52 protein-coding genes and 1 pseudogene are annotated in these 54,434 nt (G+C 66.5%); 24 read left to right on the top strand and 29 right to left on the bottom strand.

The genetic code is table 11. The annotated features are described in order from the left end of the window. The 4 genes from VD964_RS03905 to VD964_RS03890 form a co-directional block, all read left to right on the top strand. Positions 1 to 1,002: AAA family ATPase (locus tag VD964_RS03905; RefSeq protein WP_324865775.1), on the top strand; the 1,002-nt coding region annotated here is incomplete at its 5' end. Between the two features lie 153 nt (positions 1,003 to 1,155). Then, entirely contained in the window at positions 1,156 to 1,956 is an 801-nt protein-coding gene (locus VD964_RS03900; protein ID WP_324865773.1) for a substrate-binding periplasmic protein, read from the top strand. Then, entirely contained in the window at positions 1,953 to 3,524 is a 1,572-nt protein-coding gene (locus tag VD964_RS03895; RefSeq protein ID WP_324865771.1) for a SpoIIE family protein phosphatase, read from the top strand. The genes VD964_RS03900 and VD964_RS03895 overlap by 4 nt, the downstream gene beginning before the upstream one ends. 202 nt (positions 3,525 to 3,726) lie before the next feature. Then, positions 3,727 to 4,488: a response regulator transcription factor gene (locus VD964_RS03890; RefSeq protein WP_324865769.1), complete on the top strand. Its 762-nt coding sequence runs from the start codon at positions 3,727 to 3,729 to the stop codon at positions 4,486 to 4,488. Position 4,489: 1 nt separating this feature from the next. Here VD964_RS03890 and VD964_RS03885 read toward each other — a convergent pair whose 3' ends face one another. From VD964_RS03885 to VD964_RS03870, 4 genes are read right to left on the bottom strand one after another with little or no spacing between them, the layout of a single operon-like run. Next, a complete protein-coding gene (locus VD964_RS03885) occupies positions 4,490 to 5,515 on the bottom strand; it encodes a sensor histidine kinase (protein ID WP_324865767.1) in 1,026 nt (341 codons plus the stop codon). Continuing rightward, positions 5,512 to 5,910 carry a DUF1987 domain-containing protein gene (locus VD964_RS03880; RefSeq protein ID WP_324865765.1) on the bottom strand — a complete coding sequence of 133 codons (399 nt, stop codon included), beginning with the start codon at positions 5,908 to 5,910 and terminating at the stop codon, positions 5,512 to 5,514. The genes VD964_RS03885 and VD964_RS03880 overlap by 4 nt, the downstream gene beginning before the upstream one ends. Before the next feature lie 23 nt (positions 5,911 to 5,933). Then, the gene (locus tag VD964_RS03875) at positions 5,934 to 6,578 is read right to left on the bottom strand and encodes a SiaB family protein kinase (protein WP_324865763.1); all 645 of its coding nucleotides are present in this window, start codon (positions 6,576 to 6,578) and stop codon (positions 5,934 to 5,936) included. Positions 6,579 to 6,587: 9 nt separating this feature from the next. Beyond that, positions 6,588 to 8,357: an ATP-binding response regulator gene (locus VD964_RS03870; protein WP_324865761.1), complete on the bottom strand. Its 1,770-nt coding sequence runs from the start codon at positions 8,355 to 8,357 to the stop codon at positions 6,588 to 6,590. Between the two features lie 573 nt (positions 8,358 to 8,930). Here VD964_RS03870 and VD964_RS03865 point away from each other — a divergent pair. Next, the gene (locus VD964_RS03865; protein ID WP_324865759.1) at positions 8,931 to 10,565 is read left to right on the top strand and encodes a sensor histidine kinase; all 1,635 of its coding nucleotides are present in this window, start codon (positions 8,931 to 8,933) and stop codon (positions 10,563 to 10,565) included. Between the two features lie 9 nt (positions 10,566 to 10,574). On the opposite strand, the gene hisE is transcribed toward VD964_RS03865, so the two are convergent. After that, the gene (gene hisE / locus VD964_RS03860; RefSeq protein WP_324865757.1) at positions 10,575 to 10,964 is read right to left on the bottom strand and encodes a phosphoribosyl-ATP diphosphatase; all 390 of its coding nucleotides are present in this window, start codon (positions 10,962 to 10,964) and stop codon (positions 10,575 to 10,577) included. A 262-nt stretch (positions 10,965 to 11,226) separates the two neighbouring features. Here hisE and VD964_RS03855 point away from each other — a divergent pair, with 262 nt between their 5' ends. Next, a complete protein-coding gene (locus tag VD964_RS03855; protein ID WP_149221842.1) occupies positions 11,227 to 11,421 on the top strand; it encodes a hypothetical protein in 195 nt (64 codons plus the stop codon). Positions 11,422 to 11,462: 41 nt separating this feature from the next. Then, positions 11,463 to 11,660 carry a hypothetical protein gene (locus VD964_RS03850; RefSeq protein ID WP_324865754.1) on the top strand — a complete coding sequence of 66 codons (198 nt, stop codon included), beginning with the start codon at positions 11,463 to 11,465 and terminating at the stop codon, positions 11,658 to 11,660. Between the two features lie 139 nt (positions 11,661 to 11,799). Here the strand turns inward: VD964_RS03850 and VD964_RS03845 are convergent, their stop codons facing one another. Then, positions 11,800 to 12,537, bottom strand: coding sequence for a Crp/Fnr family transcriptional regulator (locus VD964_RS03845; RefSeq protein WP_324865752.1), 738 nt, complete (start codon positions 12,535 to 12,537; stop codon positions 11,800 to 11,802). 188 nt (positions 12,538 to 12,725) lie between these two features. On the opposite strand from VD964_RS03845, the gene VD964_RS03840 reads away from it, so the two are divergent. Next, complete coding sequence (locus VD964_RS03840) at positions 12,726 to 13,127, top strand: hypothetical protein (protein WP_014247954.1); 402 nt, start codon at positions 12,726 to 12,728, stop codon at positions 13,125 to 13,127. Positions 13,128 to 13,209: 82 nt separating this feature from the next. Next, complete coding sequence (locus tag VD964_RS03835) at positions 13,210 to 14,025, top strand: DUF502 domain-containing protein (RefSeq protein ID WP_324865749.1); 816 nt, start codon at positions 13,210 to 13,212, stop codon at positions 14,023 to 14,025. Here VD964_RS03835 and recG read toward each other — a convergent pair. From recG to VD964_RS03800, 7 genes are all read right to left on the bottom strand, one after another. Next, complete coding sequence (recG, locus tag VD964_RS03830; RefSeq protein WP_324865746.1) at positions 13,977 to 16,058, bottom strand: ATP-dependent DNA helicase RecG; 2,082 nt, start codon at positions 16,056 to 16,058, stop codon at positions 13,977 to 13,979. The genes VD964_RS03835 and recG overlap by 49 nt on opposite strands. A 401-nt stretch (positions 16,059 to 16,459) precedes the next feature. Then, positions 16,460 to 19,444: a chemotaxis protein CheA gene (locus VD964_RS03825; protein ID WP_324865744.1), complete on the bottom strand. Its 2,985-nt coding sequence runs from the start codon at positions 19,442 to 19,444 to the stop codon at positions 16,460 to 16,462. Between the two features lie 33 nt (positions 19,445 to 19,477). Further along, positions 19,478 to 19,900 (bottom strand): response regulator, encoded by a 423-nt coding sequence (locus VD964_RS03820; RefSeq protein WP_014247959.1) that lies wholly within the window; start codon positions 19,898 to 19,900, stop codon positions 19,478 to 19,480. A gap of 56 nt (positions 19,901 to 19,956) precedes the next feature. Further along, a complete protein-coding gene (gene cheB, locus VD964_RS03815; RefSeq protein ID WP_324865742.1) occupies positions 19,957 to 21,036 on the bottom strand; it encodes a chemotaxis-specific protein-glutamate methyltransferase CheB in 1,080 nt (359 codons plus the stop codon). Continuing rightward, positions 21,033 to 22,451 carry a chemotaxis protein CheW gene (locus VD964_RS03810; RefSeq protein WP_324865740.1) on the bottom strand — a complete coding sequence of 473 codons (1,419 nt, stop codon included), beginning with the start codon at positions 22,449 to 22,451 and terminating at the stop codon, positions 21,033 to 21,035. Before VD964_RS03810 ends, cheB begins: the two co-directional genes overlap by 4 nt. Beyond that, on the bottom strand, positions 22,448 to 23,347 hold the full coding sequence (locus VD964_RS03805) for a CheR family methyltransferase (RefSeq protein WP_324865738.1): 900 nt from the start codon (positions 23,345 to 23,347) through the stop codon (positions 22,448 to 22,450). Before VD964_RS03805 ends, VD964_RS03810 begins: the two co-directional genes overlap by 4 nt. Next, on the bottom strand, positions 23,344 to 24,555 hold the full coding sequence (locus VD964_RS03800; protein WP_324865736.1) for a methyl-accepting chemotaxis protein: 1,212 nt from the start codon (positions 24,553 to 24,555) through the stop codon (positions 23,344 to 23,346). The genes VD964_RS03805 and VD964_RS03800 overlap by 4 nt, the downstream gene beginning before the upstream one ends. 215 nt (positions 24,556 to 24,770) lie before the next feature. On the opposite strand from VD964_RS03800, the gene VD964_RS03795 reads away from it, so the two are divergent. Both VD964_RS03795 and VD964_RS03790 read left to right on the top strand, forming a co-directional pair. Beyond that, positions 24,771 to 26,765, top strand: coding sequence for a HAMP domain-containing methyl-accepting chemotaxis protein (locus VD964_RS03795; RefSeq protein ID WP_324865734.1), 1,995 nt, complete (start codon positions 24,771 to 24,773; stop codon positions 26,763 to 26,765). A gap of 244 nt (positions 26,766 to 27,009) precedes the next feature. Further along, on the top strand, positions 27,010 to 27,249 hold the full coding sequence (locus VD964_RS03790) for a hypothetical protein (RefSeq protein ID WP_324865732.1): 240 nt from the start codon (positions 27,010 to 27,012) through the stop codon (positions 27,247 to 27,249). Positions 27,250 to 27,269: 20 nt separating this feature from the next. Here VD964_RS03790 and VD964_RS03785 read toward each other — a convergent pair whose 3' ends face one another. From VD964_RS03785 to VD964_RS03755, 7 genes are all read right to left on the bottom strand, one after another. Further along, positions 27,270 to 27,572 carry a DUF2934 domain-containing protein gene (locus tag VD964_RS03785; RefSeq protein WP_324865730.1) on the bottom strand — a complete coding sequence of 101 codons (303 nt, stop codon included), beginning with the start codon at positions 27,570 to 27,572 and terminating at the stop codon, positions 27,270 to 27,272. A gap of 114 nt (positions 27,573 to 27,686) precedes the next feature. Beyond that, the gene (gene mltG, locus VD964_RS03780; protein WP_324865728.1) at positions 27,687 to 28,694 is read right to left on the bottom strand and encodes an endolytic transglycosylase MltG; all 1,008 of its coding nucleotides are present in this window, start codon (positions 28,692 to 28,694) and stop codon (positions 27,687 to 27,689) included. A gap of 48 nt (positions 28,695 to 28,742) precedes the next feature. Further along, entirely contained in the window at positions 28,743 to 30,005 is a 1,263-nt protein-coding gene (gene fabF, locus VD964_RS03775) for a beta-ketoacyl-ACP synthase II (protein WP_324865726.1), read from the bottom strand. A 127-nt stretch (positions 30,006 to 30,132) separates the two neighbouring features. Next, on the bottom strand, positions 30,133 to 30,372 hold the full coding sequence (locus VD964_RS03770) for an acyl carrier protein (RefSeq protein ID WP_014247969.1): 240 nt from the start codon (positions 30,370 to 30,372) through the stop codon (positions 30,133 to 30,135). A 188-nt stretch (positions 30,373 to 30,560) separates the two neighbouring features. Beyond that, positions 30,561 to 31,298, bottom strand: a complete 738-nt coding sequence (fabG, locus tag VD964_RS03765; protein ID WP_324865724.1) for a 3-oxoacyl-[acyl-carrier-protein] reductase — start codon at positions 31,296 to 31,298, stop codon at positions 30,561 to 30,563. A gap of 39 nt (positions 31,299 to 31,337) precedes the next feature. Next, positions 31,338 to 32,279, bottom strand: coding sequence for an ACP S-malonyltransferase (fabD, locus tag VD964_RS03760; protein ID WP_014247972.1), 942 nt, complete (start codon positions 32,277 to 32,279; stop codon positions 31,338 to 31,340). Between the two features lie 291 nt (positions 32,280 to 32,570). Continuing rightward, a complete protein-coding gene (locus VD964_RS03755) occupies positions 32,571 to 33,557 on the bottom strand; it encodes an acyltransferase (RefSeq protein WP_324865721.1) in 987 nt (328 codons plus the stop codon). 416 nt (positions 33,558 to 33,973) lie between these two features. Between VD964_RS03755 and rpsF the strand changes: the two genes are divergently transcribed. The 9 genes from rpsF (at position 33,974) to VD964_RS03710 (ending at position 41,384) form a co-directional block, all read left to right on the top strand. Further along, positions 33,974 to 34,414, top strand: coding sequence for a 30S ribosomal protein S6 (rpsF, locus tag VD964_RS03750; RefSeq protein ID WP_085089177.1), 441 nt, complete (start codon positions 33,974 to 33,976; stop codon positions 34,412 to 34,414). After that, the gene (gene rpsR, locus VD964_RS03745) at positions 34,415 to 34,684 is read left to right on the top strand and encodes a 30S ribosomal protein S18 (RefSeq protein WP_012974291.1); all 270 of its coding nucleotides are present in this window, start codon (positions 34,415 to 34,417) and stop codon (positions 34,682 to 34,684) included. Positions 34,685 to 34,733: 49 nt separating this feature from the next. Next, entirely contained in the window at positions 34,734 to 35,693 is a 960-nt protein-coding gene (locus VD964_RS03740) for a DUF2232 domain-containing protein (protein WP_324865712.1), read from the top strand. Next, positions 35,693 to 36,256, top strand: a complete 564-nt coding sequence (gene rplI, locus VD964_RS03735; protein WP_174469753.1) for a 50S ribosomal protein L9 — start codon at positions 35,693 to 35,695, stop codon at positions 36,254 to 36,256. Before VD964_RS03740 ends, rplI begins: the two co-directional genes overlap by 1 nt. Positions 36,257 to 36,517: 261 nt before the next feature. Further along, complete coding sequence (locus VD964_RS03730) at positions 36,518 to 37,804, top strand: cyclopropane-fatty-acyl-phospholipid synthase family protein (RefSeq protein WP_324865708.1); 1,287 nt, start codon at positions 36,518 to 36,520, stop codon at positions 37,802 to 37,804. 325 nt (positions 37,805 to 38,129) lie between these two features. Then, on the top strand, positions 38,130 to 39,353 hold the full coding sequence (locus VD964_RS03725) for an NADP-dependent isocitrate dehydrogenase (protein ID WP_324865706.1): 1,224 nt from the start codon (positions 38,130 to 38,132) through the stop codon (positions 39,351 to 39,353). A gap of 131 nt (positions 39,354 to 39,484) precedes the next feature. Then, positions 39,485 to 39,865: an oxidoreductase gene (locus tag VD964_RS03720; protein WP_324865704.1), complete on the top strand. Its 381-nt coding sequence runs from the start codon at positions 39,485 to 39,487 to the stop codon at positions 39,863 to 39,865. A 102-nt stretch (positions 39,866 to 39,967) separates the two neighbouring features. After that, positions 39,968 to 40,924 (top strand): SPFH domain-containing protein, encoded by a 957-nt coding sequence (locus tag VD964_RS03715; protein WP_324865702.1) that lies wholly within the window; start codon positions 39,968 to 39,970, stop codon positions 40,922 to 40,924. 4 nt (positions 40,925 to 40,928) lie between these two features. Continuing rightward, positions 40,929 to 41,384, top strand: coding sequence for an NfeD family protein (locus VD964_RS03710; RefSeq protein ID WP_324865700.1), 456 nt, complete (start codon positions 40,929 to 40,931; stop codon positions 41,382 to 41,384). A gap of 66 nt (positions 41,385 to 41,450) precedes the next feature. Here VD964_RS03710 and VD964_RS03705 read toward each other — a convergent pair whose 3' ends face one another. The 5 genes from VD964_RS03705 to VD964_RS03685 form a co-directional block, all read right to left on the bottom strand. Continuing rightward, the gene (locus tag VD964_RS03705; RefSeq protein WP_324865698.1) at positions 41,451 to 41,819 is read right to left on the bottom strand and encodes a GcrA family cell cycle regulator; all 369 of its coding nucleotides are present in this window, start codon (positions 41,817 to 41,819) and stop codon (positions 41,451 to 41,453) included. Between the two features lie 174 nt (positions 41,820 to 41,993). Then, positions 41,994 to 42,809, bottom strand: coding sequence for an anti-sigma factor (locus VD964_RS03700; RefSeq protein ID WP_324865696.1), 816 nt, complete (start codon positions 42,807 to 42,809; stop codon positions 41,994 to 41,996). Continuing rightward, on the bottom strand, positions 42,809 to 43,327 hold the full coding sequence (locus tag VD964_RS03695) for an RNA polymerase sigma factor (protein WP_324865693.1): 519 nt from the start codon (positions 43,325 to 43,327) through the stop codon (positions 42,809 to 42,811). The genes VD964_RS03700 and VD964_RS03695 overlap by 1 nt, the downstream gene beginning before the upstream one ends. Positions 43,328 to 43,402: 75 nt before the next feature. Further along, positions 43,403 to 44,848: an NADP-dependent isocitrate dehydrogenase gene (locus VD964_RS03690; RefSeq protein WP_324865691.1), complete on the bottom strand. Its 1,446-nt coding sequence runs from the start codon at positions 44,846 to 44,848 to the stop codon at positions 43,403 to 43,405. A 144-nt stretch (positions 44,849 to 44,992) separates the two neighbouring features. After that, positions 44,993 to 47,119: a multicopper oxidase family protein gene (locus VD964_RS03685; protein WP_324865689.1), complete on the bottom strand. Its 2,127-nt coding sequence runs from the start codon at positions 47,117 to 47,119 to the stop codon at positions 44,993 to 44,995. Positions 47,120 to 47,392: 273 nt separating this feature from the next. On the opposite strand from VD964_RS03685, the gene VD964_RS03680 reads away from it, so the two are divergent. Continuing rightward, positions 47,393 to 49,606: an SLC26A/SulP transporter family protein gene (locus VD964_RS03680; RefSeq protein ID WP_324865687.1), complete on the top strand. Its 2,214-nt coding sequence runs from the start codon at positions 47,393 to 47,395 to the stop codon at positions 49,604 to 49,606. 92 nt (positions 49,607 to 49,698) lie between these two features. Here the strand turns inward: VD964_RS03680 and VD964_RS03675 are convergent, their stop codons facing one another. Continuing rightward, positions 49,699 to 50,430 (bottom strand): hypothetical protein, encoded by a 732-nt coding sequence (locus VD964_RS03675; RefSeq protein WP_324865685.1) that lies wholly within the window; start codon positions 50,428 to 50,430, stop codon positions 49,699 to 49,701. A 626-nt stretch (positions 50,431 to 51,056) separates the two neighbouring features. Between VD964_RS03675 and VD964_RS03670 the strand changes: the two genes are divergently transcribed. The 3 genes from VD964_RS03670 to VD964_RS03660 all read left to right on the top strand — a co-directional run bounded on the left by VD964_RS03670 (position 51,057) and on the right by VD964_RS03660 (position 52,256). Beyond that, positions 51,057 to 51,407, top strand: a complete 351-nt coding sequence (locus VD964_RS03670) for a hypothetical protein (RefSeq protein WP_324865683.1) — start codon at positions 51,057 to 51,059, stop codon at positions 51,405 to 51,407. Positions 51,408 to 51,696: 289 nt separating this feature from the next. Next, complete coding sequence (locus VD964_RS03665) at positions 51,697 to 51,900, top strand: BrnT family toxin (protein WP_324865681.1); 204 nt, start codon at positions 51,697 to 51,699, stop codon at positions 51,898 to 51,900. Further along, on the top strand, positions 51,888 to 52,256 hold the full coding sequence (locus VD964_RS03660) for a helix-turn-helix domain-containing protein (RefSeq protein ID WP_324865679.1): 369 nt from the start codon (positions 51,888 to 51,890) through the stop codon (positions 52,254 to 52,256). Before VD964_RS03665 ends, VD964_RS03660 begins: the two co-directional genes overlap by 13 nt. Positions 52,257 to 52,309: 53 nt before the next feature. Here the strand turns inward: VD964_RS03660 and VD964_RS03655 are convergent. From VD964_RS03655 to VD964_RS03645, 3 genes and pseudogenes are all read right to left on the bottom strand, one after another. Then, a pseudogene (locus VD964_RS03655) lies at positions 52,310 to 52,471 on the bottom strand (IS5/IS1182 family transposase); the annotation flags it as partial. Between the two features lie 73 nt (positions 52,472 to 52,544). Continuing rightward, complete coding sequence (locus VD964_RS03650) at positions 52,545 to 53,180, bottom strand: LysE family translocator (RefSeq protein WP_324865677.1); 636 nt, start codon at positions 53,178 to 53,180, stop codon at positions 52,545 to 52,547. A 25-nt stretch (positions 53,181 to 53,205) separates the two neighbouring features. Next, a complete protein-coding gene (locus VD964_RS03645) occupies positions 53,206 to 54,276 on the bottom strand; it encodes a radical SAM protein (protein WP_324865675.1) in 1,071 nt (356 codons plus the stop codon). Positions 54,277 to 54,434 lie beyond the last annotated feature (158 nt).

Here is a 54,434-nt window from a genome sequence, read left to right as displayed (position 1 = left end):
AAGCGCGGCGAATCGAACAGCCATTCGGAACGCGAGCAGACGCTGAACCAGCTGCTGGTCGAGATGGACGGCATCGTCGAGGGCGGCGACGTGGTGGTGATCGCCGCCACCAACCGGTCGGAGATGCTGGACGCCGCGGTGTTGCGCCCCGGCCGCTTCGACCGTCACATCCATGTCAGCCTGCCGGACGTGGCCGGGCGCGAGGCCATCCTGGACGTCCATGCAGGCCGGCTGACGCTGGCCCCCGACGTCTGCGCCCGCACCGTGGCGCGCGGCACCCCCGGCTTCTCCGGCGCCGAACTCGCCAACCTGACCAACGAGGCCGCCCTGTCGGCGGCGCGTCAGGGCCGGGTCGTCGTCACCATGTCGGATTACGAAGCCGCCAAGGATCGCGTGCTGATGGGCACCGAGCGCCGCAGCCTCGCCCTGTCGGCGCACGAACGGCGGCTGATCGCGGTCCATGAGGCCGGCCATGCGCTGGTGTCCCTGCGCTGCCCGCAGGCCGACCCGATCCACAAGGCCACCATCATCCCGCGCGGCGGCGCGCTGGGCATGGTGGTGCGACTGCCGGAGGGCGACCGCGTGTCGGTGTCCCGCGCCAAGCTGATGGCGGACATCGCCGTCGCCATGGCGGGCCGGGCGGCGGAGGAGATCGTCTTCGGCCACGATCACGTCACCACGGGTGCCGAAGCCGACTTCCGCGCCGCCACCGACCTCGCCCGCCGCATGGTCACGGCCTGGGGGATGAGCGAGGAGATCGGCTATGTCGCCCATGCCGCCGCCGAGCCGGGCGCCCGGTCCGAGCGTACCGCATGGCGCATCGACGAGGAGGTCCGCCGCATCACCGACGAAGGCATGGAGCATGCCCGCCGCCTGCTGCGCACCGACCGCGCCGCGCTCGACGGCATCGCCAAGGCCCTGTTGGAGCGCGAGACCCTGAGCGGAAGCGAGATCACCGAACTCGCCGACAGCCAGCAGGAGCGTGCGACGGAAGCGGCCTGAGATCACGGGACTTGGGAATGGCGCGGCCGACAGCTTCGGCCCGCCCGTTTACCGACACCCGTCCAGCGACAGGAAATGTCCCGCATTGCGGCATGGGTGCATACCGGGGTAGATTAATCCGGATCGGAATGGGGTAGCACGAAGGGGGACGCGATGACGGGACCGCTATCCCGCCGCACGGTTCTGCGGACCGCGCTGCCCCTCCTCGCCTCCCTGCCCCTGCTGGCTGGCCGCACTGCCGCGGCGCATACGGTGCCCGCCGATGCTTTGGGCGTCGTCAGGGTCGGCGCCTACGAATTTCCCCCTTACGTCGACGAGACGGGCGGCGGCGTTACCCGCGACCTGCTGGACCTGTTCAACGCCGCCCAGTCTGAACTCCGGTTCGAAATGGTCCACACCGCGCCGCAGCGGCGGTACGACGACCTGGAACAGGGGCGGTTCGACATGATCGCCTTCGAATGCCGCAATTGGGGCTGGCAAGGCCGGCCGGTCGAGGCCAGCCGGCCCTTCCTGAGCGACGCCGAGGTGTTCATCGCCCGTGCAGCCCCCGGAGTCGACCAGCGCTATTTCGATGACCTGTCCGGCAAGTCGATTCTCGGACGGCTGGGGTTCCACTACGCCTTCGCCGGGTTCGAGGCCGATCCGAAGATCCTCGAACAGCGCTTCCGCACCCGTGTGACGGTGACGCATGAGGGCAACGTCCGCAGCGTCGTCGCCGGTCGTGCCGATCTCGCCATCGTCACCCGCTCCTTCCTGACCCGCTTCCTGCAGCGCGAGCCCGAACTGGCGCGGCAGCTGGTGGTGTCGGAGCGCACCGACCAGATCTACGAGCACACCATCCTGACGCGCCGGGGCGCAGCCGTCGCGACCGCTTGGCTCGATTCGCTGCTCGACCGGCTTGCCGCGGACGGGCGCCTGGAGATGCTGTGGCGGCGGAGCGGGATCCTGTCGTGAGGCGCCGATCCTCTCTGCTGGCACGGGTGACCGGAGCCATCCTGCTGACGACCGCGACCATCGGATCGGCGGCCGTGCTGCTGTCGGAGTGGATCGTGGAGGGTCAGCGCCACCAGGACCTGCTGCGCCGGGCCGAACTGGTCGCGGCGACCCAGGCCGACGCGCTGAGCGGCCCGGTGTGGGAACTGGACAACCGCAGCGCCCAGCGGATGATCGAAGCACTGACCGGGCGCGATTCCGCCATCCGCTCCATCACGGTTTTCGAGACCGACCGCGACGTGCCGCTGGCCGAGATCGGTGTTGACGACGAGGAAGACGCCGAACGCATCACCGTCGAACGGCCGATCGTCCTGCACGGGCGCGAGGGACGGGTCCAGACGGTGGGAACCCTGCGGATCGCCTATTCGACGGCGGAGGTCCGGCAGGCAACCTTGGATGCGCTGGTGCCGGTGGTCGGGCTGCTGGTGCTGTCGCTGCTGGGGGCGATGGCGGTGCTGGGCCTGACGCTGAACCGGATGGTGCTGCGCCCGCTGCGCCTGCTGACCCAATTGGCCAGCGCCATGGCGCGCGGCGACTATGGCGCCCGCATGGATACCGGCCGCACCGATGAGATCGGCGTGCTGGCGGAAGGCTTCAACCGCATGGCGGCCACCGTGCAGGACCACACCAGCACGCTGGAAAGCCGGGTCCGCGAACGGACCGAGGCACTGGCCGCCACCAACCGCGCTATTATGGACAGCATCAACTATGCGCAGCTGATCCAGTCCGCCATCCTGCCGTCCGCCGACACGCTGTCGGCCGGCCTCACCGAGCATTTCGTCCTGTGGCGCCCGCGCGACGTGGTCAGCGGCGATTTCTATGTCTGCCGGGAGGTGCCGGACGGATACGTCGTCGCGGTCGCCGACTGCACGGGGCATGGCGTGCCCGGCGCCTTCATGACGATGACCGCCAGCGCGATGCTGAACAACGCACTGGACCTTCTGGGCGCGTCCGACCCGGCAGCGGTGCTTGCCGCCGTCGACCGCAAGGTCCGCGCCGCCCTGCACCAGGAGGGAGAAGCCCGCAACGGAGCCGAGTGCTTCGACAACGGCCTTGATCTCGCGCTCTGCCATATCCGGCCCGCCGAAGGGAGGCTGGTTTATGCCGGCGCGCGCATTCCCCTGCTGATCGTCACCGACGACGGGGTGACGGAGCTGCGCGGCGACCGGCGCAGCCTGGGCTACCGTCCGGCCTGGCAGTCCGCCGGGCGGTGTGGAGCCGAGTCGTCCTTCACGAATCACGGCATTCTCCTGCGGCCGGGCCAGACCTTCATCCTGGGGACCGACGGACTGGCCGATCAGAGCGGCGGCGAACGCGGACGCAGCTTCGGCAGAGCCCGCCTGCGGGACATGCTCCGGCAGGGTGGCACCGGCCCGCTGGATCGGCTGAAATCGGAGTTGGAATCCTCCCTCGACCGCTTTCAGTCGGGCCGCGAACAGCGCGACGACATCACATTGTTCGGGTTCCGCGTGCGGCTGACCGACGCAGCGGCCGTTCCCCAACCGGGATCAGGCCGTCGGGCCGCATGAAAGGCCTGGACCGTTTGCGCGAATCTGTTACAGAGATGTCACCTTTTGTGACAGGTTGTGACGCGCCATCTGCGATAGGTCAGGGACAGGTTCACAGGTCGCTTTCGAGGCTCATCAACTTTGTTTTAAAATTTAGGCATCCTAGAGTATGTTCCACCCGTTGGAGTGGTGTGCATAGGCGTGGCAGCAGGGAGAGCACGGCATGGCAGGTCCGACGATCGTCGTGGTCGAAGATGAGAGTTCGCTCCGGTCCGACATGGTGGAATACCTGACGGGCTGCGGATTTCATGCGATCGGCGCACGCGACGGTGCGGAACTCGACCGTCTGCTCCAGAGCAACAACGCGTCCATCGTGGTCCTGGATGTGAACCTGCCGGACGAGGACGGATTCAAGATCGCGGCACGTCTGCGCGACGGCCACGGCGCCGGCATCATCATGGTCACCGCCCGCAGTTCCACCGTCGACCGCGTGGTCGGGCTGGAGATCGGCGCCGACGCCTATCTGGTGAAGCCGGTCGAATTGCGCGAACTCGAAGCGCAGGTAAAGTCGCTGCTGCGCCGGCTGAGCGAGCGTGCCGCCGAGTCGGCGGTCCAGGCCGCCGGTGCCGCCGCACCAGCCGACTCCGTCCATGACGGCGCCGACGAAGCGCGCTGGTCGCTCGACCCCACGGAATGGAGCCTGACCAACCCGGCCGGCATCCGCATCAGCCTGACCAGCATGGAAATGAAGCTGACCAGCCTGTTGGCCACCCAGGCGCGCAAGCCGGCGACTCGCGACCAGATCTCCCAGGCTCTGTACAATCGCCGCTGGAACCCGGAAGACCGTTCCATCGACACCGTCGTCGGCCGCCTGCGCCACAAGGTGGAGGGCGCCATCGGCGGCCCTGCCCCGCTGAAGTCGGTGCATGGCGTCGGCTATGTCTTCTCCGCTCCGATCCGGGTGGTGGGCGCGGCACAGGGATAAGTCAGTCCTGACCCGGTGTCCGGCGCGGGAACAGCAGCGTGAAGCTGGTGCCGCGGTCCGGCACGCTGTCCACCGTGATCGATCCCTTCAGAACGCCGACCACCAGATTATGGACGATGTGCAGCCCCAGCCCGCTGCCACCGCGCCCGCGCCGCGTGGTAAAGAATGGCTCGAACACCCGGGCGCGGTGCTCTTCGCTCATGCCGCGGCCATTGTCGGTGAAGCACAGTCGGACGGTATCCGGAGTCGGAAGATCCACCGTGATCGCCATGTCGCCCGGCCGGCCATCGGCAAAGGCATGGGTCAGGGCGTTCATCACCAGGTTCGACAGGATCTGCGACAGCACGCCCGGATAGCTGTCCAATTCCAGATCGTCGGGGCAACTCACCGCCACCGCATGGCCGGACGGCCGAAGCTTCGGCTGCAGGCTGACCAGCGTATCCTGGATATAGGCGGCAAGATTGACGCCGCGCCGCTCCGCGCTGGCCCGGTCGACCGCAACCTGCTTGAAGCCGGCGATCAACTGCGACGCCCGTTCGCAATTGCCCAGGATGAGGTCGGTGGTGTCGATTGCGGTGGTGAGATAGCGGGCGAACTCCGCCTTTCCCAATTCCCCTTCCTCCGCCCGGCGGCGCAAGGCCTGGGTCGCATCGGCAAGATGGGACGCGCAGGAAACGGCGATCCCGACCGGCGTGTTGATCTCGTGCGCGACCCCGGCGACCAGCGCCCCGAGGGAAGCCAGCTTTTCCGACTGGACCATCGCCTCCTGCGCCTCGCGAAGGCTTTCCAGCGCGGCTTCAGCCTCGCTGCGCCGGCGTTCCAGTTCGTGGTTGGCGTCGCTCAACTGGGCCTGCAGGCGGTCGCTGACCCGCACCAGCCGCTGCTGCTCCCGCGTGCTGAGTTCGAAGGCGGCGACGAGTTCGCGGTAATCGGACAGGCACTGCGGTGCCAGCGCCTCCAGCCTCTTCTCAAGCGCGCGGGCCTTGGCGAGCGCCTCCTCCTCAGCAGCGAAGAGGTTGAAGCTCATGGGCTGCCGCCGGCGGGGATCTCCCGCATCCGAAAGACGACATGCCGCAGATCCTCGGCAAAGTCCTCGCCCAGTTCGCGCATGGACTCGTCGTTTTCCTCCACGCACCAGGTCAGCGTCACCGGCCGGCCGGCCTTCGCCACGGTCTCCAGCATCTGGAAGATGTTCATCAACGCTTTGGCGCTGGAACTGTTGAAATACAGCAATTCCATGTCGAAACGGATCGGACCGCCATCGGGGCGGGCCAGATAGCCACGCAGCGCGTCGAACACCGGGCCGAAGAATCCGGCGACGTCGTCGGGATATGATTCGCCGGTCATTCGTAAATGGCCGCCGGCGAAGTCGAAGGAGACGCCCGGCGTGCGTCCGGTGGCGGGGATGGTCAGGCTGTCCATGGCTCGTCGCTCGGTTCGGCCGCTCAGACGCGGACCTTGAGGCAGAAGAAGCTGCGGTCCGCGTCCATCGCGTTGAAATCATAGTCGATGGGATCGCTGGCCCGCCGGGCGATCTCGATCAGTCCCAGGGTCGCGCCGCGACTGCCGTCGTCCGGTTCCTCCCGAAGCTGTTCACGGTAGTAGCTCTTGATGCCATTGCGGTCGAGGCTCTTCAGATGGTCCAGCCGCTGCTTCAGGCGCGGAACGTCGCCATTGCGCACGGTGTTGCCGCAGACGATGAAGACCTTGCCGTCCTCCACCCCGATGGTCACCATTCCGGCGCTGAGTTCGACCGCGCGGCCGGCGCTGCCCGACATCTTTTCCGCCGAATAGCGGATGATGTTCTGCATCTGCTCGACAAAGACGGAGAAGACCCGACGGATGGTGGGACCGTCTGCCTCTTCCAGAGCCATCTTTTCCCGCAACGCCTCACCCAGGGAGTAAAGTATCCCTTCCGACAAGTATCCGCTGAAGGAAAACAGAATACCTTTGTCATCCAGATCGCGTTTTATCGCCGCATACTGCTGTGCAAGCATGGGAGCCGCCGGATTTTCCGTCAGTGCCGGACCTGTGCCGACTATCTCATTCCTTATGCCAAAGGGCCATACCCTTTCGAACAGGCGCGTCATCGGGTACCATCACACCGGCAATACGACCCGGAAGGTCGATCCCTTGCCGAGTTCGCTGTCCACCGCCACCGCACCGCCATGAAGCAGGACGATCTGCTGCACCGTGTGCAGTCCGATGCCGGTCCCCGGAATGCCCGAGGCGCCGGAGCCGCGGAAGAAGCGGTCGAACAGGCGGGGTATCTCCGGATCCGGGATGCCCCGGCCATGGTCGGTCACCTCGATCACGGCCATGGCGCCGTCCGTATCGCCATGCAGCAGTATCGGGCCGCCCGGTCCGGAATATTTGACCGCGTTGTTGATCAGATTGGTCAGAACCAGCCCGATAAGATGGGCATCGATTTCCACGCGACGCGGCAACCCATCCAGTTCCATCCGGAATTCACGGTCCGGATAGGCAACCCGGAAGGGACGCACGACGCCGCGGATCAGATCGGGAAGATCGACCTCCGCGCGTTCGAGCACCAGCGCGTTGCCCTGCAGCCGTTCGTCGGTCAGATGGGCGTCGATCAGGCCGGTCAGGCGCTGGACGCTGCCACGGATCACCGCCAGCCTTTCCAGCATCTCCGGCTCCACCTGTTCCGCCTTCATGGCAAGCAGTTGGGCTGCACTGTCGATGATGGCGAGCGGGGTGCGGAACTCGTGGCTGACCATGCCCAGGAACTGGCGCTGGCGGTCGCGCGCCAGCAATTCGCACTCCAGCGCACGCTCCACCCGTTCCTTCGCCAGGATCAGCGCCTTCTGGTTGGCGGCCAGTTCGTTGGTGCGCTCCTCCACGCGCCGCTCGAGCGAGCGGTTCAGCGCCACCAACTCCTCATACAGGCAGACATTGTCGAAGCCGATCGCGACACGGTTGCAGAACAGCTCCAGCAGCCGGTGCTCGTCGGGGGTGTAGGGCTCCGCCCGCTCCAGCCGGAAGACGGTCACGCCATGCTCGCGCGTGCGGAAAACCAGAACACAACGGTCGTCCCGGTACAGGTTGCGCTGGCTCCCCAACGCATCCTCGACCTCCGCCGCCGCGTCGGCCGGAAGAACGTCGGCAACGGGCATGCCGATGCTGCGGGCGAACTCCCCAAGTCCGGCCACCAGCGCGACCGACCGGCTGCCGTCACCGCGCTCCAGCGGCCGGCAGGCAAGCACGGAGGGTGTACCGCCCGGATCGACGAGGCGGGCAATCTGCTCCACCAGCTGCTCGACGAAGGCGCGCATCGACCGCATTTCGAACAGGGAGGCCGATGCACTGAGGATCCGCTCCAGCCCCTGCCTGTTGCGTTCGATCGTCACGATGTCGCGCCACGCCCGCAGCGCGCTGACCAGCGTGGTGAACAGGCGCTGCGCCGTCAGCTCGCTCTTGGCCTTATAATCGTTGATGTCGTAGCCGACGATGACGTCGCGCTCCGGCGCCTGCCCCGGCTGGCCGGTGCGCAGGATGATGCGCATGCGCTGGTTTCCCAGCTCCTCCCGAATGTGGCGGACCAGCCTGAGACCGGCGTCCTCCGTCTCCATCACCACGTCCAGCAGGGCGACGGGAAGGTCAGGCCGCAGCGCCAGCACCGCCTTCGCCTCTTCCGCCGACAGGGCGCTGACCACCTCGAAGGGACGGCCGTCGAAGTCGAAATCACGCAGGAGCACCGCGGTCATGGCATGAACCTGCGGGTCGTCGTCCACCACCAGGATGGGCCAGGGCAAGCCGGACTGCCGTTGAGGACGAACCGCAATGACGGTCCCGTCCTCCGGACCGAACAGCAACTCGTCGTCCGGTCCGCCATCCATCCCCATCATGCCCCCACCTCCCCGTAACCCGCGCAGGTTGGCCCCGGCCCTCCCGCCTGACCTGCCTGTAGGACGTTCAGGTGCAATGGAAGCATTGTACGTTGCCGCTTCCAAGTCCGATTCGCCCCCTTCGCTAGCATTCGTTTCAATTTGTCGCATATGACCGAAGATTGTCTCCGGGCGTTGACAATCTTCGGGAAGAAGATGCCGCCAGGGGCAGTGACGGAAGCTTCCGTAGGGAAAGGTTTAGGGTATTTACGACCACCGGGTTTCCACCCGGCAACGTCGCGCCTCTGCGCATCTTTTTCCCATGGACCCGGATGGTTTCCTTTCGCGCTCCCCAACCGTTACGGGCCGCAAGGCGGCGCCCCCACTCCGGAGTCCGACCATAGCGAGATAATCATCGCAATCAAATCCCTACATGGTTGCAGGGTGACGGGAGCGGGAGGTTGCGCTATGCTTGAGCGTAACCACCGCCCTCCATCAACGGAACGCCACGTCCAGATGACCCCTGCCGGCTTCGAACAGGATGCACGCGCCGCCGGGACTCCGATACCCGTGCAAGGGCCGGATGCGGTTCGAATGGAACGCAAGGCCGCCTCGCCGGCGGTCCTGGCGCTGCTGGCTGTCGCCCTTGCCCTGGCGGTCGCGATGCTGGCGATTGCCGCCCACCAGTACCGCAGTCAGGTGATGGCGGAGGCGGAGAGCCGCAGCACCGCGATCGCCCGCGTGCTGGAAGAACATGCGGCGAAGACTCTCGGCATCCATGCCATGACGCTGTCCCATCTGGAATGGATGGTCGACGATCTGGGATGGGAGCGGATAGACGGTTCCCCCCTGCTGCACGAACGGCTGAAGACGCTGGCGTCGCAAACGCCGGAGGTTCAGTCCTACTGGATCACCGACGAGACGGGACGTGTCCGCGCCAGCAGCTTCGAATGGCCGATGCGTGTGCTGAGCGCCGCCGACCGCGAGTATTTTCGCGCCCATCTCGGTGCCGGCGACGCCATCCATATCGGCCCGCGGCTGAGCGGCAAGATCAACTCGGAAATCTTCTTCACCCTCAGCCGCCGAATGGAACTGCCCGGCAACCGGTTCCAGGGTGTGGCGCAGATCTCTCTTCTGCCGGGCTATTTCGCCGATTTCTACCGGTCGGTCCTGCATGATCCGCGCGACGTCATCCTGCTTCTGCGCGAAGATGGCCGGGCGATCGTCCGGGAACCCCTGGGCAGTACCCCGGACCGCGCCGACATCGGCCAGTTTCCGGAACTCGTCACCACGCCTGACGCGAACGGCACCTTCCGCGCCGTGACTTCCTTCGACGGGGTGGAACGGGTGCTGGCCCGCCGCAAGGTGCCGAATCTCCCGGTGTATGTGGTCTATGGCACCGATATCGCCTCCATCGAAGCGGCATGGCGCAACCGGGTCGAGCCTTATGCCCTGTTCGCCATTCCATCGATCGGACTGCTCGGACTGCTTGGCGTCATCGCGCTACGCCGGTCGCGTCAGGCCGCAGACGCACAGGAAGCGCTGCGCCGCTCCAACGAAGCGCTGGAGAGCCGCATCGCCGAGCGCACCCACCACCTGGACCAGGCGCTGGCGGACAAGGAGGTGCTGCTGCGCGACATCCATCACCGGGTGAAGAACAATCTGCAGGTCATTCTCAGCCTGCTGGAATTGCAGGCCCAGCGCTCGCCGGAACTGGAAGCGCCGTTCAGCGAAGCGCTGAGCCGTATCAACACGATGGGACTGATCCATGAGCAGATCTACCGCTCGACCGGGGTGTCCTCGGTCCGGCTCGACAATTTCATCGAGGCGCTGATCGGCCATCTCAGCAGCTTCCACAGGCGTCCGGGTCGGGAGATCGCCATTCATCACGACGTGGAACCGGTTGCCGTCGATTTGAACAGGGTGGTTCCCTTCGCCCTGATCCTGAACGAGGTGCTGTCGAACGCCTTCAAGCATGCCTTTGCGGATCGCTGTTCCGGCACCATCACCATCACCGTCACGGCGGAAGACGGCATGCTGCACCTGGCGGTGGCGGACGACGGCACAGGCACCCCCGAACCGGAGCCGGCGGCTGAGCCGGGACGGCGCTCCATGGGTATGGATCTGATCCGCGCCTTCGCCCGCCAGATTCGCGGCGAGTACCGCCTCACCCGCACCGACGGCACGCGCTTCGATCTCGTCTTCCCGCAGGAGGACGAGGCGTCCTGACGGCGCGGCTCAGCGCTTGCCGCGTTTGGCCGCTGCGCTTCCCACCCCGTTGATCGGATCGTCGGACTTCGGCAGTTTTTCCGCGATCCCGAAGGCCAGTTCCCGCCGGCGCAGTTCCGCCAGGATTTCGTCGGGCGCGATGTCCAGGTCCGCCAGCAGGACGACGAGGTTGTAGAGAAGGTCGGCTCCCTCCATCACCAGCGCGTCGCGGTCGCCGCGCATGGCCTCGATCGCCACTTCGATCGCTTCCTCCCCCACCTTGCGCGCCATGCGGGCACGCCCCTGCGCCAGCAGCTTGGCCGTGCGAGAGGCTTCGGGAGCGGCGGAAGGTTCGCGCCGCAGGGTTTGCACGGCATCGTACAGGCTGCGAAGCGGATCGGGACCGATGTATTGAACCATGGACTTGAAGTCGTTTTTTCAGCCTGGACTGTCAAGACGTTGGTTGATCGTTCAAACATTTCAGCCGCGCTGTGGGAGCACCCCCGACGGGCCGATCGGCCGCATAAGGTTTGTGTTGCTGATTAATTGGGTCACCAATGATCTGATCAAGAAAATCTCGGTGCAGCTGTAATTTTTGCAGCAGCCAGCAATGCAGAGGAAGCGTATTTGGCATTGGGTATACCAGTATATAGTCTCCTCACCAGCTTGATGGAGACCGATCATGACCACCACCACTTTCCAGCCCGGCACCGACAACCACGCTTCGACCGATGCCCTCCACGCCGTCGCCGAATTCCCGGTGGCCTGGTTCGAAGCCACCCCCGCTTATCTGGTCCTGCGCCCGGTCGCGGCCTTTCTGCGCGAATGGGTCGCCGCCACCCCGGCCGGCATCGTCCTCGGCCTGCTGAAGCACTGATCCCACCGCCGACCTCCCTGCCTTCTTCAACGGAGACCATCATGAGCAGCCTCAGCCTTCATCGCGGTGATCAAGACATCCATGGCGACGGCCTGTCGCTGCATCCGGTCCGCGATTTCATCGCCGACTGGTTGGAAGCCACCCCGGCGGCCATCGTGATGCGTCCGGTCGGCATCTTCCTGGCGGACTGGGTGCAGGCAACCCCCATGGCGATCCTGTTCCGCTCGCTGCAGCGCTGACCTCGGCGCAGCACATCGACCGGAACCGAAAGGCGACCGCGGCACTGCCCGTTCATACGGGCGGCCGCGGCCTTTTCATTTTTGGGCCGGTCCATTTTCAGAGTTGGGTTGCAACAGGCTGAGCCCCGATTTCGGTGCGTCACACGCCGCCGCGGACATCCTCGACCAGCAGTTCCAGCTTCGGCAAATCGCGCACCACCAGCGCATCGGAGCGCCGTTCCAGAACACCGTCGCGGGTCAGATCGCTCAGCACGCGGGCAACGGTCTCACGGGTCGTGCTGACGCGGGCGGCGATGTCGGAATGAACCGGAATGGGGGCGATGATCGCCGAGGCCCCCCGCCGCGTGCCCCGTTTGGCAAGGCGCAGAAGCTCGGCATGGATGCGGTTGTTGGCACCCAGCGTCGACAGTTCCATGATGCGGTCGGTAGCGCTGCGCAGCTTGTCGCACAGCCGCAGCATCATCGCCATCGCCAGTTCGGGATGGGCAGCCACCAGCTGCTGGAAGGGCCGGGCCGGCAGGAAGGCGATCAAGGCCCCCTCCCCCAGCGCCACGACCGAGGCGGAGCGCGGCCGGCCGTCCAGCGCCGACATCTCCCCGACCAATTCCCCGCTTTCGATGTCGCTGAAGCTCACCTCGCGCCCGCCGGCGGAGTGGCTGACCACACGCACGCGCCCGTCCACGATGAAGGCGACGTCACGGGTTTCCGCCCAATGGTCGATCAACTGCTCGTCCGGAGCGAAGCGGCGCCAGCGGCATTGGCGCGCCACGTCCGACCGCTGCTCCGCGGTCAGCGGGTGCAGCAGCGCGATGCGGTCCAGCCCGGCATGCGGCGCTTCGGGCACGGCCTCCAGGTTCGGCAACTCGGCTTTTGACACGGGACTGTTTCGGCCTCCGGCCCGGATTGCTTGTCGCGCGAAAGGATAGCTCGACCTGCACAAAGGGGGAAGGCGTTGTGACCAATGGCCGGTGTCAACCCTCCGTTAACGCTGAACGGGCAGAAGGGACTAGAGATCCCGCCAATCAGTCCCCCTCCGCCCTCTCACCTGCTGCCGGAGCGTCGATCATGCCCAGCCTGTTCCCCGTGCCCACCGCCCGCCGCGTCGATTCCCAGCGCCTGCTTTCGGTCGCCCTGATCCCCCTCGCCGCGTCCATCGCCATGGCCAGCACGGTCGCCGCCACCGGCTTCACTGCCAGCCCGCTGGGCGAATCGACCAGCACGCTCGGCTTCCTTCTGGACTTCACCACATTCTGCTACCTGGCCGTCGCCATGGCCCACCTGTCGGGCGCGATCGCCGACCGCACCTGCGGCGGGATGGCCGCCGGCCTGTCGATGGACGAATTCGATGCGCCGGAGCCGATCTCCGGCGAAGAGTTCTGGCAGGCCTTCCCCAACCATGTCGATGGCGCCGCCATCGCCGGGGCCGTCACCCTGCTGTGCGTGATCGCCGGATCGCTTGTCGGCTGACCCGTCCGCTCCACACGGCAGTTGAGAGCGGCGCGCGCTTGCCCCACTATGGCGCGGGCAGACGACAGGCGGATGGACAGGCGTGAGCGGAGATCAGAAGGACCTGAAGGCACAGGAAAAAGCCCAGCCGGCGGAGCCGGCGCGGCACCGCCGCGAGGGCATCGGCTTCATGGGGCGCCTGCGCGCCTATTTCCTGGCCGGCATCCTGGTCACCGCCCCCATCGCCATCACCGCCTATATCGCCTGGTGGTTCGTTTCGTTGATCGACGGCCATATCCGACCGCTGATCCCCAGCGCCTACAACCCTGAAAATTACCTGCCCTTCTCGATCCCCGGCCTTGGGCTGCTGGTGGTGATCGTCGTCGTCACGTTGATCGGCGCCTTCGCCGCCGGCTATGTCGGCCGGCTGGTTCTGGGCCTCGGCGAAGGGGTGGTCGGGCGCATGCCGGTCGTCCGCTCCGTCTATGGCGCGGTGAAGCAGATCTTCGAGACCGTGCTGGCCAAGAAATCCAACGCCTTTCGCGAAGTGGTGGTGATCCAGTATCCGCGCCCCGGCGTGTGGTCGCTGGGCTTCATCACCGGCAGCGCCCATCCGGAGGTGCAGTTGCAGTTGGCCGGACAGGCAGAGGACATGGTCAACGTCTTCATCCCCTGCGCGCCGCCCACCGCCGGCTATCTGGCGATGGTGCCGCGGCGCGAGGTGACCGCGCTGAACATGTCGGTCGAAGACGGCCTGAAGCTGGTGATGTCCGGCGGCATCGTCGTTCCGCCCGACCGCCGCCCTACCCTGGTGGAGCCGCCGGCCGGCCATGAACGGGATCAGGACCAGGATCAGGACGACGACCGGGATCAGCCCGACCGCAAGGTCTTGGCCGCCGCGTCGCGTTCGAAGAGGTAGAGCAGGGTCCGCAACGCCTGCCCGCGCGGGCTGGCGAGGTCGGGATCACGCTCCACCACCAGCCGGGCGTCGTCGCGCGCCACCGCCAGCAGATCACCGTGCACCGCCAGATCGGCCAGCCGGAATCCGGGCAGGCCGGACTGACGCGTCCCCAGCACCTCGCCGGCACCGCGCAGGCGCAAATCCTCTTCGGCGATGACGAAGCCGTCCTCGGTGTCTCGCAGCGTCTTCAGCCGCGCCCGCGCCGTCTCGGTCAGGTTCGAGTCGAACAGCAGGAGGCAGCTCGACGGCTTCTCGCCGCGCCCGACCCGGCCGCGCAGCTGGTGGAGCTGGGCGAGGCCGAAGCGCTCGGCATGCTCGATCACCATCACTGTCGCTTCCGGCACATTCACGCCGACCTCGATCACCGTGGTGGCGACCAGAACGTCGAGGTTGCCGGCGGCGAAGGCGGCCATCACCGCGTCCTTGTCCGGACCGCGCATCTTGCCATGAACCAGCCCGACCCGGTCGCCGAAGGTGGCGCGCAGGAAAGCATGGCGTTCGGTGGCGGCGGCCAAATCGCTTTGCTCCGATTCGTCGACCAGCGGGCAGACCCAATAGACCCTGGCCCCCTCCGCCACCTTGCGCTGGATGCCGTTGACCACCTCCTCCAGCCGGTCGAGAGCGATGGTGACGGTCTGCACCGGCTTGCGGCCGGCCGGCTTCTCGGTCAGGCGCGACACGTCCATGTCGCCGTAGGCGGTCAGCGTCAGGGTGCGCGGGATCGGCGTCGCGGTCATCACCAGCACGTCGACCGCCCGCCCCTTGGCAGACAGCTGCAGGCGCTGATGGACGCCGAACCGGTGCTGTTCGTCGATCACCGCCAGCGCCAGATCCTTGAATGCGACATCCTCCTGGAACAGGGCATGGGTCCCCACCAGCAGCGGCAGTTCGCCCGACGCCAGCCGGTCGAGCACCGCCTGACGCGCCTTGCCCTTGTCGCGCCCGGTCAGCAGCCCGATCTCCACCCCCGCCGCCTTGCACAGCGGTGCCAGGCTCTCGGCATGCTGGCGGGCAAGGATCTCGGTCGGCGCCATCAGGGCGGCTTGGGCACCGGCCTCCACCGCGTTCAGCATCGCCATCAGGGCCACGACGGTCTTGCCGCTGCCCACGTCGCCCTGCAGCAGCCGCAGCATGCGCCGCTCGGCCGCCATGTCGGCGTAGATTTCCTCCAGCGACGCCGCCTGCGATCCGGTCAGCGAGAAGGGCAGCGCCGCCAGCGCAGCGCGTCGCAAACTGCCGTCGCCCTGCGTCACCCGCCCGGCCAACCGTCGCTGGCTGGCCCGCACCAGCATCAGCGCCAGCTGGTTCGCCATCAGCTCGTCATAGGCGAGGCGGCAGCGGATGGGCGCGGTGGCGGCAAGGTCGCCTTCGTCCTCCGGCGTGTGGGCGCGGGTCAGCGCTTCGGCCCAGGTCGGCCATTGCCGGCGGGCGAGCCAAGCCGGGTCCTGCCATTCGTCGAGCCGAGGGATATCGCCGAGTGCGGCGCGCACCGCCTTGCGCAGGGTCTTGGCCGGCAAGCCGGCGGTCATGGGATAGACCGGCTCCACCAGTTCCAGATCTTCCTTCGAATCGACCGGAACCACGGCATCGGGGTGGGTGATCTGGGCGGTGTCGTTGAACCATTCCACCTTGCCCGAGACCACCATGGTGGTCCCCGCCGGGATCTGCTTCGACAGCCAGTCGCCACGGATGTGGAAATACACCAGTTCCAGAACGCCGGTCTCGTCGGTGCAGCGGATCTTGTAGGGGTGGCGCGGGTTCACCGGCGGAGCGTGCGAATCGATGCGCACCGTCAGGGTGGCGATGCGGCCGTGCGGCGCCTGCGCGATCTTCGGCGAGAAGCGGCGGTCGACCACCCCGCAGGGCAGATGCCAGAGCAGATCGACCACATGGGCGCCGGCCAGCTTCTCCACCAGCTTGCCCAGACGGGGGCCGAGGCCGGGGAGTGCCGTGACCGGTTTGAACAGCGGAAACAGGATGGCGGGACGCACGGGCGGGACGCTATCGGGAAAGCCTTTGACGGCCTTCAGAAAGCCGGTTGGACGGGGCGGCGTCAAGGCCGCTGGACGCGATCGGAGAAAAGGGGGATCGGGGAAGGAAGGAACGGCGGAGCGCACCCAGGGCCGGGGCCTGCGGTGGGGGGCAACGTCGGCCGCGAAATGGCCTTGGACGCGCTCCGCCGATAGGTACCGTCCGGAGGCAAACGGGAGAACCGGACGGTCATGTCCGATGGCAGGGGACCACCGGGAAGAGACACCAGATGAGAAGACGCTCTGGATGACTGGCCGGTGTTTCAGGGGGGCTGGCCCGACCGCGTCACAAGAAGGACAATAGCCCGGCCGCCCTGTCCCGAACCTGACCCGACCATGAAATCCGCGTCATGAACCGGCGTTCACGCCGGGGTGGAGGGGTCGGGGTGGAACGCCGGAGCGGCCGCCTCCCGCCGCTGGGCCGCGGCAGCCAGCCGGTACAGTTCGTCGCCGTCCAGGATGATGACGATGCGGCCGTCGTTCAGCAGGGAGACGCCGCCGACTCCGGGCACCTCGGCAAGGCCGGGATGGCTTTCGCGGACGAACAGGTCACCCCGTCGCAGCAGCCGGTCGATCTCCAGCCCGATGCGGCGGTTCCCGTGACGGAGCACGACGATGAGGCGCTGGCCGGGACCGGCCGGCGGCCATTCCCCTTCGGCGGGGAAACCCAGGGCGTCAGCCAGCCGGACCACCGGCAGCACCCGCTTGCGGCGCATCACGGTCCAACAGCCGGATACAAGGTGGAATTCGTCGGCGGTGAAGCCGCACACCTCCTCCACGAAGCGGTCGGGGATCGCCAGCACCTGATCGTCCACCTGGACCAGCAAGGTGCGCAGGATCGCGGCCGACAGCGGCAGGTCGATGGCGAAGGCTGTGCCAGCCCCCTCCCGCGTGCGGGTGACGATGCTGCCGCCAAGCCGCGTGATGGCATTGCGCACCACGTCCATGCCGACGCCACGGCCCGATGTTTCGGTCACCATGTCGGCGGTGGAGAAGCCGGGGGCGAAGATGAACTCGCGCACGGCCTCGGGGGAAAGCTGCAGGCTGTCTTCCTCGCCGATCATACCCTGGCGAACCGCCTTGGCTCGCACCGCCTCCGCGGAGATGCCGCGTCCGTCGTCGGCGATCTCCACCACCACGCGGCTGTTGCGCTGGATGGCGCGCAGGCAGAGCGTCGCCTGCGGCGGCTTGCCCGCAGCCTCGCGGGCGGGCGGCGTCTCAATGCCGTGGTCGATGGCGTTGCGGACCATGTGCATCAGCGGGTCGCAGAGCGTCTCCACCATGCTCTTGTCGATGCGCACCTCGCCGCCCTCCATGACGAAGCGCACCGACTTGCCTTGGAGCCGCGCCAGTTCGCGCACGACACGGGGGAATTGGTTGAACAGGGTTTCGATAGGCACGACGCGCAGGTCGAGCGCCGCCTCCCGCAACCGGTCGACGGAACGGCTGAGCTGGGTGTCGAGGTCCAGAAGATCGCGGCGCTGATGCTCCACCGCCTCCTGCAGGGCGCGGAGGTCGTGATCGCCGGCGCCCAGCCTCTCGGCCAGCGACGCCAGCGCCTTCTCCATCCGCAAGTCGTTGGCGGTGGCGTTCAGGTCGCCGGACAGCAGGACCATGCCGTCGATGCGCGCCATGAAGCGGTCCACGACCTCCCCTGGCACGCGCAGAACGCCGCCGGGGGCTGCGGCCGGGCGGACGGGAGCGGTGGGCATGGCCGGCGGAACGCTGGGAGCAAGGAGCGACGTCATCGGGGCAGTGGCGGGGGGAGCGACTGCCGGCAAGGCGGGGTTTGCCGGTTCCTCGACAGTCCCGGCGGTGGTTCCCTCCTCGCTCGCCGCGGCCGGTTCGGAGGGGGTGCAGGACCGGATGCGCAGGAAGCCACCGCCGGGATCGATGCCGGCAAGCGCGCCGGCCAGCGCGGGAAGCTCCTGCGGCGAGGCGATCAGCACGCGCAGCCAGGTCTTGCCGTCGATGAATTCCGGCCAGTTGGTGATCGCCCGCACCTTGCTGCCCATCCATTGAACGAAGCCGGACGCCACCTCCGCCGATGTCTCCAGGAAGGCGGTGACCTCATAGAGGCGGACGGACGGGTCGGCAATGGCGGCACGCAGATCGGCGGTGCTGTCCGGCGACAGAAAGCGCAGCAGGCCGGGATCGAGCCCGAGGGCGGACAGCTCGTCGGCGCTCAGCGGGCGGCGCGCTTCCCCGGCCTCCCTCTCGGCGGAAACGGCATCGACGAATGCGCGCAGGCGCCCTTCCAGCGCCGCAGCGCCATCGGCCTCCAAATCCTCGGCCGGGTCGCGGGAGGCCCGCGCCGCCAGATCGGCCAGCGCGCTGCGGGCGTCGGCCAGCAGGATGGGCCAGCCGGCATGACCGGCAGCGGGCGCCCGGCGCATCACATCGGCCAGAACCCGCAACAGGGCGGAGCCGCGCGGCAGCCGGATGATGTCCAGCGTCGACGCCATGCGGTCGAGCAGGCCCGCCAATTCGCCGGCCGCGGCCCCATCGGCCAGTGCCGCCGGATCGGACAGTAGCGCATCGGCGCGGGCGCTGCCCTGGGCCAGGAGTTGGGCATTGTGGTCGGCAAGCAGGGTCGCCAGGATTGCCGCCCCGGCGTCCTTGCCGGTCAGCCGGCCGATGCGGGCGCTGGCGGTGGCGACGCCCTGAAGCTCGCGCAGGATGCCGTCCGCATCGCGGGCCGTCAGCGCTTCGCGGAAGCGGCGCAGCGTGTCGGCGAAGGGCAGGAAGTTCAGCCGCTCGCAGGCCAGTTCCAGCCGGTCGGCGGTGTCGTCGACGGTGCGGATCCCCTCCTCATCCAGGCTGTCGAGGTCGAGCGCACGGGTCAGCGTCGCCATGCCGTCATGCAGCAGCCCGACGAAAAGACCGAGCATCCGCTCGTTTTCGTGCAGCCGCGCCGGCGGGGGCGGCGGCGATGCCAGACCCGGCTTGACCGCCGGGGTCTCACCACCCAGCGCGTCGAGCCGCGCCAGGAGTTCGGCCGGCGCCTGCCCGTCGCGGCGATCGCGCATGCCGACCTCCGCCAGTCCACGCAACGCATCCAGCGCGTCCAGCAGCGGGGCGGCGACCTCCTCCGTCAAGGGCAACGCGCCGGTGCGCACGCGGCCGAGAATCGTCTCCGCCCGGTGGGCCACCGCCTCCATCGCGAAGAGGTCCATGGCACGGGCCGCCCCCTTCAGCGAGTGGAAGGAGCGGAACAGGGCGGCGATACGCTCCGCGTCCGTCATGTTCCCGGGGGTTGCCGAGAGCAGTTTTTCCAGCAGGTCGAAATGCTCGCCGGCCTCGACGCTGAACTGCCGCCACAGGGTCTCGATCAGTTCGCTGCTCATGGGTCACCGCTCAAGGGGCCATCGAGCCGGGGATCAGGGCTTCACGGGCGGGGGAAGGCCGGCGGCGCGGCGGATGGCGGCGACGATGTCGTGGCCCTTCTTGTGGGCGAGGTCGAGGCTCATCGTCCCGGACGGCTTGGCGATGATCTCCACCGCTCCCAAGGCGCGGGCCTCGGTCGCTTCGGGCGAGCCGACCTGGGCGACGGACGAGATGATGATCACCTTCGCGCGTGACATCAGCGACAAATGCTCCATCACCTCCAGCCCCGACATCTCCGGCATTTCGATGTCGAGCAGGACGATGTCCGGCTTGAGGCTCTTGACCATCTCCAGGGCCACCTTGCCGTTTTCGGCCGCACCGACGAGGGACAACTCGTCGTCCGCGCGCACGATGTCGCCGATGATCGTGCGCATCAGCACAGAGTCATCGACCAGCAGGATCGTCGGCTTCGCCATGGGTGACAGTTTCCTATGCTTGCAGTGCCAAACGGCGTTCGGATCGGGTGTGGTGGTCAGGCGAGTGAGAAGAGGGCGTTCAGCTTGCGGGCGATTCCCGCGACCGGCAACACCTCCGTGGCCACACCGGCGCGGATCGCCGCCTTCGGCATCCCATCGACCGCGCAGGTCGCCGGATCCTGGACCAGGACGGAAAAACGCCGCTCGGCAAAGGCGGCGGCCCCGGTGCTGCCGTCTTCGCCCATTCCGGTCAGCACGACGGCGACAGGCGACTCCGCCGCCTCCGCGGCGCTGCGGAACAGCCGGTCGGCGGAGGGATGGTAGATGGTCTCCGCTGGATCGGCGGCATGCAGGGAAAACCGGCCGGAAGCCGGACGGCGCACGATCCAGTCGCCGCCGCCGCGCAGGATGGTCACCGCGGCAGGGTCGAGTGCCACACCGTCGCCACCCTCCACCACCGGACGGCCGAGCGTCCGGGAGAGCGAGGCGGCGAATCCCGCGGTGAAGCTGGCCGGCATATGCTGGGCCACCACCAGCGGACAGGGCAGCGGCCCCAGCGCGCCGAGCAGTTCCGCCAGCGCAACCGGTCCGCCGGTGGAGACTCCCACCACGACCAGGTCGGGGCGATGCGCGCGGATGCCGCCGCGGATGGCAGGGTGCGATGGGGCCGGCGGTTCCACCACGGGCGTGGGCGTAGGGGCGCTGGCCGCCTCCCCGGTCAGCTCCATGCGCCAGCGGCCCCAGTGGCGCACCTTCTCGGTCAGCTGGCGTTCGATGGACGCCATGTCGAAGGTGATGAAGGAGCTGTTCTTGCAGACGAAATCCACCGCGCCGGTCTCCAGCGCCCGGATGGTGGCCGCCGCCCCGTCGGACGTCTCGTTGGAGACCATGATGCAGGGCGGACCCTTTTCCGCCGCAATGGCCTGCACCGCTTCGATGCCGTCCATGACCGGCATGTTCAGGTCCATGGCGACGACATGCGGCTTCAGCTTGCGCGACAGGCGCAGCGCCTCGGCCCCATTGCGCGCTTCACCGACGATCTCGATGTCGGAGGCCGGCTCCAGCATCTTGCGGAGCGCGATGCGGACGAAGTTGCTGTCGTCGACGACCAGCAGGCGGATGCGCGGATCGGTCATGGCGCGGCGGTCCCGGCCGGAAGGGCTTTGGCTGCGGTGGAGACGGCGGAAGAGGCGGCGGTCAGCCCCTCCGGCCGCAGCACCGGGATCAGCGCATGGTCCAGACGGATGACGGCGGCGGTCAGGCGGTCGGACAGCGGATCGACGTCCTCCGCGGCGATCTTGCGGATGCGCTGGATCTCGTCGGCGATCGCCGCCACGGTGCCGCCGTCGATCTCCACCAGGATGGCGATCCCGGGCGTGGCGGGTGCGGCACCGACCGGCCCCTGCGACAACAGCCGGCGCAGATCGAGCACCGGCAGGATGCGGCCGTCCACGTCGGTCAATCCGTCAAAGCTCTCCGCCCCCTGCGGCAGACGCATGCGGTCGGAGGACTCCACGACGCGACGCACCTTTTCGAACTCCAGGGCATAGACCCGCGCCTCGACCACGAAGGTCAGGAAGCGGCGGTAGAAGCGGCGCGGCAGGCGGCTTTCGGCCAGATCGTCGTCCGGATCGCCTCCCTCGGGGATGAAGCCGCCGATGTCGTCGAGATGATCGCCCAGCATGCGTGCCCCGCTCCTCACGTCGAGCCAAGTTCCATCGTAATCCACCACCCGGGCCGGCGCACCGGCCTCCCCGGCGCGCATGCGGTCCAGCGGCACGCGCACCACCCCGCGCACGCCGTCCACCCGCACGCCAACGGGGCCACGGCGTGTTCGCAGCACGACGGTATAGCCACCGGGACGGTCGCCCAACCCCAGCGGATCGGTGACCAGAACGGACCGCTTCGGCACCGACGCCACCCCGCGGACGATGGCAGGCGCATTGGGCAGAGGGCGCAGGTCGGCGAGCGGGAAGACCAACAGCAGATCGGCTGTTTCCAATGCCTGCGGCCGCCCGGCGACCTCCACCATCAGCAGGCGGACGCCGGCCCGCTCGCGCGACGGGTCCGGCGGCTCGGCGGCGGCACCGCTCAGCGCGTCGCCATCGAACAGCCCGGCATGGACGGCCCCCCGCCCCAGTTCCATCCGGTCCGGGTCGAGCAGGCGCAGCAAGCGGTCGCCATGGCGCAGGCGGCCGGCGACCGGCGTCCCGCAATCCTCCGGCTCCGCCCCGGCGAGCGTCACCCGCTCAGCCGGCAGGGTGCCGCCGATCCGGCCGGCGCGCAGGGCCAGCAGCCCGGCACCGGCACGCAAGACGATCAGCAGCCCGCCCCGCCGGCCGCCGGCCCAAACCAACCCGAGCGACCGATAGCCGGTGACGTCCAGAACCGGCAGGATGCGACCGCCGACGGTCGCCAGTCCCTCCACCTGCGGCGGGGCGAAGGGCAGCCGGGTGGTGCGGGTCGATTCGGCGACCTCCTCCACCCGGTCGGCGGGAACGGCGAAGGGAGTGCCGGCGATGTCGAAGGTCAGGAATCCGTCGGCCGTCATGGCACGATCTCCCGCCGCCGGTAGGCGAGCGCGCGGTCGCCGCGGTGACGCTCGAACCGGCAATCTTCTCCCAACCGGTCTGTGGTGCCCAGCACCAGCCAGCCGCCCGGCGCCACCGCGGCGGTCAGCAGGGCCAGCGCCCGGTCGCGGCTGTCGTCGTCGAAATAGATCATGACGTTGCGGCAGGACACAAGGTCGAAGCCCCCCTCCGGCGCGCCGTCCGGCGGGCCCGCATCCATGAGATTGTGACGGACGAAGCTGACGATGCGGCGGGCATCGGCACGCACCCGGCGGTGCAGCGGCGCCTCGCTCCCCAGCGGGACGAACCAGCTCTCATAGCCGTCCGGCATCTCGCGGAACGGCCCAAGCCCCTCCCCGCCATAGCAGGCGTTGGCAGCCTGCCGCACGGCTATGCGGCTGAGATCGGTTCCCAGCACCTGCACGTCCCAATCGGTTTCCAGGCCATGCCCGGTCCGGCGCGCCTCCCCGACGTCGGCCAGCGCCTCCAGCGTCACGATGGCGAGGCTGTAGGCCTCCTCCCCGGTGGCGCAGCCGGCGCTCCACAGCCGCAGGGTCCGCGCTGCGCGCCGGTCGGCGATCAGCCGGGGGAGCAGATAGCCACGCAGATGGGCGTGGTGCGGCAGGTCGCGGAAGAAATAGGTCTCGTGGATCGTCAGGTTCTCGATCAGGCTGAGCCAGTCCGGGCTGTCGGCCGGCGCCCGTTCGATCTGCGCCACCCACTCCTCCAGCACCGGCAGGGGCATCGCTGCGAGGATGCGCGCCAGCTTGCGTTCCAGCGGGCGGTCGTGGCGGATGCCCGCCTTGCGCCGGACATCGTCCAGCAACCGCCGCGCCAGAGCGTCGAGCGGGCCGAGGGGAGCGCCGCCCTCGCTCACGATGCCCGAAAGCGCTCAGCCAGCCGCCGCGTGTCGTCGGCCAACCGGGAGAGGTGGACCATGGTCGCGATGATCTCCTCGGACGCGGCAGCGTTCTTCGACGCGACGGTGCGGATGTTGCCGACGTTCGACTCGATCTCGACGATGTGGTCCTGCTGATCGGCCATGGCCGCGGCGACGGATTGGACCATGCGGTCGATCTGGGCCACGCGTTCGGCGATGCCGTCCATCATCTGAACCACCTCGGCCGTGGCGGCCATTCCCTCTCCCGCCATCGCCGCGGCGGCCTCGACGATCTCGGCGATCTGGCGAGCGCTCTCCACGGCGTTGTCGGCCAGCTTGCCGACCTCCTCGGCGACGACCTCGAAGCCCTTGCCCTGCTCGCCGGCGCGGGCGGCTTCGATGGAGGCGTTGACCGACAGGATGTTGGTCTTCACCGCGATCTGGGTGATCGCCTCGGTGATGCGGCCGATGCGGCGGCTGTTGTCGCCGATGGTCTGCGATACCCGGACGAGTCGCGCCATCTCCGCCTTGCCCTTGTCGGCGAAGCCGGCGGTGACGCGCACCATGTCGGACGCGGCGCGCGTGCTGTCGGTCACCTCCGCGATGGCTCGGACGGATCGGCCAACTGCGTTCGCCACGCGGTCCAGGTCCTCGGTCTGGATGGAGGCGCCGTCGGCGACCTGGGACACCGCCGTGCTGGCTTGGCCCGCGGCGACGGCGACCTGGGCCGCCTGCTGGCCGATGCGCAGGAAGGAGTTGCGGGCATCCTCCACCAGCGCCGCCATCTCGGCATAACGGCCGGGCAGCGCCGGCAGCGGATGCTGGCCTTCATCCGGTTCGCGGGTCAGGCGGCGAAGCGCGGCGTGCAGTGCATTCTGAACCGACAAGGTGCGGGCCAGGGAGGCAGCGACCGCGCCGGCCTCATCCCCGCGGAGCGGCGGTGCGGGAGCATCGTCCACGGCCCCCTCGGCAAGCCGGGTGGCGGCATCCTGCAGCCGGGCCATCGCGTCCGAGAGGTCGAGCGCCAGCACCAGCGCGACCGCCAGCGCCAGGGCCAGCGCACCGCCCGTCGCCAGCCACAAGGATTGCGGCGCGATGCCCGGGACCAGGCCGGGCAGCAACAGGGGCAGAAAGGCCGCGGCGGAAGGCAACAGGACGGCGATGCCGAACCGGGGAAGAACTCGCAGGCTGGCCGGAAAGGACATTGCGGTAACGGCTCCTCACGATCGACCAAGGGCGCCCCGCGACAACCCGCGGACGACGCACGCCACCCTTATGACTTGCCGGATGCACCCCAACCGAAGCAAGGTGATTCCAGTGGGTAGTGTCGGATGCCGCATGCCTCGGTTCCGGTCGCCCGTCCTCTCCCCCGCTCAACCCGGCTCCGCCGCCACGCGGCCCTGAATGGACCTCCACCGGCATGTCGATCGCCACACGCATCGCCCTGGGTTTCGCCGCCGTCCTGCTGCTGACCCTTGCCGTCGCCGTCGCCGGATGGAGCGGCCTGAACACCTACGCCACGCAGGTGGAGATCGCAGCCCGCACCTCCCGCCTCGACACGCTGCTGCTCAGCGCCCGGCAGGAGGAGGCACGCTATCTGATCGACGTCGATCCCTCCGCCAGCCGGCGGGTACGCCAACTGACCGAGCAGTTGAAGACCGAAGCCGAGGCCCTGCTGGCTCTGCCCGGCCATGCCGTCGCCCCCGACGCGCTGCAGGACGTGCTGACGAAGCTGGCGGCCTACCGGAGGTCCTTCGACGAGGTGGTCCAGCTGGAGGTCGAGCGCTTCGCCAGTCTGGCAAAGCTCCGCAAGCAGACGGCAGCCCTCCTGGTGGTGGCGCAGACGCTGACGCAGGAGCAGTCGGCCCGCTATGCCGACGCGCTGGCGCGGCTGAAGGCCGATCCCGGCGATGGGGACGCTCTGAGGGCACTGGAGTCCTCCGCCCTGCTGACCACCATCGCCGGGCGGCTGATCCAGGAAACCCGCAGCGCCTTGCTCGACGTGCAGCAGTATCTGATCGAGCAGGGCGGGTCCGGCCGCAATTCGCCCAACGCAGCCATTGATCGGCTGTTGTCCATCATCGGAGATGTCCAGAGAGCCTCCAATGGTCCCGAAATCCTGCGGGAGACGGAGAAGCTGACCGCCGCCGTGATGGGCGTGGAAACGGAATTCCTGCTGGTCGCCGACATCGTGGTCCGGCGCAGCGCTGCCCGCGTGGCGATGCGCGATGCCGCCGCAACCGTCAGCGATCGGGTCGCGCAGCTGGTCCACGCCCAAACCGCGGAACGGGAAGCTGGCCGGTCGCGCGCCGTGCTGCTCCTGTGGAGCGGCGCATTGGGAGCGCTGGCGGCCGGAGCGGTGCTGTCGATGCTGATCGCCCGCAGCCTGACCGGCCCGATCGCCGCCACGACGGCCGCCGTCCAGCGACTTTCGGAAGGCGACCTGACGGTCGCGGTGCCCAACACCGGCCGGCGCGACGAGTTGGGCTCCATCGGCCGCGCCGTCGCCACCGTCATCCAGGTGCTGCACGGGCTGCATGGGGAAATGCACCGGCTTTCGGGCAAGCCGGTGAATGATGCCGCAACGGGGAACACTCCGGCTTTCCAGGGCGCCTATGGCGAGATGGTGGCGCTGCTGCAGGAGACCGGCACCGCCTTCCGCGCCATCGGGGAACAGGCGACCCAGGTGGCCGTCGCGGCGGGTCAGGCCAGCACGGCCATCGCCCATGTCTCCGACGGCGCATCGGAGCAGACCGACGATCTCGACCATGTGGCTACAGCGGTCGGTCAGTCGGCCCGCGCCATCGCCCATGTCACCGACAGCACGCGCGATGCCTCCGACATGGTGAAGGACGCCGCCGATTTCGCCGACCGCGGTCGGGAGGACATGGCGCGCCTGCTGCGCGTGTCGCAGACCATCGCGGAGAACAGCCGCCGCATCGGCCGCATCACCGAGGCGATCACCCAGATCGCGGTGAAGACCAACATCCTGTCGGTCAACGCCTCCATCGAGGCCGCCCGCGCCGGCGAGCAGGGCAAGGGCTTCGAAGTGGTCGCCGAAGAGGTCGGCAAGCTCGCCGACAACGCCGTGGAAAGCGCCCGCCAGATCGCCGAGATCATCGAAGCCGCGGCGGCTTTGGCTGAGGAAGGCAAGGCCGTCACCGAGCAGGCGCGACGCCGCATGGATGGGCTTGCCGAGCGGGTGGACCGCATCGATGGCGCCTTCCAGTCGGTCGCCGTGGCCATGGAGGAGCAGCAGGCTTCGGTCCGCGAGATCGAACGGTCGGTGGAAAGCGTTCGAACCGTCGCCTCCAAGAACGCCGCCGCGTCGGAGGAGATCGCCGCGACCATGGTCCATCTCTCCCGCTTGGCGGATGAGACGCGGCGTCAGGTGTCGCGCTTTCAAGCCGGCTGAACCCCGACCTTTGCCTCGGTTGCTTCACGTCGCACAGATGTGGTGGCCGATTGTCGGGCCAAGCGGCCGGATACGCGCAGCTGCCCAAATATCCGAAGTGGTAATTCTTAATCCCCAAGCGGAGATATCCGGCATTTAAAGTTCTTTTAACCCTATTCCGCGCCTAATCGACACGCGGGAACGCATGATCCCGAGAAGACACTCACCCGAACATTAGACCCACACGATACCAAGGGAGCTACCCATGCCCGCACAGATGGTCGCCGATGAAGTCCGCAAGGCCAGCCGCATCCACGCGCGCCTTCTGGACGCCTTCATCGACTTGACGGAGCGGGAACTGGCCGGACTGGCCCCCGGCTTCGCCGAAGAAAGCCTGATGGAGGCGCTGGAAGCGCTGCGCGCCGCCCGCAAGTCCTATGGTTCGACCGCGGGGGTCATGGTCGTCTCGAACCTGCAACTGCCGCAGGCCTCCAACGCCGCCTGACGTGCTACGGCGGCGGCCGATCAGGCCGTCAGCGTCTTGCGGGTCCGTGGCTTGCGCGCCTTGGGGGGCTCGGCCGCCGCGGCTTCCGGCTCAACGCCGGTCTGATCGATGGTCTTGACCGCCCTCGGCTTGGCGTTCGTCGTCTTGCGCGGCGCCTTCACGACCGCGACGACCGGAGAGCGGTCAGGAATGGCTGCCGTTTCCCCCAGGATCGCACGCTCGGCCTGAAACCAGTGCTCGGCATCGCGCCCTTCCGGACGGCCCTCGTCCAGCCAGATCGCATAGGCGCGGTCACGGATGCGCTGCTCGACATCCACGGTCATCACATCTCCCCAGGGAATGGTGGTCAGGTCTGCTGCGATGCAAAGACTGCCGAAATTGTGGGGAAGGCGCAACCAAGCGGATGGTTATCGGCCCTCCGCCCCGGTCATCGGCCGTCATTCCGATGACGTTTCGCCGGGCTCGGGCTGCCTGTTCTGCTGGATCTCGCGCCATTTGGCGACATTGCGGTTGTGATCCGGCAACGATTTGGCAAAGACATGGCCGCCGGTTCCGTCGGCAACGAAATACAGGAATTCGTGCCGTTCCGGCTTCATCACCGCCTGGAGCGAGGCCTTGCCCGGATTGGCGATCGGGCCCGGCGGCAGGCCGCTGTTCTGATAGGTGTTGTAGGGCGACTCGAGCTTCCAGTCGTTGCGGGTCAGTGCCCGCCCCAGTTCACCGCTGCCATCGGTCAAGGCGTAGATCACGGTGGGATCGGACTGCAGCTTCATGCCGGATTCCAGCCGGTTGACGAAAACGCCCGCCACCTTGGGGCGTTCCGCCGCAACGCCGGTCTCCTTTTCGACGATGGATGCCAGCGTCAGTGCCTGCTGCGGAGTCTCGTAGGGAAGGTTTGGATCCCGGTTCTTCCACGCTTCCGCCAAAGCCTGCGTCATCGCCGTCTGCATGCGCTCGACCAATGCAGGGCGGCTGTCGCCATAGGCGAAGTGGTAGGTCTCCGGCAGGAGGGAACCTTCCTTCGGCGGCTTAGCGATCTCGCCGGTCAACACCGTCTCGCGTTGCAGAAGCGCCACCACCTGGGCGGAGGTCAGGCCTTCCGGCACGGTGATGCGGCGCACCACGGTGCGGCCCTGGCGCATCTGCTCCAATACGCCTTCGATGCTGATTCCAGCGGGGAACTGGTACTCGCCGGCCTTCAACTCGCGGAAGGTTCCGGTCAACTTGGCCGCTGCGGCAAACACCAGAGGCGACCCGATCACACCGGAATCGCCCAGTGTGATGGCAATGGCCTCCAACCCGCTGCCGCGGGGGATGACGACCGTCTCGGCCTGCTCAAGCGGCCCGGCAGTCGTGTAGCGCTGGAACCCCCAGACGCCCACTCCACCCGCCGCAGCGGCCGCGAGGGCCAGCGTCCCCGCGAATATTCGGAGACCCCAGCCCATCGCTCACCTCATGAAGGCAGTAAATCGCAACGCCGGCGCAGGCTTCGCTTACGCGAATTCCTTGAACACCAGCGAGGCGTTGGTGCCGCCGAACCCGAAGGAGTTCGACAGGGCGGCACGGACGCGGCGTTCCTGCGCCACCTTCGGCACCAGATTCACGCCCAGGCAGCTTTCCGAGGGATTCTCGAGATTCAGCGTGGGCGGAACGATGCCGTGGTTGATCGCCTTGATCGAGTAGATCGCCTCGACCGCACCGGCAGCGCCCAGCAGGTGGCCGATGGCCGACTTGGTGGACGACATCGCCAGATTGTCCATGGCATCGCCGAACAGACGCTTCACAGCGCCCAGTTCGATCTCGTCGCCGAGCGGCGTCGAGGTGCCATGGGCGTTCACGTAATCGATGTCGGACGGGTTCATCCCAGCCCGCTTCAGCGCGGCCTTCATGGCGCGGAAACCGCCGTTGCCGTCTTCCGCCGGAGCCGAGATGTGGTGGGCATCGCCCGACATGCCGTAGCCGACGACCTCGGCATAGATGGTGGCGCCGCGCTTCTTCGCGTGCTCCAGTTCTTCCAGCACCACGACACCGGCACCCTCGCCGATGACGAAGCCGTCACGATCCTTGTCGTAGGGACGCGAAGCCTTTTCGGGGGTGTCGTTGAAGCTGGTGGACAGGGCGCGCATGGCGGCGAAGCCGCCGACGCCGAGACGGCTGACCGCCGCCTCCGTACCGCCGGCGACCATGACGTCGGCATCGTCCCACATGATCAGACGGGCAGCGTCGCCAATGGCGTGCGCGCCGGTCGAGCAGGCGGTGACGACCGCATGGTTGGGGCCCTTGAAGCCGTGCTGGATCGAAATATGGCCGGAGGCCAGATTGATCAGGCAGGCCGGGATGAAGAAGGGCGACAGCCGGCGCGGACCCTTTTCGTTCAGGGTCACGGCGCCATCGGCGATGCCCGGAAGGCCGCCGATGCCGGAGCCGACCATGACGCCGGTCCGTTCGCGCTCTTCATCGGTCTGGGGAGCCCAACCGGAATCCTTGATTGCTTCCTGCGCCGCGGCAATCGCAAAGATGATGAAGTCATCCATCTTGCGCTGATCCTTCGGCGGAACGAAGGCGTCGGCGTTGAACTCGCCCTCACCCGTTCCGCGCGGGAGCTGCCCGGCGACCCTGGAGGCCAGGTCCGAAGCGTCGAACCCCGTGATGCCGCGGATTCCCGACTGTCCGGAAATCAGCCGCTCCCAGTTCAGCGTGTGGCCGACGCCGAGCGGCGTGACCATACCGAGGCCGGTGACGACGACACGTCTCATGAGGCTGTTCCTTGACCTTTCCTCGAAAATAATGTCGACGATCAAGTCGTCGACGGCCAGGCCCCGCGTTGCGGATGAAGCAGGTGCGGTTTGCCTGGCCCTCGGGGGCTCAATGCCCGCGGCCCGATCAGGCGGCGGCGTTGGCCTTGATGAAGTCGATGGCGTCCTTCACCGACAGGATCTTCTCCGCGGCGTCGTCCGGGATCTCGACACCGAACTCTTCCTCGAAGGCCATGACCAGCTCGACGGTGTCGAGGCTGTCGGCGCCCAGATCGTCGATGAAGGAGGCGTTCTCCACCACCTTCGACTCCTCGACACCCAGGTGGTCCACAACGATCTTCTTCACGCGCTCGGCGATGTCGCTCATCTTTTAAGACCTTCCAATCCTTGAAACCGCTCGGGATAATCCGGTCGGAGCAACACGCGAAGAACGTGCCGTCCTGCCGCGAAAAGCCCCGTCCGATAACACATTTCAGCAGCCTTGACCAGCACCCGCGAGGGAGCCGGGTTGGCGCCGTTCTTCACACGTGGCGATGCCGCCCCGTCCGATCCTCATCAGATCATGGCCATGCCGCCGTTGATGTGCAGCGTCTGGCCGGTGACGTAGGCGGCCTCCTCGCTCGCGAGGTACACGACCCCGGCGGCGATCTCTTCCGGCTGGCCCATGCGGCCGGCCGGAATGGCGGGGAGCAGCTTCTGCTTCTGCTCGTCGTTCAGGGCGTCGGTCATGGCCGTGGCGATGAAGCCCGGCGCGACGCAGTTGACGGTGATGTTGCGCGAGGCCAGTTCGGCCGCCAGCGACTTCGACATGCCGATCAGGCCGGCCTTCGACGCGGCATAGTTGGCTTGGCCCGGATTGCCGGTGACGCCGACGACCGACGTGATGTTGACGATGCGGCCCCAGCGGCGCTTCATCATGCCGCGCATGGCGGCCCGCGACAGGCGGAAGGCCGCCGTCAGGTTCACGTCGATCACCGACTGCCAGTCTTCGTCCTTCATCCGCATGGCGATCTGATCGCGGGTCAGGCCGGCATTGTTGACGAGAATGTCGATCTTGCCCAGCGCCGCCTCGGCGTCCTTGAACAGCTGCTCGGTCGCCGCGGCCTCGGAAAGGTTACCGGGCACGACGAAGGCACGCTCGCCAAGCTCGGCGGCCAGCGCTTCCAGCGGAGCGACACGGGTGCCGGACAGGGCGACGACGGCGCCCTGGGCGTGCAGGGCCCGGGCGATCGACGCGCCGATGCCGCCGGACGCGCCGGTGACGAGGGCCGACTTGCCGGTCAGGTCAAACATGGATGGCCTCACGAGGCTGATGTATCGGGGAACTGACGGTCACAGGGTCTTCAGGAACGACTCGACATCGGCCGGCGTGCCGACCGACACCGCCGCCAGATCCTTGTCGATCCGCTTGGTCAGTCCGGCCAGCACCTTGCCCGACCCGACTTCGACAAGCCGTTCGACGCCCTGCTCCTTCATGGAGAGAACGCATTCGCGCCAGCGGACCATGCCGGTCACCTGTTCCACCAGCAGGCGGCGGATGGCGTTGGGGTCCGACACGGCCGACGCCGTGACGTTGGCGATGACCGGAACGACCGGAGCCGAAATGGTGACGTTCGCCAGAGCCTCCGCCATCGCATCGGCGGCAGGCTGCATCAGCGAGCAATGGAAGGGAGCCGACACCGGCAGCCGGACCGAGCGCTTCAGCCCGCGTTCGGCCGCCAGCACGATGGCACGGTCGATCGCCTCGGCACTGCCGGAGATCACCACCTGCCCGACCGAATTGTCGTTGGCGATGCTGCACACCTCGCCCTGTGCGGCGTCGGCGGCGATCGCCTGCGCCTGCTCCAGATCGGCGCCCAGCAGGGCAGCCATGGCGCCCTTGCCGACCGGCACCGCCTTCTGCATCGCCTGACCGCGCAGCTTCAGCAGGCGCGCGGTGTCGGCCAGCGTGAAGGCGCCGGCGGCGCAGAGCGCGGAATATTCGCCCAGCGAGTGGCCTGCGACGAAGGCGGCATGCTTGGACAGGTCGACCCCGCCCTCGCTCGCCAGGACCCGCATCACCGCGACGCTGACCGCCATCAGGGCCGGCTGCGCGTTCTCGGTCAAGGTCAGGTCGGCCTCGGGGCCTTCGGCCATCAGGCGCGACAGCCGTTGGTTCAGCGCATCGTCCACCTCTTCAAAGGTGAGACGAGCGACTTCGAACGCCTCGGCGAGCTCGCGACCCATGCCGACGGCCTGGCTGCCCTGCCCCGGAAAGACGAACGCCCTGGTCATGCTTCGGTGAAACCCTGGATGAAAGCGCCCCGCCCCTGCGGCGGCACCATGGATTGGGCGACAGTCATACCCTCACTTTTTAGCAAGTCAAGCGACGCGCGATGACCAAAGCGCCAATGGCACGATAAAACGCCACGTAATAAGACAGAACGCCCACGAAAAGCCGCCTGGTGGATGGGGTTGTTCGTGGGCGTTGCCCGCCGGGTCTTGCGCTGTTTCCTGCGCTGCAAACAAAGCGCACAAATCAAGGGCGGATCACGGGGAGATCAGGGGCGGGCCGGGGACGGACGATCAGGCTTTGCCGACCAGCGCCACCCGGGTCCAGGGCCTCACCTGCGCCAGCGCCTCCAACACCATCGGCCCGACCAGCCCGGAGATCAGCGCAACGCAGAAGATCACCCCATCCCCGGCATCCATGCGGTGCAGCAGCACGCGGGCCCCGGCGGCGAACATCGCGTGATGCAGATAGATTGCGTAGGACGACGCACCCACCGTGCGGAAGACCCGGCTGGACGGCATTGCATGGAGAAGGGTCACCGCTCCGCCCATGCCGCACAGCAGGGCAACGCTGCTGTTCCAGCCGAAATGGGGCAAATACCCCCAGAGCGAGGCCTGGTGCAGGGCGACCCCCGAACCCAGCGCCAGCCCGGCGGCACCCAGCAGAACGTTGCGCGGCACCATCGCGCGGAAGCGGGTCACCCCGACGCCCAGAAGGAAATGAGGCAACAGGAAGAAGGCCTCGTTCACCGACAGGATGTTCGAGTCGAAATGCACGGTCAGGCAGGCCATCACCGCCAGCGCCAGCGCCAGCGCGAATCTGCCCGGCCGGTCCATCAGGTTCGCCGCATCGAGCAGCGCCACAACGGAGAAGATCAGGAACAGTGCCTGCAGGTACCAGAAATGGGCATAGGGGAAGACGTAGATCCGCCACATCGAATCGGGGACGAAGGTCCCGTTGGCACCGGGTGCGTGGGTCTGCAGGAAATAGAAGAGAGCGGACACCACCAGGAATGGGAAGCCGAGCCGGCGCAACTTCTTGAGGAAGAAGGTCGTCAGCCGCTCGACCCGGGCCGGGTTCAGGGCATAGACCAGCCCAGAGATGAAGGTGAAGAGCGGCATGCGGATCAGCTCGAAGCTGTCGGTGGCGTATCGATAGATCGATCCGTCCGCCACCTGCATGCCAGCCCCGGGAATGCCGACCACATGGTAGGCGACCAGCAGGATGCAGGCCAGCCCCCTCAACTCCACCACATGATACGGTAACAGGTTCTTGCGCATGGCTACTCCGGGCACCGGGCTGTCGTCGCCGACGGCGGGCCGGGCCGAATGGACCGAACCGCAAGCTCCGCCTTGAACGGCTTGCGGAACATGGCGCCTGCGCAGGTCGATTGCACTTCGGTCAAATGCGCTGAAGCTATCCCGCGCGATATCCACCGTTGCACCCGGCCTACCCAGCGCACCGGCCAAGCGGCGCGCCCGGGCTGACCCGGCCGGTTCCCTAGAAAGAGGGTAGATTTTTCGAAGGTGGCAGCGCAGGCGGCCGGATTTTCGCTTGCTACCACCGTCGGCCTGTGCATACTGCGCCGCTTCATAACTCCTTGCCGGCGGTCCGCCGTCGGCTAGGCCCGGGCGGCTGATCCGATCCATGAGGGATGCGGCGCAGCGCCGGACCATGAACAGCCATGGGGAGTGCAATGGCACTTTACGAGTGCGTGCTGATCGCGCGCCAAGACATTTCGGCCGCCCAGGCCGAGCAGCTCTCTGAGCAGTTCGCCCAGATCGTCCGCGACAACGGCGGCACGATCGCCAAGAGCGAATACTGGGGTCTGAAAACCCTCACCTACAAGATCAAGAAGAACCGCAAGGGTCACTACACCCTCTTCAACATCGACGCGCCGGCCGCCGCCGTCGCCGAGATGGAGCGGAACATGAGCATCAGCGAAGACGTGCTGCGCTTCATGACCGTGCGTGTCGACGCCCTCGATGCCAACCCGTCGGCGATGATGCAGAGCCGCAACGAGCGTGGTGAGCGCGGCGACCGTGGCGACCGTGGTCCGCGTCGCTTCGACGACCGTGGCCCGCGTCCGCCGCGCCGCCAGGAAAACGTTGCCGCCGCCGAAGGGGAGACCGCGTAAATGTCCGACAAGCAGACCACGGGCGCTCCCGCCCGCACCGGCGGCGCCCGCCGCCCGTTCTTCCGCCGCCGCAAGACCTGCCCGTTCTCGGGCGCGAACGCTCCGGCGATCGACTACAAGGACGTCAAGCTGCTGTCCCGCTTCATCTCCGAGCGCGGGAAGATCGTCCCGAGCCGCATCACTGCGGTCTCGACGAAGAAGCAGCGTGAACTGGCCCGCGCCATCAAGCGCGCCCGTTTCCTGGCCCTTCTCCCCTACGTGGTGAAGTAAGCCCGGCAAAGGGCCGAAGGGTTTCGGTGAAGGCAGTCAAGGGGTTTCCATGGCCTTGGGTCCGGCCGGTCCGCTGGTGGTCGCCGTCGGCGGCGGTCTGATAAGCGCGTTCTTCTACCTGTCCGTGATGTTCGGCGGGATGGGAGCGCTGATCCTGGGCTATCTGGCCCCCCTGCCCCTGTTCCTCACGGGACTGTGGTTGGGGGCGCCCGCGGTGACGGTGGCCGGCTTGGCCGGCGCCTTCGCGGTGTTGCTGGGCACCTCCGGCAGCATGCTGGTGTCGCTGTCCTACCTGGTGACCGGGGCCGCCCCGGCGATCCTGGTGGTGAGGCAGTCGCTTCTGGCGCGCTCCCGAGAGGATGGAACCCTGGAATGGTATCCGCCCGGCCGGGTCCTGATTGGCCTGACCGGGATGGGCGTGGCGGCGCTGCTCGCCGCGGTGATCCTGACGCTCGGAGAGCCCGGTGGGCTCGAAGGGGTGATGCGGCAGACCCTGGCTCGAGTCGTCGAGCCGGCGTTTCGCATGCAGGGCCAGCAAGCCCCGGATCCCGAGGCATTCTGGGTGGCGGCCGTCCTGCCGGGACTGGTTGCGGTGTCATGGCTTGTCATGACGATCGTCAACGCGGTGCTGGCGCAGGGGGCGCTGATGCGGTTCGGCCGCAACCGGCGCCCTGCCATGCGTCTGGCCGAGCTGGAGTTGCCCAACTGGCTGGCGCCGCTGTTCGCGGTGTCGGTCGCGGCGGCTTCGGTCGTGCCGGGAACCGTCGGGTTCCTGGCGGTCAATCTGGCGCTGATCCTGGCGGTTCCTTTCGCCTTCGCCGGGCTTTCGGTGGTTCATGTATTCGCCAGCAGCCGATCGGCGCGCACGCTGATCCTGGTTGGCTTCTACATGATGCTGTTTCTCTTCGGGTGGCCGATCCTGCTTTTGGTCGGCCTGGGCATGATCGAGCAATGGATCGGGCTGCGCCGCCGGTTTTCCCCCGCGGCCCCCGGTCAGGAGGACGAGTGATGGAAGTTATTCTGCTGGAGCGGGTCGAGAAGCTCGGCCAGATGGGCCAGGTCGTCAATGTGCGTCCCGGCTTCGCCCGCAACTATCTGCTGCCGCAGCGGAAGGCCATGCGCGCCACCAAGGCGAACCTGGCCGTCTTCGAGAAGCAGAAGGCCCACCTTGAGGCCGTGAACCTCGAGCGCCGCAAGGACGCCGAGCATGTCGCGACCAAGATGGACAACGTGACGGTCGTCGTGATCCGTCAGGCTGCCGAGACCGGCGTCCTGTACGGCTCCGTGACCACCCGCGACGTCTCCGACGCGCTGACCGCCGCCGGCTACAAGACCGACCGCAAGCAGGTCCAGATCGACACCCCGATCAAGACCCTGGGTCTGTTCAAGCTGCGCGTCGTCCTGCACCCGGAAGTGTCGATCACGGTCACGGTCAACGTCGCCCGTTCGGCCGAAGAGGCCGAGCTGCAGGCCCAGCGCGGCGGCATGATCACCGCCGCCGATCTGCGCGATGACGAAGACGAGGAAGAGACCTTCGTCGAAGAGACCGCGACCGAGGAAGAGGAGGGCTGATAGCCCTTCTGCCGCCGACGGACCGGACCAAGGTCTGGAGCCGTTGCGGCACCGTCGCACTGCTCGTCCGGAAGCCGCCCGCCCCAACAGGGGCCGGGCGGCTTTCCGCATTCTGAAGCGGCCTTGCCACTGAAGCGATATTCAGGTCGGCACGCATACATCCGCAATCCCCGATTTGGGTAGCAGTCCTGACCGATTGACGGATTGCCGCCCCCCTGCCCCGGCGCCATGCTGATTTCGGCACCGCGGAAGGAGTTCGGCATGCTGCTGGTTCGTCTGCTTGCCGCCGCCATGGGCGACGGAACCCTGGATCTCGTCACTGTCGATGGGAAACACCATCGGATCGGCTCCGGCCTACCGAAACTGACGTTGCGGCTCCACGACCGCGCTGTGGAGCGGGACCTGCTGATCAATCCGCGCCTGCGTTTCGGCGAAGCCTATATGGACGGCCGCCTGTCGGTCGAGGGCGGCACCATCTACGACCTGCTGTCGATGCTGATGAGCGGCAGCGAGGTGCAGGGGGCGCTCGGCCGCGCCGTCGAGACGCTGTCGCCGCTTCTGCGCCGTGCGCAGCAATACAATCCGATGCGGCGCTCGCGGCAGAACGTCGAGCATCATTACAACCTGTCGCGCCAGTTCTATGAACTCTTCCTGGACCGCGACATGCAGTATTCCTGCGCTTATTTTCCAGAGCCAGGCATGTCTCTGGACGATGCGCAGGAGGCCAAGAAGCGCCACATCGCGGCGAAGCTGCTGCTGGTGCCGGGAATGCGGGTGCTCGACATCGGCTGCGGCTGGGGTGGCATGGCGCTTTATCTCGCCCGGCACTCAGGCGCGCGGGTGACCGGCATCACGCTGTCCTCCGAACAGTTGGAGGTGGCGAAGCGGCGGGCCGAGGAGGCGGGGCTGGCCGACCGCGTCACCTTCGAGCTGCGCGATTACCGCGAATTCGCCACCGCCCACCCGGCCGCCTTCGACCGCATCGTCTCGGTCGGCATGTTCGAGCATGTCGGCGCGCCGCATTACCGCGACTATTTTGACGCCGTTCGCGGCATGCTGAATGACGACGGCGTGGCGTTGATCCACGCGATCGGCCGGCTGGAGGGGCCGGGAGCCACCAATCCGTGGATCCGGAAATACATCTTCCCCGGCGGCTACTCCCCCGCCCTGTCGGAGGTGCTGCCGGTCATCGAGCGATCCGGACTGTTCACGACCGACTTGGAGGTGTTGCGCATGCATTACGCGGAGACCCTGCGCCATTGGCGCAGCCGGTTCGACGCGCGGCGGGACGAAGCGAAGGCGCTGTATGACGAACGCTTCTGCAGGATGTGGGAATTCTACCTGGCGGGTGTGGAACTGGCGTTCCGGCTGCAGGGACACATGGTGTTCCAGGTGCAGGTCGCACGCACCCTGGGTGCGGTGCCGCTGACCCGCGACTACATGGTGAATACGGAACGCCATCTGGCCGACGCGTCGGCAGACATCGACTCAACCGCCGGCATGGCGTCTAAGCTCCGGCCTGCACACACCCCGGAGTCGGCGACCTGACCTGTGGATGGAGTTGATCAGCGCCTTTCGATCGGCTCCCGGCCGCTGGAAAGCCGCAATCCGGCCAACCGGTAATACCAATTGACTATCATGGCCGGCTGCAGTGCCGCGTTGCAAGCGGAATCGTGCGACATCGACGCCTAAGCCGCCGCCGTACCTTCCTTTCCGTCACAGGGCGATGCTATATAACCGCGATTGATTTCCGCCCGGGGTACCGGGGAGCCACCCATGCGGCATGCTCCCTGGCAACAAGCGCCCGCTGGACGACGCGCCCGGCTCCCAAGGAATGACAACGCCCTTACCCGTTCGGGGAGATCTCGCACCCATGACCAAGATCAAGGTAGCCAATCCGGTCGTCGAACTCGACGGCGACGAGATGACGCGCATCATCTGGCAGTTCATCAAAGACAAGCTGATCCTGCCCTACCTCGACATCGACCTGAAGTACTACGACCTCGGCATCGAGAACCGCGACAAGACCGACGACAAGGTCACCGTCGAGTCGGCGAACGCCATCAAGCAGTATGGCGTCGGCGTGAAGTGCGCGACCATCACCCCGGACGAAGCTCGGGTGAAGGAGTTCAACCTCAAGAAGATGTGGAGGTCGCCGAACGGCACGATCCGCAACATCCTGGGCGGCACCGTCTTCCGCGAGCCGATCGTCTGCTCGAACGTTCCGCGCTACGTCCCGGGCTGGACCAAGCCGATCATCATCGGCCGCCATGCCTTCGGCGACCAGTACAAGGCCACCGACTTCGTCGTTCCCGGCCCGGGCAAGCTGACCATCAAGTGGGAAGCGGCCGAGGGCGGCGAGAAGATCGAGCATGAAGTCTACGACTTCCCCGGCGCCGGCGTGGCGATGGGCATGTACAACCTCGACGAGTCGATCGAGGGCTTCGCCCACTCCAGCCTCATGTACGGCCTGGAGCGCGGCTACTCGGTCTATCTGTCGACCAAGAACACGATCCTGAAGGCCTACGACGGCCGCTTCAAGGACATCTTCCAGAAGATCTTCGACGAGTCCTACGCCGACCAGTTCAAGGCCAAGGGTCTGGTCTATGAACACCGCCTGATCGACGACATGGTCGCTTCGGCCCTGAAGTGGGAAGGCGGCTTCGTTTGGGCTTGTAAGAACTACGACGGCGACGTGGAATCGGACGTCGTGGCGCAGGGCTTCGGTTCGCTGGGTCTGATGACCTCGGTGCTGGTCACGCCGGACGGCAAGACCGTGGAGGCCGAGGCCGCCCACGGCACGGTGACCCGCCACTACCGCGAGCACCAGAAGGGCAAGGAAACCTCGACCAACCCGATCGCCTCGATCTATGCCTGGACCCAGGGCCTGGCCTATCGCGGCAAGTTCGACAATACCCCGGACGTCGTCAAGTTCGCCCAGACGCTGGAGCGCGTCTGCGTCGAAACCGTCGAGTCCGGCTACATGACCAAGGATCTCGCCATCCTGATCGGCCCGCAGCAGCCGTGGATGACCACCAAGCAGTTCCTGGACAAGCTGTCGGACAATCTGGAAAAGAAGATGGCCGCCTGGTCGTAAGGCCGGCACTCTCTTTCTCAGGGTGCGACGCCGCGTCCGGGTCAAACCGGACCGCGGCTCGGCTAGGGTTCCGGCGGGGAGTTTCGGCTCCCCGCCTTTTTCTTGTCCAGTTCAGGAAAGGACCGAACCCGATGCCCAACGATCTGTTCCGTGTCGCCGTCGTCGGCGCCGGCGAGACCGGAACGCCCCTGCTGCGCAAGCTGCTGGCCGCCCCGTTCGTCGAACTTCTGGGTGTGGCCGACCTCGATGCAGAGGCGCCGGGCATGCGCCTCGCCGGCCACCGCGGCGTCAAGACCACCACCGACTTCCAGGAACTGGCGCGGTTGGGCGAGCAACTGGACGTGCTGATCGACGTCACCGGCGTGCCGGCAGTCCGCGAATCCCTGCGCAAGGCGATGCAGGAGACCGGCAACCATCACACGGTGATCGTCCACGAGATGGTCGTGCAATTGATGCTGTCGCTCCTGAATGGCGAATTGGTGCGGTTGAAGCACGACACGCAGGACTATTGAGGCGGCGGCATTTGCAGGCTCCGCGAATTGCCCCATGATGGGCGGAGGGTGTCCACTGCGGCGTCCGCCCATGTCAGGAGCCCATGTCAGGAGCGGCCATTGATGGAACTCGGTATTCTGGTCATTGCGGCATTCGTTCTGGTCGTCATCTTGGCGATCACCAGCGTCCGCATCGTACCCCAAGGGTTCAACTTCATCGTCGAGCGGCTGGGCCGCTATCAGGAAACGCTGCTGCCGGGCTTCAACGTCATCTTTCCGGTCATCAGCTCCGTCCGCGCGAAGGTCGACATGCGCGAGACCGTGGTGGACGTGCCGTCGCAGAGCGTCATCACCAAGGACAACGCCGCGGTGACCGCCGATGGCGTGCTGTATTTCCAAGTGCTTGATCCGATGAAGGCGACCTACGAGGTCAACGACCTGCAGCGGGCGATCCAGACGCTGGCGATGACCACCACCCGCACGGTGATGGGTTCCATGGACCTGGACGAGTTGCTGAGCCAGCGCGAAGCGATCAACGCCAGCCTGCTCCGCGCGGTGGACGAGGCGACCGCCTCCTGGGGTGTGCGAGTGACCCGCATCGAACTGCGCGACATCACCCCGCCCGAGGACATCGTGCAGGCGATGGGCCGCCAATTGAAGGCGGAGCGCCTCCGCCGTGCCCAGATCCTGGAGGCCGACGCCGAGAAGGAGAGCCAGATCCGCATCGCCCAGGGCAAGCTTGAAGCCGCCAAGCTGGAGGCCGAAGCACGGGAGCGGCTGGCCGAGGCGGAGGCCAAGGCGACCCGTCTGGTCTCGGAGGCGGTCGCGCAGGGATCGAATCAGGCGCTGGGCTATTTCCTTGGTCAAAAATACATGGAGGCGCTGAAGGCCTTCGCCGCCTCCCCCAACCAGAAGACCATGATCCTGCCGGTGGAATTGGCCGGCGTCGCCAGTGCCCTGGCCGGCTTGGGCGAGTTGGTGCGCGATGCCACCCCGCCCCGTACGCCTGCCACGCCGCCGCCCGCTCCGCGCAATCCATGGTCCGTACCACCGACCACATCCTCCGCGGACGGGGAGTAAGCGGATGTCGCCACTGCTGTGGGGAGCACTGGGCGCCTTGCTGATCGCGGCGGAACTGGTGCTGCCTGGGATCTTCCTGATCTGGTTCGGCGGGGCGGCTTTGCTGACCGGCCTCGTCACCGCGCTCTGGCACGATTGGGGGCTGGTCAACGAAGCCGGCTTCTTCACCATCGCCGCAGGCGCTGCGGTGGGCATCGCCATCGCCCATGCACGGCGGCGCAATGCATCGTCGGAAGGCGACGCCGCACGGATCAACGATCGGGCGGGACAGTTGGTCGGCAGGGCTGTGACGTTGACGGAGCCGATTGCCAACGGTCACGGGCGCGTGTTCGTCGGCGACACGCTGTGGGCGGTCGAGGGGCCCGACCGTCCGGCGGGAGCCGCCATGGTCATTGCCGGACACCGCGGCATGGTACTCGTACTGCGCGATGCGATTGAACTGCGGCAGGGTGCGCGATAGCGGCACCCAACAAAAAAGCCCGTCTCTCCCCCGAGAGCGGGCTTTCTTGAACAAGCGGTCAGCGGCTCAGGCAGCGCCGACGTTGCGGTCTTCGTCACGCTTCTTGCTGCCCGAAGCCGGCTGGTAGGCCAAGGCCGCGTGTTCGGCGCAATAGGGCATGCCGGGCAAGGCGTTCTTGCCGCAGAAATGGAAATCCTGGTGCTTGGGATCGCCGACCGGCCATTTGCACATCCGCTCCGTCAGAGCAAGGATGGTGGCACCGCGCGTCGGCTTCTTCTTGATGGGCGACGGCCGGCCCGACAAACCCAGACGGTGGGCCTTGCCGATGACCGCGTTGCGGGTGATGTCTCCCAGAATGTCGGCGATCTCGCTCGCGCTCAACCCCTGGGACCAGAGATCCTTGAGCTGTTGAATCCGCTCGTCCGTCCAACTCATCCCCGAGTACTCCCGATCCGGTGTCCGGTTATGTTGTGGCAAACAGGTCACGGTCTAGTGCCGTTTTCCATAAGCCGCAACATTTTGTGCCAGCCGGTGTGGAAGCTACCAGATGACGGCCGCCGACGATAGGGGGGCGCGGCAACATTCCTGTTGATAAGTCCGTGGGTAGACTCATGAATTCAGAGCGCCATACACCTCCTCCGCAACGCCGGACAGAGTGTCCCGATCGAGCTCTCCGGTGACGGCCAGCGCTAAGCCGTTGTCTTGCCAATACAAAGCACGAACCCCGCCATCCTGGGCGAAGCGGAATGCCGAACCTGAGGTGTTAGGAGCGGGGCGGATATACAACGTGATGCGACGCCCAGCCGCATCCTCGTACATGTACAAGGCCACAGGTCCAACGGAATCGGCCAAAAGACGCCCGCCGATCAGCTGGTAGCCCCCTCGTGTGACTTTTGGGCAACGCATAGTCTTGCCCAGCCGCTTGGACAGCCAGTTCACCAGATGAGCCTCCTCCTCCACGCCGATCTCGACCGGATGGCGAACCTCGACGGAGAAGACGCGGTGGGCGGCGACGGCATCGGCGATGAAGGCGGCGGTCGGCGGCTCGCCCGCCCCGGCCATCCGGTCGCGCAGTACCCAGCCGCTGGTTGCGCCGGCAACGAAGACCAGGAGAGAGGCGGCCACCGCGGTACCCCACAGCGCTCCCCTGCCCCAGCGTGAGACGTTCCAGCGGCTGGGCGCAGGGTCCGGATGCTCGCGCGCGGTGAAGGGCGGGGTCAGGCGGTCGGGCAGCGGCTGGTCGATCAGCGGACCGAAACACTGCCCCAGCATGGCACGCTGAGCGCGGTAGCGTTCGAAGCGTTGGGCGATCTCGGGATGGTCGGCGAGGTGGCGCTCGACATCGGCCAGACGTTCCTCCGGCAATTCGCCGTCCAGCCAAGCGTGCAGCTCGGCCTCGGTCACGGGATTGCGGGTGCCGCTCATCACTTGATCCTCCTGACCACCTGCTGGGTTCCGCCGTCGAGCAAGACCCTCAGCTTTTCGCGCGCCCGGGCCAGCCGCGACATCACCGTTCCGATCGGCAGTTCAAGAACCTCCGCCACCTCGCGGTAGGACAGCCCCTCCATTCCCGTCAGCAGCAGGATGGTGCGGTGTTCGTCGCTCAGCTGGGCGAAGGCGCGAGCGAAGTCGCGCACCGCCCCGCGGTCGGCCGGCGGCGCGCTGAGCGCCAGATCGTCGGCCAGATCCTCCACCGGCACCTCCGCGCCGCGCCGCCGCCGCCCGCGCTGGCTGGAGACGTGCAGGTTGTGCAGGATGGTCATCAGCCAGCCGCCGAGCTTCGACGGGTCGCGCAACGCATGGCGGTTGGCCAGCGCCTTCTCCACGCAATCCTGCACCAGATCGTCTGCATCGGAACGGTTGCCCACCAGGGCGGTGGCATAGCGCCGAAGCCGCGGCACATGGTCGGCGATGGCGCGGTCATCGATGTCGGGCGGGCTCATCAAAGGTCCGGAAAGGGCGTCGTCACCGGTCATGACGCCCTGCCCCGCCGTTTTATTCCGGCCGCCCCCATGGATTCACAGCCCCGGCGAGGAGAAGCCGGCCTTGCCGTCGAAATTGCAGAGGTTTTCGGTCTGGGTGAAGTCGATCCCGGCCTCCGCCAACCGCCCCAGCAGCTCGACGATGGCCCCATGCTGCACCGGCCCGCCATGCGCCAGGAAGCGGCAGCGCCAATGGTCGGTGCAGAAGACGTCGGCGTTGCCGTCGGGCCAGACCCGTTGCGAGCGGTTGGAGATGCTGGCGAGCGTCAGCGCCTCGGTCGACAGCGGCAGCACCAGCTCCGCCAGATCGTCGGGCAGGCCGCCGGACCATTGCAGGAAAACGTCGACCCCCACCAGTTCCTTGAGCGCGCGGACGCGCGGCGCCAGCCGGTTCAGCCCGTCATAGGCCGGCCGCATGGTGGAATAGCCGACCGGCGGCATGGTGACGGGGGTTTGCCCCAGCCGGTCCACCACCGCCTCGGCGAAGGCGCCGGTGCCGGCGCGCACCCGGCCCAGACCGCGGGCGTAGATGTCGGCGGTATGGATGCCGTCCTCGATCGTCTTCAGCCACGCATTGTGGATGCGAGCGGCGATATCGCCCTGGCCGATATGGACCAGCATCATCACCGCGGCCATCAGCAGGCCGGACGGGTTGGCGATCTCCTGCCCGGCGATCATCGGGGCCGAGCCATGGATCGCCTCGAACATGGCGCAGGTCTCGCCGATGTTGGCGGAGCCGGCCAGCCCGACGGACCCGGTCAGCTGGGCGGCGATGTCGGAGACGATGTCGCCGTAGAGGTTCAGGGTGACGATGACGTCGAAGCGCTCCGGCTGGTCGGCAAGCCGGGCGGCGCCGATGTCGACGATCATGTGGTCGGCCTTGATCTCCGGATAATCGGCGGCGATCTCGTAGAAGATTTTCAGGAACAGCCCGTCCGTCATCTTCATGACGTTGTCCTTGACGAAGGCCGTCACCTTTTGCCGGTGGTTGGAACGGGCGAAGTCGAAGGCGTAGCGCACGATGCGCTCCGACCCCGGGCGCGAGATCAGCTTCACCGACTGGATCACGTCGTCGGTCTGCCGATGCTCGATGCCGGCGTAGAGGTCTTCCTCGTTCTCGCGGATGATCACCACGTCCATGCGCGGATGCCGGGTCCGCACATAGGGATGGTAGGACACGCAGGGACGGACGTTGGCGAACAGGCCCAGCGTGGTGCGGGCGACGACGTTGAGCGACTTGTTGCCGTATCCCTGGGGCATGGTGATCGGCCCCTTCAGGAAGACGCGCGTGCGGCGGATCGACCCCCAGCCGGCGGCATCCAGCCCGCCGGGATGGCCGCGCTTGTAGACCGCCTCTCCCGCCGGAACCTCTTCCACCTTCAGCCGCGCGCCGGCGGCAGTCATCACATGAAGCACCGCGTCCGTGATCTCTGGGCCGATGCCGTCGCCGCGGGCGACCGTGACGGGGGTGATATCGCGCATGCACTCACTCCAAGGGGACGCGCGACCGTAGACGGAAACCGGGGGATTTTTCAATGGTTGGAGGCAGCGACGGATCGCAGCAACCGGCCGGCAACGGCAGGGGCCCCCTCTTCCCGCCTTTGGGGGAAGAGGGGGTCGCACCGGTCAGTGATGGGCCCCGGCAAGGCCGCCGTGGCCGTCCGGTACGCCGATGCTGACATTCTGCATCATGCCCTGGTCCTCGTGATCGAGGATGTGGCAGTGCAGGACATATTCACCGATGAAGCGCTCGTACCGGGTGCGGACGGTCACCTTGTAGGTGCCCTTCGGCGGCTCGGTGGAGCTGAGCGGCTTGGTGATGTCACTCTTCACCCAGATGGTGTCCTTCCACACGCCCTTCATGCCGGCATAGTCGGGATCGCCGGAGCCGGCTTCGCTGACGTCGCGCCCGTCGGGACCGATGATCGACACGACCTGGAACGGGTTGACGTGGATGTGGAAGGGGTGGCTGACGAAGTAGGATTGCAGTTCCCACTGCTGGGCGGTACCCAGCACCACGGGCCGGTCGACCACGCTCGGCTGGTAGGCGGACGCCCCCTTGGGCCCATAGGTGCCGTCGGGGTTCTGCACCACCTCGAAGCTGTTGGAGACCTGGAACAGCGGGTTGGTCCGCGTCGCATCCTTGGGCGGGACGTTGATGTAGAAGACCAGTTCCTGCTTGGGCTGGTGCACCACCTCATGCTCGGTGATCGGCGGGTGGGCGGTGAAGCGGGTGAAACGCGGGCAAAAGGGGGTATCGACCATCGTCTTCCCGAAGCAGCGGGCGTTCAGGTCGCCGATCACCTCCTTGGCGACGGCCGGCGCGTATTTCGTCGCGTTGGCCGACAGCTGGCGGATGATCTCCTTCACCGGGTCCTTGACCACGCGGTCGCCGCGCACGCGGACGAAGCCGAGCACGCCGGTGGAGGTCGCGGTCTGGTCCGGGCTGGCGTTGGCCGCCGACGGCTTGTTGACGACGCAGTAGATGCCGGGCTCGGGGAAGTTGACGAGCAGGTCGTCGCGATAGCCGGGCTGCATCGGCACGCCGGTGCGCACCTGCCCCTCGTTCAGGGTCAGGCCGTCCGCGGCGGCCAGGATGTAGGGGACCGGCTGTCCGGTGCAGCGTTCCTTGGCGAAACGGTCCTGGTCGGCGGCCGACAGGGTCTTCTCGCGCTGGAAGAAGTCGGTGACGTCGAGCTTGCGGAACTCCACCGTGATGGGGGAACGCACGCCACCATGGATCAGGCGCCAGCGCTCGGTCTCGCCGACCTTCGCATTGGCGAAGATCGGACGCACGCGCCCGTTGACGGTGGTGAACCGCCCCGACTGTTCCCAGGTGTTTGGGCCGAACTGATCGTAGGACACGATCTCGCCCACCTCGCCCGGTGCGCAGCTCCAGTCGACGGTCTTCTTCACCGGATCGATGTACTTCAGCTTGCCGTCCTTGGTGCAGGCGTAGGGGATCTGCTCGAACAGCAGGACCCGCTCTGTCATCGCCACGCCCTTGGGGCTCTTCAGCAGGGTGTCGAGATCGCCGTTGGCGTCCTTGGTCGGCGGACGGTCGCCGCGGATGATCAGCGCACCGGCCATGCCGCTGCCGACCTGCAGCGCGGTGGAGCCGTGGCGGTGCGGGTGGTACCAGAAGGTCCCCGCCGGATGGTCGGCCGGGATGTTGTATTCATATTCGAAGGTGACGCCGGGATTGATCGACACCAGGACATTGTCGCTGTTGCCGGTCGGGCTGACCCAGACGCCGTGGCTGTGCAGGTTGGTGCCGTTGAAGCAGTGCGGGTTGTTGATGTCCGCCTGCGCCTGATTGTTGCAGTCGGGATCGGGCGGCAGCTGGTTCTGCAGCTTGATACGGACGGTATCGCCCGGTGTCGCTTCGATGGTGGGGGCGACATAGGGGTGGTTGGGGTCGACGTCGGTGCCGCGGTAGCTGCGCAGCCGCACCGGGTCGGGCCGCCCCTGCGCCGGGTTGCGGATGTAGCCGTCGGTGAAGGCCACGAACAGGTCGTAATTGCGCACCTGGCCGGTATGCGGCCGGGGAGCCGTCTGCGGCTGGCGCAGCAGGAGCGAACCGGCGCGCGGCGAGGCCGAATTGTTCAGCACCGGCGGATTGCCGAAGGATTCGCCGGCCGGCTCGGCGCTGCCCTTCGCGGGAGCGGTTGCCGCCATGGCGGCCGGCGCCACTCCCAGCGTCAGGGGCAGCGCCATGGGCAGCAGCACGCCCAATAAGTACGCATTCTTCATAAAATGCTCCATCGGATACGGATGATGGAGGGCATGATGCGTCTCAAAAATTGTTAATTGTAACATTGTCACACGTTGAATCATGCGGCGCCCATTGATGGGCGACTGCGCAATGCTGGGTGGAGGAACACAATTCATCACCGCATACAGCTTGCCTGAGGCCGGGAAAATCTGCTCACTGTCGCGCCTGCGCCGATGTCCGGCGCCGTAGAAATCAGGCTCCCCGCAGCAGTGGCCGAAGCTGGCCAGAGAAACCGGACCCCACCCGACATCATGAGCGACGCGCTTCCGCAGAACAGACAGGCCGGACGCGGCAAAACCCTGGTCGCTTCGGTGATGATCGGGCTGATCGCCGGCATCGACAATTTGGGCAACGGGCTGGCGATCGCGGCACTTCTGTTCACCGGCCCGCTGGCGACCGGGCTGGGCGCTGGGGTTGTCGTGGTTCTGTTGAGCGCCGCGATCCTGGCCCTGCTGGTCGCCTTGCGCAGCACGCAGCCGAACTCCGTCGCCCTGGTGCAGGAGACGGGGGTCGCCATCCTCGCCTCCACCGTCGCGACCATGGCGGCGGGGCTGCAGGACGCGCCGGACGGGGTGAAGGTCGCCACCGCCTTCGCGATCCTGGGCGGCAGCACGCTGGTGACCGGGCTGCTGTTCTGGATGGTGGGACGGCTGCGGCTGGGCCGGCTGGTGCGCTTCTTCCCGTACCCGGTGGTGGCCGGCTTCCTCGCCGGGTCGGGCTGGCTGCTGGTGGAAGGCGCGCTGGCGATGGTCAGCGGGCGGCATGGGCTGGCGGCCGGCATCGCCGAGTTGGCGAGCCCGGCCATGGCCTTCACCGCGACGGCGGCGGCCGGGCTGGCGGCACTGCTGGTCGCGGTGATGCGGCGCAGCGACAGCCCCTTCGCCATGCCGCTGGCACTGCTGGCGGCTGCGCTGGCCTTCCATGCCGCCCTGCCCCTGCTGGGCCTGACGGCGGAGCAGGTGCGCGGCTGGGGCTGGCTGCCGGGCATAGCCGGGGATGCGGGGTTCAGCCTGCCGGTGCCGACCGAGATCCTGGCCCTTGCCGACTGGGGCCGGGTGGCGGAGGCGGTGCCGGCGATGGTGTCGGTCGCCGTGCTGGGCATGCTGGGCCTTCTGTTGAATGTCAGCGGGATCGAACTGGCGCAGGGCCGCGACATCGACGCGGATGCGGAGCTGCGATCCACCGGTGCCGCCAACCTGATGGCCGGGGCGCTGGGCGGGCCGTCGGGATATGTCGGGCTGGGGATGACGCTGCTGGCCGGGCGGATGGGCGCCACCGGGCGCGGGGCCGGGCTGGCGACCGCGGCGGTGATCCTGGGCGGGTTGTTCGTTGCGGGATGGCTGGTGTCGGTGACGCCGGTGTTCCTGACCGCCGGGCTGATCCTGTTCCTGGGGGTCGAGCTGCTGATGGAGTGGCTGGTCGAGGCCCGCCACCGACTGCCGCGGACGGAGTGGCTGATCGTGCTGGCCGTGGTGCTGGCGATCGCCGGCATCGGCTTCATGGAAGGGCTGGCGCTGGGGCTGGCGGTGTCGCTGGCCATGTTCGTCTACAGCTATTCCCGGCTGCCGGTGATCCGCGGCCGTCACAGCGGAGCCGAGTTGCGCAGCCGCGTCGACCGCAGCCCGGCGGCGAGCCTGCATCTGACCGGCGCCGGCGCGGCCATCGAGGCGATGCAGTTGCAGGGATACCTGTTCTTCGGCACCGCCGAGCAGATCGTCGCCCCGGTCCGCCGCCGGCTGGAACAGGCGGGCGGGCCGCCCCTGCGCTTCCTGGTCATCGATTTCCGCCACATCAAGGGCATGGATTCGGCGGCGGCCGGGGTGTTCCGCCGCATCCGCAACCTGATGGAGGCGGCCGGCGCCACCCTGGTGCTGAGCGCCCTGCCCGCCGCCGTGGAAGAGGCCTTCCGCAACAGCGGCCTGGACCCCGACGGCGACCCGGTGCTGCGCCGCGCCCCCGACCTGGACCATGCGCTGGAATCCTGCGAGGAGGCGCTGCTGGCCGAAACCGGGCGGGACGGCAGTGACGCCCCGCTGCTGCGCCATCTGGAGGGGATGACCGGGCCGCACCCGCGGCTGGGCGATGCGGTGGCGGCGCTCGACACCCTGCATCTACAGCCGGACGAGCTGCTGATCCGCGCCGGCGAGGCGGCGAGCGACATCTTCATCATCGGCAGCGGCCGGGTGAAGGTGCAGATCACCCTGCCCGACGGCAGGATTCTGCGCCTGCGCACCATGACCGCCGGGGCGGTGGTGGGGGAGATCGCCCTGCTGCTGGGCCAGACCCGCGGCGCCGACGTGGTGGTGGAGGCACCCTCCACCATCCACCGCCTGACCGCCGCGACCCTGGCCCGGCTGGAGCGCGAGGACCCGGAACTGGCGCTGGTCCTGCACCGCATCCTGGCGACCACGCTGGCCCAGAAGGTGACTCTGGCGAACCGGGTGATCGAGCAGGCTGCGGGCTGAGGCGGTGAGTTGGCGGTGAATGGAACGTTTGAAACGCCGTGAACCGTTTTCGCCGCGGCGTTCAAGCGTTTCATCCGTTCATCGGGGGCCGTTCACCGGCGGCGGGTGTACGGCCCCTCCCCACCCTTGCGTTCCAGCGCCGAACCCAGGTTGGGGTACGGATCGCTGGGATTGTAGGTCCAGGGATAGACGCCCTTCGGCCCCTCGGTCTCCGGCCGGGCGAGGATGGCGGCGATGTTGTCCGGATCGGGCTGCCGGCGCTCGCGGATCGCACCGGGGACGCTGTCTTCGTCGAAATCGGGGACCGGCGTGGCCGGCGCTTCGGCGGGCGGGTTTTCCGGAGTGGCCGGAGCGGCGGCGCGGTTGCCGGGGGCGGTCGGGGCGGCGTCCGTCCGGTCGGCGCCGAACTCCTTGAGCAGGCCGAGCTTCTCGGCCAGCCAGCGCACGGTGCCGGGATCGCCGATGGAGACCAGCCGTTCGATCTGCTCCGTCACCAGCGCGCGGAGCGAGGACAGGCGAAGCTCCGCCTCCCGGTTCAACGCCTGCCTCTCCCACCAGACGCGATGGCGGAAGGGCTGCGAACCGTAATAGGCCCGCCACAGCGTGGTGCGGCTGCAGCCCATGGCACGGGCGACCTGCTGGAAGGAGGCGCCGCGCGCCAGCATGCCGGCGGCCATGATCCACTGCTCCTCGTGAAAGCGCGATCCGGGGACCAGCGAGCCGTCCGGCGGGACCGGCGGCTCCTCCGCCCAGCAGGGGAAGCGGTCGGCGGGGCGGGCGGCGGAGGTGGTGGTGGCTTCGGTGGGGTTCAGACAATCGGGCATGGGGCGGCTCCTCAATCTGATGGGCGTATGATCCTATTTCAGCGGGAAACGCCCGATCATGATAGGAGAAAAATCATATTCTAGTTTTTGCCTGTCCGGCGGCCGGCTTGTTCCGCCGTGGGATGGGGCGGCAGCGGACGTCATAGCGGCAGGCGGCCCCGGCATGGCCCAGCGGAGCGGACGCATCTTCAGAATGTTTTTTATGCGAGTATGCGTCTGATATGGACGCTTCCTGACGATTGATACATCTCGTCACAAAAAGACAACCACCTTAACGAGCCTACCATCGTAGCGATTTCAAGCATCATTCGACGATTCAGAGTATCATCAACGATAATCTTCTAATCACGTAAAATCCAATATATTTAAATGTTATCCAAGGAGCATATTTTTATCATATGCATGCAGTATAAACATGAATACAAATCTATTCACCGTGAATATGTTCATGTCTTAATGAATACCGACGCACGACATAGACTCATTTAGTCAGATATATTTGATTCTTTTTGAAACAAGTATTTCATTGATTCAAATCCTGAGCGGAACGATATTTCACTTGCACCGAGCAACAATGTCTTGTGTGCGTTGAATTAACACTAGTCATAGAAACCAGGAGCATAGAAATGCGTTCTTCTTTCAAGGTTGGCATGATCGGCACCGTTCTGGCCATTGCGGCTTTTGCGGCCGGCGCCGCCCACGCCGACACGGTGGTCATCTCCTCGCACGCCAGCATCGGCGCCCCGGTGCAGAACCCCTCCTCCAGCATGACCTGGGCGGCGAACCCGACCACGGACAACCTGGCGGTCCAGGTGGCCGGCAAGACCTGCACCCTGGTCAGCTCGGCCAAGGCCATCGGCGCCACCGGCTGCAACTATGCCCTGAACGTCGGCCCGGATGGCGTCATCACCGGCGCGCTGACCGCCGGCAACCCGGGCTGCACCCCGACCGCCCAGGTCGCCAGCAGCTGCAAGTAATGCGGTAGACGCATCGGCGGCATGGTTCGCGCCATCGCCGCCGATGACGGTCCGGCCAAGCACCCCCGTCCTCGCGTTCATCGCCGAGCCGACGCGAAGGGGGGTGCTTGGCCGGATTTTTTGCGTTGGGGGGTGGGGTGAGGGCTGGATCGGGGCGGTATGAATGCCATCCATGAGTGTTTGCCATTGGTACGGCAATGCCGCATGATGTCGTGAATGGACATCGAACTCGATACTGAGAAGGACGCCATCAAACGGGGCCAAGCACGGCTTTCCGCTAGCCCTCGGCTTGATCGTCCTGGAGAACCGCGTCGGCGATATCGCAGACCCGCGGGAGTATGTGACGGAGTTCGGGACCGAGTACCGCCGTCTGGCGTTCGGGATGATCGCCGGGCGGTTGTTCGTCTGCGTTTACACGATGCGCGGCGAGACCTACCGCCTGATTTCGGTGCGGAAGGCCAACAAGAGGGAGCAACGGACATGGCTACGGTAAAGGTCACCAAGGAAATGGCGGCAGACGCGCTCCGGGGGATCGACTGGACCGCCGTGGACGCGACGAGCGACGAAGAGATCGCGCGGCAAGTGGCCGCTAATCCTGACGCTGCGCCGATCCTGTCCGACGCCGAACTGGACCGGGCGACTTTCGGCGAGCGCGTGAAGGCGATCCGTGAGCGGCTGCGACTGACCCAGCCGGCCTTCGCCGAACGCTTCGGCTTCCCAACCGCCAGCCTACGCGATTGGGAGCAGGGCCGCCGGAAGCCGGATGCCGCGACCACGGCCTATCTGGCCGTGATCGAGCATGAACCGGAAGCGGTGATGCGGGCGTTGGAGAAGTCGCGTGCGGCGTGAGGTTCGAGCAATAACAATATGAAATATGAATTATTCAGTACCTGTTTGAAAAATCATGGATGAACGACTCTTCGGAGCATGAATGGACCTATAGTGAAATAAGTCATGCCGCCTGACACGTCGCACTGCCTTTCGTAGTCGCGGACGAGACGGCGCCACCGCATCATCCATCCGAAGGTTCTTTCCACAGTGAAAGTTCCGACGTTCCATCGGCGAGTAGGTCAGACGCCGCCTCGCTCAATCCTACAAACGTCTATTCCATGTTTCTTTCGGCGATCCGCGCTCATCTCATTTGCCAGGAAGTTCTGTCGTAATGACGAGGACCGCGACGGCAAAGAGGAGCACCGATCCAGAAATTCGAGAAACGGTCCTTCGACGGGTCGGCGTCATCTGCCAACGGCTTGCACTGTAGATCGCTCCCAAGCCTGCTGCATAATACATGATCAAGCATAGGATGCTGGTAGTGAGCCCATACAACAGAGCCTGCTCCCAGAGCGGGGACGCCCCTATTACAAAGAATTGCGGCAAAATGGAAAAGTAGAACAGGATTCCCTTAGGATTTAAGGTGCTGGTCAGAATGCCGAATACAAAATCCTCTCGCAGAGTGCGTGCCGGTGCATTCCCGGTCATCTCAATTTCGCCAGTGGAGCTGAAGAGGCGATAGGCAAGGTAGGCGAGATAGACTAGCCCGGTGACCTTTAACCCAAGGAAAAGCACCGGACTGCGCTCAAAGATCAAGCCCACGCCGGCAGCCACCAGGATGGTAAATACCGTATAGCCGAAGGCGATACCGAGCGCCGCGTACCATGCGGCGGCTCGGCCATGGAGGATCGAGCGGCCTACGACATACAGCATGTCCGGTCCCGGCACGATGATCAGGCTCATGACCATCGCGACAAAAAGGAAAAAGTTAAGATCCATCATGGAATCCTTTCAGAGTGCGAATGGATCAACTATAGGCGTACATGCCTGTTTTCATGATTACGTCGATAGATGGGTCAATCGACTGAATGACTTCAACTCGGCGGTCAAAAAGTTCCATGGCGCTAAAATGATCACCATCATAAATTGGGAAATAGAAATTCCATCCTTCTGGGAATTCGTCTGCTGAAAAATTCGTTTTCATTGAACGGAATAGCGATATCGGTATCAGGTGAAACACAGAATAGCGTGCATCGACGCCGGCATATGTTTTTACCATTGATTTTATGCAATCATAGCCATTTTTAATATTCTGAAAGGTGTGATCGTCTGCACTTCGGCCTAGTACGACGCCGAAATTGATCTCGGGAATGCCTGATTTCAGGATTTCACCAATGATGCGGTTTTGCGTTTCAACCGGCTTCAGCTTCTTATAGCCAGCACGATGATCGAAGGTCTCGACTGGAACGAAGACGCGGTAGGCACCGACATGGTGACCAGTCGTTGGATCACGCGTGTTCTGAAAAAGATGCCCGACCAGTTCCGAATCGAGTTCTTCCCCGCGCATGAAGCGACCGATTTCGAGACCATTCGGGAATTCCCATGCAAAACCCATTTCTCTGAGGGTTCGGAAAAGGGCAATAATGTAGTCACGCTTTAAGAGTAGCAGGTTATCGTCAGAGAAGTTGAGCGTGCGAATGCCATTATCACGGTAGTGCTTGAGCATCTCAATTGCGTCATCCAGGGGTAAAGCTTCGAACTTTGTCCGACGACTTTCGCAAAAGTCGCATTCGCGCGGGCATCCCCTAGTGAAATAGATGAATCCCACCGGTGTCGAAACACCCTCCGGAACAGGTCCATCATGGCTATCGATGTATCGAGCGACATCACCGAGTTTGTGAAATGCGGGACGGCTAAGAGCGGTGAAGGGGAGTCTATAATCTTCGACGATACGCGGCTCCGACCAATCATGTTCGACCAAGGCTGCCGGGTCCACGTCGCCACGAAACACGATGTCCGCTCCTGCCGCCACGTAATATTGCGGGCGGGCCTTGGCATCGGCTCCACCCACGAGAATTTTCACTGATGGCTTGATCATTCGGGCATATTGGATGAGATGTAACTGCTCACCTAGCTGGCAGCTGATGAGCAGTCAGGCGACGGTAAAGGTTCCCTCGACGAGCGCTTGGATTGCGGTCCAGGCGGACTGCCCCTGGCGACGTGCGGTTCCGGTGACGGAGCGATAGCCGGCGTGGA

Origin of the sequence: Azospirillum sp. (genome assembly GCF_035628975.1) — a bacterium.
In the GTDB taxonomy this organism is placed as follows: Bacteria; Pseudomonadota; Alphaproteobacteria; order Azospirillales; family Azospirillaceae; genus Azospirillum.
Note: the sequence above shows the minus strand (reverse complement) of the source record. Positions and strands in the feature narration are given on the sequence as shown.

What these genes read in the sequence shown, in the direction of transcription:
- VD964_RS03900 (WP_324865773.1), top strand. Translation starts at nt 1,156, where the DNA reads ATGACGGGACCGCTATCCCGCCGCACGGTTCTGCGGACCGCGCTGCCC.
- VD964_RS03890 (WP_324865769.1), top strand. Translation starts at nt 3,727, where the DNA reads ATGGCAGGTCCGACGATCGTCGTGGTCGAAGATGAGAGTTCGCTCCGG.
- VD964_RS03885 (WP_324865767.1), bottom strand. Translation starts at nt 5,515, where the DNA reads ATGAGCTTCAACCTCTTCGCTGCTGAGGAGGAGGCGCTCGCCAAGGCC.
- VD964_RS03880 (WP_324865765.1), bottom strand. Translation starts at nt 5,910, where the DNA reads ATGGACAGCCTGACCATCCCCGCCACCGGACGCACGCCGGGCGTCTCC.
- VD964_RS03875 (WP_324865763.1), bottom strand. Translation starts at nt 6,578, where the DNA reads ATGACGCGCCTGTTCGAAAGGGTATGGCCCTTTGGCATAAGGAATGAG.
- VD964_RS03870 (WP_324865761.1), bottom strand. Translation starts at nt 8,357, where the DNA reads ATGATGGGGATGGATGGCGGACCGGACGACGAGTTGCTGTTCGGTCCG.
- VD964_RS03865 (WP_324865759.1), top strand. Translation starts at nt 8,931, where the DNA reads ATGGAACGCAAGGCCGCCTCGCCGGCGGTCCTGGCGCTGCTGGCTGTC.
- hisE (WP_324865757.1), bottom strand. Translation starts at nt 10,964, where the DNA reads ATGGTTCAATACATCGGTCCCGATCCGCTTCGCAGCCTGTACGATGCC.
- VD964_RS03855 (WP_149221842.1), top strand. Translation starts at nt 11,227, where the DNA reads ATGACCACCACCACTTTCCAGCCCGGCACCGACAACCACGCTTCGACC.
- VD964_RS03850 (WP_324865754.1), top strand. Translation starts at nt 11,463, where the DNA reads ATGAGCAGCCTCAGCCTTCATCGCGGTGATCAAGACATCCATGGCGAC.
- VD964_RS03840 (WP_014247954.1), top strand. Translation starts at nt 12,726, where the DNA reads ATGCCCAGCCTGTTCCCCGTGCCCACCGCCCGCCGCGTCGATTCCCAG.
- VD964_RS03825 (WP_324865744.1), bottom strand. Translation starts at nt 19,444, where the DNA reads ATGAGCAGCGAACTGATCGAGACCCTGTGGCGGCAGTTCAGCGTCGAG.
- VD964_RS03820 (WP_014247959.1), bottom strand. Translation starts at nt 19,900, where the DNA reads ATGGCGAAGCCGACGATCCTGCTGGTCGATGACTCTGTGCTGATGCGC.
- cheB (WP_324865742.1), bottom strand. Translation starts at nt 21,036, where the DNA reads ATGACCGATCCGCGCATCCGCCTGCTGGTCGTCGACGACAGCAACTTC.
- VD964_RS03810 (WP_324865740.1), bottom strand. Translation starts at nt 22,451, where the DNA reads ATGACGGCCGACGGATTCCTGACCTTCGACATCGCCGGCACTCCCTTC.
- VD964_RS03800 (WP_324865736.1), bottom strand. Translation starts at nt 24,555, where the DNA reads ATGTCCTTTCCGGCCAGCCTGCGAGTTCTTCCCCGGTTCGGCATCGCC.
- VD964_RS03795 (WP_324865734.1), top strand. Translation starts at nt 24,771, where the DNA reads ATGTCGATCGCCACACGCATCGCCCTGGGTTTCGCCGCCGTCCTGCTG.
- VD964_RS03790 (WP_324865732.1), top strand. Translation starts at nt 27,010, where the DNA reads ATGCCCGCACAGATGGTCGCCGATGAAGTCCGCAAGGCCAGCCGCATC.
- VD964_RS03785 (WP_324865730.1), bottom strand. Translation starts at nt 27,572, where the DNA reads ATGACCGTGGATGTCGAGCAGCGCATCCGTGACCGCGCCTATGCGATC.
- mltG (WP_324865728.1), bottom strand. Translation starts at nt 28,694, where the DNA reads ATGGGCTGGGGTCTCCGAATATTCGCGGGGACGCTGGCCCTCGCGGCC.
- fabF (WP_324865726.1), bottom strand. Translation starts at nt 30,005, where the DNA reads ATGAGACGTGTCGTCGTCACCGGCCTCGGTATGGTCACGCCGCTCGGC.
- VD964_RS03770 (WP_014247969.1), bottom strand. Translation starts at nt 30,372, where the DNA reads ATGAGCGACATCGCCGAGCGCGTGAAGAAGATCGTTGTGGACCACCTG.
- fabG (WP_324865724.1), bottom strand. Translation starts at nt 31,298, where the DNA reads ATGTTTGACCTGACCGGCAAGTCGGCCCTCGTCACCGGCGCGTCCGGC.
- fabD (WP_014247972.1), bottom strand. Translation starts at nt 32,279, where the DNA reads ATGACCAGGGCGTTCGTCTTTCCGGGGCAGGGCAGCCAGGCCGTCGGC.
- VD964_RS03755 (WP_324865721.1), bottom strand. Translation starts at nt 33,557, where the DNA reads ATGCGCAAGAACCTGTTACCGTATCATGTGGTGGAGTTGAGGGGGCTG.
- rpsF (WP_085089177.1), top strand. Translation starts at nt 33,974, where the DNA reads ATGGCACTTTACGAGTGCGTGCTGATCGCGCGCCAAGACATTTCGGCC.
- rpsR (WP_012974291.1), top strand. Translation starts at nt 34,415, where the DNA reads ATGTCCGACAAGCAGACCACGGGCGCTCCCGCCCGCACCGGCGGCGCC.
- VD964_RS03740 (WP_324865712.1), top strand. Translation starts at nt 34,734, where the DNA reads ATGGCCTTGGGTCCGGCCGGTCCGCTGGTGGTCGCCGTCGGCGGCGGT.
- rplI (WP_174469753.1), top strand. Translation starts at nt 35,693, where the DNA reads ATGGAAGTTATTCTGCTGGAGCGGGTCGAGAAGCTCGGCCAGATGGGC.
- VD964_RS03730 (WP_324865708.1), top strand. Translation starts at nt 36,518, where the DNA reads ATGCTGCTGGTTCGTCTGCTTGCCGCCGCCATGGGCGACGGAACCCTG.
- VD964_RS03725 (WP_324865706.1), top strand. Translation starts at nt 38,130, where the DNA reads ATGACCAAGATCAAGGTAGCCAATCCGGTCGTCGAACTCGACGGCGAC.
- VD964_RS03720 (WP_324865704.1), top strand. Translation starts at nt 39,485, where the DNA reads ATGCCCAACGATCTGTTCCGTGTCGCCGTCGTCGGCGCCGGCGAGACC.
- VD964_RS03715 (WP_324865702.1), top strand. Translation starts at nt 39,968, where the DNA reads ATGGAACTCGGTATTCTGGTCATTGCGGCATTCGTTCTGGTCGTCATC.
- VD964_RS03710 (WP_324865700.1), top strand. Translation starts at nt 40,929, where the DNA reads ATGTCGCCACTGCTGTGGGGAGCACTGGGCGCCTTGCTGATCGCGGCG.
- VD964_RS03705 (WP_324865698.1), bottom strand. Translation starts at nt 41,819, where the DNA reads ATGAGTTGGACGGACGAGCGGATTCAACAGCTCAAGGATCTCTGGTCC.
- VD964_RS03700 (WP_324865696.1), bottom strand. Translation starts at nt 42,809, where the DNA reads ATGAGCGGCACCCGCAATCCCGTGACCGAGGCCGAGCTGCACGCTTGG.
- VD964_RS03695 (WP_324865693.1), bottom strand. Translation starts at nt 43,327, where the DNA reads ATGAGCCCGCCCGACATCGATGACCGCGCCATCGCCGACCATGTGCCG.
- VD964_RS03690 (WP_324865691.1), bottom strand. Translation starts at nt 44,848, where the DNA reads ATGCGCGATATCACCCCCGTCACGGTCGCCCGCGGCGACGGCATCGGC.
- VD964_RS03685 (WP_324865689.1), bottom strand. Translation starts at nt 47,119, where the DNA reads ATGAAGAATGCGTACTTATTGGGCGTGCTGCTGCCCATGGCGCTGCCC.
- VD964_RS03680 (WP_324865687.1), top strand. Translation starts at nt 47,393, where the DNA reads ATGAGCGACGCGCTTCCGCAGAACAGACAGGCCGGACGCGGCAAAACC.
- VD964_RS03675 (WP_324865685.1), bottom strand. Translation starts at nt 50,430, where the DNA reads ATGCCCGATTGTCTGAACCCCACCGAAGCCACCACCACCTCCGCCGCC.
- VD964_RS03670 (WP_324865683.1), top strand. Translation starts at nt 51,057, where the DNA reads ATGCGTTCTTCTTTCAAGGTTGGCATGATCGGCACCGTTCTGGCCATT.
- VD964_RS03660 (WP_324865679.1), top strand. Translation starts at nt 51,888, where the DNA reads ATGGCTACGGTAAAGGTCACCAAGGAAATGGCGGCAGACGCGCTCCGG.
- VD964_RS03650 (WP_324865677.1), bottom strand. Translation starts at nt 53,180, where the DNA reads ATGATGGATCTTAACTTTTTCCTTTTTGTCGCGATGGTCATGAGCCTG.
- VD964_RS03645 (WP_324865675.1), bottom strand. Translation starts at nt 54,276, where the DNA reads ATGATCAAGCCATCAGTGAAAATTCTCGTGGGTGGAGCCGATGCCAAG.